The organism is Curtobacterium sp. NPDC089689 (assembly GCF_044749145.1).
GTDB lineage: Bacteria > Actinomycetota > Actinomycetes > Actinomycetales > Microbacteriaceae > Curtobacterium.
In genome coordinates, this window is sequence record NZ_JBIVHJ010000001.1 from 145,831 (window position 1) to 201,116 (window position 55,286).

At 71.5% G+C, this 55,286-nt stretch carries 56 protein-coding genes, 2 tRNA genes and 1 riboswitch (1 of these 59 running past the window's edge); of the genes, 26 read left to right on the top strand and 32 right to left on the bottom strand.

The genetic code is table 11. From position 1 onward, the window contains the following. Positions 1-578 precede the first annotated feature (578 nt). Both ACIPYW_RS00680 and ACIPYW_RS00685 read left to right on the top strand, forming a co-directional pair. On the top strand, positions 579-1,181 hold the full coding sequence (locus ACIPYW_RS00680; protein WP_400409889.1) for an ArsR/SmtB family transcription factor: 603 nt from the start codon (positions 579-581) through the stop codon (positions 1,179-1,181). Then, positions 1,178-1,414 carry a hypothetical protein gene (locus tag ACIPYW_RS00685; protein WP_400409891.1) on the top strand — a complete coding sequence of 79 codons (237 nt, stop codon included), beginning with the start codon at positions 1,178-1,180 and terminating at the stop codon, positions 1,412-1,414. Before ACIPYW_RS00680 ends, ACIPYW_RS00685 begins: the two co-directional genes overlap by 4 nt. A 30-nt stretch (positions 1,415-1,444) precedes the next feature. Here the strand turns inward: ACIPYW_RS00685 and ACIPYW_RS00690 are convergent, their stop codons facing one another. From ACIPYW_RS00690 to ACIPYW_RS00720, 7 genes are all read right to left on the bottom strand, one after another. Then, positions 1,445-1,735 (bottom strand): DUF1905 domain-containing protein, encoded by a 291-nt coding sequence (locus tag ACIPYW_RS00690; protein ID WP_400409893.1) that lies wholly within the window; start codon positions 1,733-1,735, stop codon positions 1,445-1,447. 210 nt (positions 1,736-1,945) lie between these two features. Then, positions 1,946-2,905, bottom strand: coding sequence for an endo-beta-N-acetylglucosaminidase H (locus ACIPYW_RS00695; RefSeq protein ID WP_400409896.1), 960 nt, complete (start codon positions 2,903-2,905; stop codon positions 1,946-1,948). Between the two features lie 127 nt (positions 2,906-3,032). Continuing rightward, positions 3,033-6,056 (bottom strand): alpha-mannosidase, encoded by a 3,024-nt coding sequence (locus tag ACIPYW_RS00700; protein ID WP_400409899.1) that lies wholly within the window; start codon positions 6,054-6,056, stop codon positions 3,033-3,035. Positions 6,057-6,141: 85 nt separating this feature from the next. Then, on the bottom strand, positions 6,142-7,506 hold the full coding sequence (locus ACIPYW_RS00705; RefSeq protein ID WP_400409902.1) for a glycosyl hydrolase: 1,365 nt from the start codon (positions 7,504-7,506) through the stop codon (positions 6,142-6,144). Beyond that, a complete protein-coding gene (locus ACIPYW_RS00710; protein ID WP_400409905.1) occupies positions 7,506-8,483 on the bottom strand; it encodes a carbohydrate ABC transporter permease in 978 nt (325 codons plus the stop codon). The genes ACIPYW_RS00705 and ACIPYW_RS00710 overlap by 1 nt, the downstream gene beginning before the upstream one ends. Then, on the bottom strand, positions 8,480-9,352 hold the full coding sequence (locus ACIPYW_RS00715) for a carbohydrate ABC transporter permease (RefSeq protein ID WP_290132387.1): 873 nt from the start codon (positions 9,350-9,352) through the stop codon (positions 8,480-8,482). The genes ACIPYW_RS00710 and ACIPYW_RS00715 overlap by 4 nt, the downstream gene beginning before the upstream one ends. Beyond that, positions 9,352-10,641 carry a sugar ABC transporter substrate-binding protein gene (locus tag ACIPYW_RS00720; protein ID WP_290132388.1) on the bottom strand — a complete coding sequence of 430 codons (1,290 nt, stop codon included), beginning with the start codon at positions 10,639-10,641 and terminating at the stop codon, positions 9,352-9,354. The genes ACIPYW_RS00715 and ACIPYW_RS00720 overlap by 1 nt, the downstream gene beginning before the upstream one ends. A gap of 101 nt (positions 10,642-10,742) precedes the next feature. On the opposite strand from ACIPYW_RS00720, the gene ACIPYW_RS00725 reads away from it, so the two are divergent. Together ACIPYW_RS00725 and ACIPYW_RS00730 are read left to right on the top strand one after the other, a co-directional pair. Further along, on the top strand, positions 10,743-11,780 hold the full coding sequence (locus tag ACIPYW_RS00725) for a LacI family DNA-binding transcriptional regulator (protein WP_400409908.1): 1,038 nt from the start codon (positions 10,743-10,745) through the stop codon (positions 11,778-11,780). A 137-nt stretch (positions 11,781-11,917) separates the two neighbouring features. Next, a complete protein-coding gene (locus tag ACIPYW_RS00730; protein WP_400409910.1) occupies positions 11,918-12,070 on the top strand; it encodes a hypothetical protein in 153 nt (50 codons plus the stop codon). Between the two features lie 106 nt (positions 12,071-12,176). Here the strand turns inward: ACIPYW_RS00730 and ACIPYW_RS00735 are convergent, their stop codons facing one another. From ACIPYW_RS00735 to ACIPYW_RS00745, 3 genes are read right to left on the bottom strand one after another with little or no spacing between them, the layout of a single operon-like run. Further along, on the bottom strand, positions 12,177-13,022 hold the full coding sequence (locus tag ACIPYW_RS00735) for an EamA family transporter (protein ID WP_400409912.1): 846 nt from the start codon (positions 13,020-13,022) through the stop codon (positions 12,177-12,179). An 11-nt stretch (positions 13,023-13,033) separates the two neighbouring features. After that, a complete protein-coding gene (locus ACIPYW_RS00740) occupies positions 13,034-13,696 on the bottom strand; it encodes a response regulator (protein ID WP_400409914.1) in 663 nt (220 codons plus the stop codon). An 18-nt stretch (positions 13,697-13,714) separates the two neighbouring features. Further along, positions 13,715-15,226 carry a sensor histidine kinase gene (locus ACIPYW_RS00745; protein WP_400409917.1) on the bottom strand — a complete coding sequence of 504 codons (1,512 nt, stop codon included), beginning with the start codon at positions 15,224-15,226 and terminating at the stop codon, positions 13,715-13,717. Between the two features lie 95 nt (positions 15,227-15,321). On the opposite strand from ACIPYW_RS00745, the gene ACIPYW_RS00750 reads away from it, so the two are divergent. Then, positions 15,322-15,897 carry a hypothetical protein gene (locus tag ACIPYW_RS00750; protein ID WP_400409918.1) on the top strand — a complete coding sequence of 192 codons (576 nt, stop codon included), beginning with the start codon at positions 15,322-15,324 and terminating at the stop codon, positions 15,895-15,897. 63 nt (positions 15,898-15,960) lie between these two features. Here ACIPYW_RS00750 and ACIPYW_RS00755 read toward each other — a convergent pair whose 3' ends face one another. Continuing rightward, entirely contained in the window at positions 15,961-17,364 is a 1,404-nt protein-coding gene (locus tag ACIPYW_RS00755; RefSeq protein ID WP_400409920.1) for a serine hydrolase, read from the bottom strand. A gap of 33 nt (positions 17,365-17,397) precedes the next feature. Between ACIPYW_RS00755 and ACIPYW_RS00760 the strand changes: the two genes are divergently transcribed. Together ACIPYW_RS00760 and ACIPYW_RS00765 are read left to right on the top strand one after the other, a co-directional pair. Continuing rightward, entirely contained in the window at positions 17,398-18,093 is a 696-nt protein-coding gene (locus ACIPYW_RS00760; protein WP_400409922.1) for an FMN-binding negative transcriptional regulator, read from the top strand. A gap of 8 nt (positions 18,094-18,101) precedes the next feature. Beyond that, complete coding sequence (locus ACIPYW_RS00765) at positions 18,102-19,577, top strand: amidohydrolase (protein ID WP_400409924.1); 1,476 nt, start codon at positions 18,102-18,104, stop codon at positions 19,575-19,577. A 6-nt stretch (positions 19,578-19,583) separates the two neighbouring features. Here ACIPYW_RS00765 and ACIPYW_RS00770 read toward each other — a convergent pair whose 3' ends face one another. Genes ACIPYW_RS00770 through ACIPYW_RS00780 form a run of 3 tightly spaced genes read right to left on the bottom strand, consistent with a single transcriptional unit; the run spans position 19,584 to position 21,651 of the window. Further along, positions 19,584-20,513 carry an Fpg/Nei family DNA glycosylase gene (locus ACIPYW_RS00770; RefSeq protein WP_400409925.1) on the bottom strand — a complete coding sequence of 310 codons (930 nt, stop codon included), beginning with the start codon at positions 20,511-20,513 and terminating at the stop codon, positions 19,584-19,586. A gap of 18 nt (positions 20,514-20,531) precedes the next feature. Continuing rightward, positions 20,532-21,020: a ribose-5-phosphate isomerase gene (locus ACIPYW_RS00775; RefSeq protein ID WP_290132398.1), complete on the bottom strand. Its 489-nt coding sequence runs from the start codon at positions 21,018-21,020 to the stop codon at positions 20,532-20,534. 22 nt (positions 21,021-21,042) lie between these two features. Then, positions 21,043-21,651 carry a helix-turn-helix domain-containing protein gene (locus ACIPYW_RS00780; RefSeq protein ID WP_400409927.1) on the bottom strand — a complete coding sequence of 203 codons (609 nt, stop codon included), beginning with the start codon at positions 21,649-21,651 and terminating at the stop codon, positions 21,043-21,045. On the opposite strand from ACIPYW_RS00780, the gene ACIPYW_RS00785 reads away from it, so the two are divergent. After that, positions 21,650-22,177, top strand: a complete 528-nt coding sequence (locus ACIPYW_RS00785; RefSeq protein WP_400409929.1) for a GNAT family N-acetyltransferase — start codon at positions 21,650-21,652, stop codon at positions 22,175-22,177. The genes ACIPYW_RS00780 and ACIPYW_RS00785 overlap by 2 nt on opposite strands. 167 nt (positions 22,178-22,344) lie before the next feature. On the opposite strand, the gene ACIPYW_RS00790 is transcribed toward ACIPYW_RS00785, so the two are convergent. Further along, entirely contained in the window at positions 22,345-22,986 is a 642-nt protein-coding gene (locus ACIPYW_RS00790; protein ID WP_400409931.1) for a DsbA family protein, read from the bottom strand. Between the two features lie 124 nt (positions 22,987-23,110). Here ACIPYW_RS00790 and pepN point away from each other — a divergent pair, with 124 nt between their 5' ends. The 3 genes from pepN to ACIPYW_RS00805 all read left to right on the top strand — a co-directional run bounded on the left by pepN (position 23,111) and on the right by ACIPYW_RS00805 (position 27,272). Then, positions 23,111-25,651 (top strand): aminopeptidase N, encoded by a 2,541-nt coding sequence (gene pepN / locus ACIPYW_RS00795; RefSeq protein ID WP_400409932.1) that lies wholly within the window; start codon positions 23,111-23,113, stop codon positions 25,649-25,651. A gap of 90 nt (positions 25,652-25,741) precedes the next feature. Continuing rightward, complete coding sequence (locus ACIPYW_RS00800) at positions 25,742-26,791, top strand: mechanosensitive ion channel family protein (RefSeq protein WP_400409935.1); 1,050 nt, start codon at positions 25,742-25,744, stop codon at positions 26,789-26,791. Between the two features lie 10 nt (positions 26,792-26,801). After that, complete coding sequence (locus ACIPYW_RS00805) at positions 26,802-27,272, top strand: globin (protein WP_400409937.1); 471 nt, start codon at positions 26,802-26,804, stop codon at positions 27,270-27,272. Between the two features lie 100 nt (positions 27,273-27,372). Here ACIPYW_RS00805 and ACIPYW_RS00810 read toward each other — a convergent pair whose 3' ends face one another. Beyond that, entirely contained in the window at positions 27,373-28,215 is an 843-nt protein-coding gene (locus ACIPYW_RS00810; RefSeq protein WP_400409938.1) for an NAD(P)H-binding protein, read from the bottom strand. A gap of 100 nt (positions 28,216-28,315) precedes the next feature. Continuing rightward, positions 28,316-29,017, bottom strand: a complete 702-nt coding sequence (locus tag ACIPYW_RS00815) for a hypothetical protein (protein ID WP_400409940.1) — start codon at positions 29,015-29,017, stop codon at positions 28,316-28,318. Positions 29,018-29,061: 44 nt separating this feature from the next. Between ACIPYW_RS00815 and ACIPYW_RS00820 the strand changes: the two genes are divergently transcribed. Further along, on the top strand, positions 29,062-29,916 hold the full coding sequence (locus ACIPYW_RS00820) for an acyl-CoA thioesterase (protein WP_400409943.1): 855 nt from the start codon (positions 29,062-29,064) through the stop codon (positions 29,914-29,916). A gap of 77 nt (positions 29,917-29,993) precedes the next feature. Here the strand turns inward: ACIPYW_RS00820 and ACIPYW_RS00825 are convergent, their stop codons facing one another. Both ACIPYW_RS00825 and ettA read right to left on the bottom strand, forming a co-directional pair. Next, complete coding sequence (locus ACIPYW_RS00825) at positions 29,994-30,449, bottom strand: acyl-CoA thioesterase (RefSeq protein ID WP_400409945.1); 456 nt, start codon at positions 30,447-30,449, stop codon at positions 29,994-29,996. A gap of 30 nt (positions 30,450-30,479) precedes the next feature. Beyond that, positions 30,480-32,165, bottom strand: a complete 1,686-nt coding sequence (gene ettA, locus ACIPYW_RS00830) for an energy-dependent translational throttle protein EttA (RefSeq protein ID WP_290132409.1) — start codon at positions 32,163-32,165, stop codon at positions 30,480-30,482. A gap of 194 nt (positions 32,166-32,359) precedes the next feature. Here ettA and ACIPYW_RS00835 point away from each other — a divergent pair, with 194 nt between their 5' ends. Next, positions 32,360-33,082, top strand: coding sequence for a hypothetical protein (locus ACIPYW_RS00835; RefSeq protein WP_400409947.1), 723 nt, complete (start codon positions 32,360-32,362; stop codon positions 33,080-33,082). A gap of 67 nt (positions 33,083-33,149) precedes the next feature. On the opposite strand, the gene ACIPYW_RS00840 is transcribed toward ACIPYW_RS00835, so the two are convergent. The 3 genes from ACIPYW_RS00840 to msrA all read right to left on the bottom strand — a co-directional run bounded on the left by ACIPYW_RS00840 (position 33,150) and on the right by msrA (position 34,737). Then, a complete protein-coding gene (locus ACIPYW_RS00840; RefSeq protein ID WP_400409949.1) occupies positions 33,150-33,770 on the bottom strand; it encodes a single-stranded DNA-binding protein in 621 nt (206 codons plus the stop codon). A 157-nt stretch (positions 33,771-33,927) separates the two neighbouring features. Continuing rightward, positions 33,928-34,173, bottom strand: coding sequence for a methyltransferase (locus tag ACIPYW_RS00845; protein WP_400409951.1), 246 nt, complete (start codon positions 34,171-34,173; stop codon positions 33,928-33,930). Positions 34,174-34,209: 36 nt separating this feature from the next. After that, on the bottom strand, positions 34,210-34,737 hold the full coding sequence (gene msrA, locus ACIPYW_RS00850; RefSeq protein ID WP_400409953.1) for a peptide-methionine (S)-S-oxide reductase MsrA: 528 nt from the start codon (positions 34,735-34,737) through the stop codon (positions 34,210-34,212). Between the two features lie 180 nt (positions 34,738-34,917). On the opposite strand from msrA, the gene ACIPYW_RS00855 reads away from it, so the two are divergent. Further along, positions 34,918-35,214, top strand: coding sequence for a hypothetical protein (locus ACIPYW_RS00855; RefSeq protein ID WP_400409954.1), 297 nt, complete (start codon positions 34,918-34,920; stop codon positions 35,212-35,214). An 88-nt stretch (positions 35,215-35,302) separates the two neighbouring features. Then, on the top strand, positions 35,303-36,493 hold the full coding sequence (locus tag ACIPYW_RS00860) for a hypothetical protein (RefSeq protein ID WP_400409956.1): 1,191 nt from the start codon (positions 35,303-35,305) through the stop codon (positions 36,491-36,493). A gap of 154 nt (positions 36,494-36,647) precedes the next feature. Here ACIPYW_RS00860 and ACIPYW_RS00865 read toward each other — a convergent pair. Both ACIPYW_RS00865 and ACIPYW_RS00870 read right to left on the bottom strand, forming a co-directional pair. After that, positions 36,648-36,720 (bottom strand) — tRNA-Arg (locus ACIPYW_RS00865). 14 nt (positions 36,721-36,734) lie between these two features. Continuing rightward, the gene (locus ACIPYW_RS00870) at positions 36,735-37,295 is read right to left on the bottom strand and encodes an AAA family ATPase (protein ID WP_400409958.1); all 561 of its coding nucleotides are present in this window, start codon (positions 37,293-37,295) and stop codon (positions 36,735-36,737) included. A gap of 154 nt (positions 37,296-37,449) precedes the next feature. On the opposite strand from ACIPYW_RS00870, the gene ACIPYW_RS00875 reads away from it, so the two are divergent. From ACIPYW_RS00875 to ACIPYW_RS00885, 3 genes are read left to right on the top strand one after another with little or no spacing between them, the layout of a single operon-like run. Beyond that, a complete protein-coding gene (locus ACIPYW_RS00875; protein WP_400409959.1) occupies positions 37,450-38,163 on the top strand; it encodes a cytidylyltransferase domain-containing protein in 714 nt (237 codons plus the stop codon). Then, positions 38,160-39,032, top strand: a complete 873-nt coding sequence (locus tag ACIPYW_RS00880; protein ID WP_400409961.1) for an N-acetylneuraminate synthase family protein — start codon at positions 38,160-38,162, stop codon at positions 39,030-39,032. Before ACIPYW_RS00875 ends, ACIPYW_RS00880 begins: the two co-directional genes overlap by 4 nt. Then, a complete protein-coding gene (locus ACIPYW_RS00885; RefSeq protein WP_400409963.1) occupies positions 39,029-40,429 on the top strand; it encodes a DUF6716 putative glycosyltransferase in 1,401 nt (466 codons plus the stop codon). Before ACIPYW_RS00880 ends, ACIPYW_RS00885 begins: the two co-directional genes overlap by 4 nt. Here the strand turns inward: ACIPYW_RS00885 and ACIPYW_RS00890 are convergent. Together ACIPYW_RS00890 and ACIPYW_RS00895 are read right to left on the bottom strand one after the other, a co-directional pair. Next, the gene (locus tag ACIPYW_RS00890; RefSeq protein ID WP_400409965.1) at positions 40,358-40,633 is read right to left on the bottom strand and encodes a thioredoxin domain-containing protein; all 276 of its coding nucleotides are present in this window, start codon (positions 40,631-40,633) and stop codon (positions 40,358-40,360) included. The genes ACIPYW_RS00885 and ACIPYW_RS00890 overlap by 72 nt on opposite strands. Before the next feature lie 28 nt (positions 40,634-40,661). After that, a complete protein-coding gene (locus tag ACIPYW_RS00895; RefSeq protein ID WP_290132420.1) occupies positions 40,662-40,952 on the bottom strand; it encodes an oligoribonuclease in 291 nt (96 codons plus the stop codon). Positions 40,953-41,013: 61 nt separating this feature from the next. Here ACIPYW_RS00895 and ACIPYW_RS00900 point away from each other — a divergent pair, with 61 nt between their 5' ends. From ACIPYW_RS00900 to ACIPYW_RS00920, 5 genes are all read left to right on the top strand, one after another. Then, positions 41,014-41,460 (top strand): MarR family winged helix-turn-helix transcriptional regulator, encoded by a 447-nt coding sequence (locus ACIPYW_RS00900; protein WP_290132421.1) that lies wholly within the window; start codon positions 41,014-41,016, stop codon positions 41,458-41,460. Then, positions 41,457-42,695, top strand: a complete 1,239-nt coding sequence (locus ACIPYW_RS00905; protein WP_400409967.1) for an MFS transporter — start codon at positions 41,457-41,459, stop codon at positions 42,693-42,695. Before ACIPYW_RS00900 ends, ACIPYW_RS00905 begins: the two co-directional genes overlap by 4 nt. Positions 42,696-42,773: 78 nt before the next feature. After that, positions 42,774-43,409 (top strand): oligoribonuclease, encoded by a 636-nt coding sequence (gene orn, locus ACIPYW_RS00910; protein ID WP_400409969.1) that lies wholly within the window; start codon positions 42,774-42,776, stop codon positions 43,407-43,409. Positions 43,410-43,484: 75 nt separating this feature from the next. Continuing rightward, positions 43,485-43,560: transfer RNA gene (locus ACIPYW_RS00915), tRNA-His, on the top strand. Positions 43,561-43,645: 85 nt separating this feature from the next. Next, on the top strand, positions 43,646-43,990 hold the full coding sequence (locus ACIPYW_RS00920; RefSeq protein ID WP_290132424.1) for a metallopeptidase family protein: 345 nt from the start codon (positions 43,646-43,648) through the stop codon (positions 43,988-43,990). Positions 43,991-44,053: 63 nt separating this feature from the next. Here the strand turns inward: ACIPYW_RS00920 and ACIPYW_RS00925 are convergent, their stop codons facing one another. The 5 genes from ACIPYW_RS00925 to ACIPYW_RS00945 all read right to left on the bottom strand — a co-directional run bounded on the left by ACIPYW_RS00925 (position 44,054) and on the right by ACIPYW_RS00945 (position 48,367). Continuing rightward, a complete protein-coding gene (locus tag ACIPYW_RS00925; protein ID WP_400409970.1) occupies positions 44,054-44,857 on the bottom strand; it encodes a hypothetical protein in 804 nt (267 codons plus the stop codon). Further along, entirely contained in the window at positions 44,850-45,671 is an 822-nt protein-coding gene (locus ACIPYW_RS00930; RefSeq protein ID WP_400409971.1) for an energy-coupling factor transporter transmembrane component T family protein, read from the bottom strand. Before ACIPYW_RS00930 ends, ACIPYW_RS00925 begins: the two co-directional genes overlap by 8 nt. Further along, entirely contained in the window at positions 45,668-47,206 is a 1,539-nt protein-coding gene (locus ACIPYW_RS00935) for an ABC transporter ATP-binding protein (RefSeq protein ID WP_400409972.1), read from the bottom strand. Before ACIPYW_RS00935 ends, ACIPYW_RS00930 begins: the two co-directional genes overlap by 4 nt. Next, the gene (locus tag ACIPYW_RS00940; RefSeq protein ID WP_400409974.1) at positions 47,203-47,850 is read right to left on the bottom strand and encodes an ECF transporter S component; all 648 of its coding nucleotides are present in this window, start codon (positions 47,848-47,850) and stop codon (positions 47,203-47,205) included. Before ACIPYW_RS00940 ends, ACIPYW_RS00935 begins: the two co-directional genes overlap by 4 nt. Continuing rightward, positions 47,845-47,954, bottom strand: a riboswitch (TPP riboswitch). Its footprint overlaps the gene before it by 6 nt. Positions 47,955-48,043: 89 nt before the next feature. Beyond that, a complete protein-coding gene (locus tag ACIPYW_RS00945) occupies positions 48,044-48,367 on the bottom strand; it encodes a hypothetical protein (protein ID WP_400409975.1) in 324 nt (107 codons plus the stop codon). 130 nt (positions 48,368-48,497) lie between these two features. Between ACIPYW_RS00945 and glgX the strand changes: the two genes are divergently transcribed. Genes glgX through treZ form a run of 3 tightly spaced genes read left to right on the top strand, consistent with a single transcriptional unit; the run spans position 48,498 to position 54,939 of the window. Then, a complete protein-coding gene (gene glgX, locus ACIPYW_RS00950) occupies positions 48,498-50,705 on the top strand; it encodes a glycogen debranching protein GlgX (RefSeq protein WP_400409977.1) in 2,208 nt (735 codons plus the stop codon). Next, positions 50,702-53,188: a malto-oligosyltrehalose synthase gene (treY, locus tag ACIPYW_RS00955; protein ID WP_400409978.1), complete on the top strand. Its 2,487-nt coding sequence runs from the start codon at positions 50,702-50,704 to the stop codon at positions 53,186-53,188. The genes glgX and treY overlap by 4 nt, the downstream gene beginning before the upstream one ends. Then, positions 53,185-54,939, top strand: coding sequence for a malto-oligosyltrehalose trehalohydrolase (gene treZ, locus ACIPYW_RS00960; RefSeq protein ID WP_400409980.1), 1,755 nt, complete (start codon positions 53,185-53,187; stop codon positions 54,937-54,939). The genes treY and treZ overlap by 4 nt, the downstream gene beginning before the upstream one ends. Positions 54,940-55,056: 117 nt before the next feature. On the opposite strand, the gene ACIPYW_RS00965 is transcribed toward treZ, so the two are convergent. Next, on the bottom strand, positions 55,057-55,286 hold the 3' portion of the coding sequence (locus tag ACIPYW_RS00965) for a polyprenol monophosphomannose synthase (RefSeq protein WP_400409982.1). Its footprint extends 565 nt past the window's final position; only the last 230 of its 795 coding nucleotides appear in the window; its start codon lies off the right edge, out of view; it ends in the stop codon at positions 55,057-55,059.

A 55,286-nucleotide genomic window follows, 5' to 3' on the forward strand; every position in this document is an offset into this window, starting at 1 on the left:
CCGGAGCACCCCGCCTCGAACCGGCACTGCGCCGATGCTCGATTCCCGTCATCCCCTCCACTACGGAGCACCCCGCCTCGAACCGGCACTGCGCCGATGCTCGATTCCCGTCATCCCCTCCACTACGGAGCACCCCGCCTCGAACCGGCACTGCGCCGGATGCTCGATTCCCGTCATCCCCTCCACTACGGAGCACCCCGTCTCGAACCGGCACTGCGCCGGATCCTCGATTCCCGTCATCCCCTCCACTACGGAGCACCCCGTCTCGAACCGGCACTGCGCCGATGCTCGATTCACGTCATCCCCTCTACTTCCGACGGAATCGTTCTGAGCCGGCACTGCGCCGATGCTCGATTCCCGTCATCCCCTCTACTTCCGACGGAACCGTTCTGAGCCGGCACTGCGCCGGATCCTCGATTCCCGTCGTCCCCTCCGATCCGAGAGCGCCGGCCCATCGTGCCGGCGCTCGTTCGTTCATCTCCGCGAGGTCGCACGAGAACGTTCGCAAAGAAGTGTTCGCAAAGAAGTGTTTGCAAAGAAGTGTTTGCAAATAATTCTTTGCGGTGTACGCTCGCCCCATGACCGACGAGCTCCGCATCCTCGACGTCGCCGCCCTCAAGGCCCTGGCGCACCCGCTCCGAGCGCGCCTGCTCGACCTCCTGTCGCAGTACGGCCCCTCGACGGCGACCACCCTCGGCGAGCGGCTCGGCGAGTCGAGCGGCTCGACGAGCTACCACCTCCGTCAGCTCGAGAAGCACGGTCTCGTGCACGAGCTCCCCGACCGTGGGACCGCCCGTGACCGCTGGTGGCAGCGGACCGAGGGCCGGTTCAGCATCGGCGGGCCGGGCACCGACCTCCCGTCGACCGCGCAGCAGACCGCGACGCAGCTCGCGGGGCTCTCGGTGATGGACTCCGAGAACGACCTCGTCCGCGACTGGATGACCCGCGACCAGTCGAGCGTGCCCGCCGAGTGGCGCGGGACGTCCGGCTCGGTCACCTACGTCGCGTTGACGCCCGAGGAGTACGAGGCGATGTGGCAGGAGTTCGACGCCGTCATCGACCGGTACCGGGCCGTCCGGGGTCGCGTCGCCGACCTCCCCGAGGGCGTCCGTCGCGTCTTCACCCAGATCCGCACCGTCCCGATCATCGACGACGACCAGCCGCAGGAGCCGACACCGTGACCACGTTCCAGCCCCGCACCGTACCGACCCCACCCGTCTCCCCCGTCGAGGTCCTCACCAACCGAATCGGCACCGCCCTCGTCCGCTGGAGCCTCCGCCACGCTGAGCTCCGGGCCGCGCGTGCCGTCGTCGGTCGCGAGCGAGCACTGCGACGAGCTGTCGGCACCGGATCGCCGACACTGACGAGCACGAACACCGACGTCGTGCTCGCCGAGGTCACCCGCTACCGGTGATCGGCCGCGACCGGCCGTCCCATGGTGCGGTCAGGCGTCGCCGAAGGTGAGCGTGACGTGCGGGCGGTCACCGAGCTCGACCCCCGCCCGTCGACGCTCGACCGCCCGGAGCGGCACGAGGTACCCGCCGTCCTTCGGGAAGAGCGAGGTCGTCCAGGTCACCGAGCCGATCGTCACGCGGGCAGGGATGACACCCCATCCGTAGGTCAGCATCGGGGCCAGCTCGTGGATCACGTCGGCGGCGTCCGGTGGCACGACGGCGTAGAAGAACGGCGCCGGGCCGCGCCACTCGATGACCTCGCCGTCGAACTCGATCTCCACGCGGCGATCGTACGACGGCGGGCGAGCCGATCTCCGGATCCGGAGATGGCCGTTCCGGTGCACGGATCCCGAGGATCGCGCACCGGATCGGCCACGACCGAAAGAGAGGTCACCGTCCGACGCGAGCGGCGGGACGGGCGCGCCCCGCGCCTCCAGGCCGGTGCCGGAGTCGCGGGGCGCACGAGGCGAGTCGCCGGAGCGACGCGCGCGTCACTGGTACGACGCGGCCTGCCCGTAGAGCACCTGTGTCAGCGAGGACACGTAGGGCGAGACGTCGCCGTCCGGCAGGTTGTACGTCATGAAGACGCCGTAGCCGTCTGCCTTCGTCCGTTGTGCCAGCGAGACGGCCGTGGACTGCGACGTGTTCTGGATGTCGACGGCGGCCGCGGACAGGCGGTCCTTGCCGAGCCCCGGGATCGACGGCGCCGAGTAGGTGCCGTAGTACGGGTTCCAGGCGTAGTCGAGCTGCGAGCCGATCGTCGAGCTCGACGAGGCGAGGGCGGAGGACGCCGGGCCGATGTCGTAGAACGAGATGAGCTTGCCGGGCATGTCGGCGCGGAGGGCGCTGATGAGCCACCCGATCGACTGCTGGTTCGGCTGCGGGGTGCCGTTCACCCCGTAGTCCGAGTACTCGTCGTCGAGGTCCACTCCGTCGAGCCCGTACTTCGCCACGGTCGCCGAGACCTGGGCCGCGAAGTCGGCAGCAGCGGCCTGGGTCGGGAAGTTCGCGATACCGGCGCCCTGGTGGTTGCCGAGGATCGACAGCGAGACCTTGATGCCCTTCGCCTGCAGCGGCCGGATCTGGGTCGCGGCGTCGTCGAGGGTGCGCTGGACGTTCTCGTTGTTGTACAGGACGGCCTTCGACCCGTCCCAGTTGATGTTCGCGGCGAAGATGATCGCGACGTCGAACGCGTTCGCGCCGTTCGCCAGGGTGTACCGGCCGACGTTCGACAGCTGGTCGTTGTTCACCTCGACGTAGGCGATGCTGGTCGGCCCGCTCTTCGTGGGCGTCGCGTGCGGCTGTGCTCCGTGCCCGACGCCGTGGTGGGCGCCGACGCCGTGTGACGAACCAGTGGGCGACGGCGCTGCCGACGCGGCGGACGGCACGAGCGGTGCCGCCACCATCGCGGCGATGGCCGCCACGATCCCGAACTTCACGGACTTCTTCATGACACTCCTCTTCGAGTGACGAACCGACCGGCGGGTGCCGACCGGGGGCCGGCGGGTGCCGACCGGGGGCCGGCAGCTGCCGACCCGGGACCGCCGCCGGGGCACCCGAAGCCCCGACGGCGGAGTCTCAGGCGCGCGGGTACCGGAACGTCCGGACCTCGTAGGCGTCGACCGGGAACGCCGCGACGCCGTCGGTGACCGAGGCCACACCGGGCAGGGTGGCGTCGGGCTCCTCCAGCAGCGTGACCTCTGCCGGAACTGACCAGGGGCCGTCCACCGCGATGCCGCCGGTGCCTCGGCGGCCGGACGGCTCGTACACGCGCACGATCAGGTCACCGGAACGGTCGTCGGCGAGCTTGACGCTCGACAGCACGACGTCGCCGGACACCTGCACGGCCGGCTCGAACCCGTGCGCACCCGTGACGGTCCGTGCGCCCGCGTTCATGACGACGCCGGCCTCCGTGGCTCCGAGCTGGTCGGTCCCGATGACGATGCCGTACCGGTGGGTCTGCTCGCCCTGGTCGGTCTCGGGGTCGGGGAACCGCGGTGCCCGGAGCAGCGAGAGCCGGACGGTGGTGGTGACGTGGCCGTCGACCGCGTCGCGCGTGGTGTCGAACCCGTGGATCGAGTCGTTCACGAGCGCCACTCCGAACCCCGGCTCCTCGACGAGCACGTAGCGGTGCATCGAGGTCTCGAACTTCGCGGCCTCCCACGAGGTGTTCGTGTGCGTCACCCGCTTCTGTGCGCCGAACTGCGTCTCGGCGACGGTGTGCTCGGCGCGGACGTCGAGGGGGAACGCGACCTTGAGGAACTTCTCGGTCTCGTGCCAGTCCGTCACCTGCGCGAACTCCAGCGTGCGGGACCCGGGCGCGAGTGTGATGTCCTGTGTCACGGTCGAATCGCCGAAAGCGCGCGACACCACGACCCGTGCGACGCCGCGGTCGTCGACCGATGCGTCGATCGTCTCGACCGCGACGAGGTCCTCGACCCGGTTGCGGTAGTACCGGTCGACGTCCCAGGCGTCCCACATGTTCGGGAAGTCCTGGTGCAGCTGCAGCAGGTTCGCGACCTGGCCGGGGGCGATCGCCTCGCGTCCGGTGGTGAGGTCGACGGCGCTCGTCACGAGGCCACGCGCGTCGACGACCACGCGGACGAGGTCGTTCGTCAGCACGTACCCGCCGTCCTGCTCGGTCAGCGACACCGGGGTCGCCGCCGGCACGTCGGTCGCCAGGAGGGCGCCCTGCGCGGGTGCGCCGGCCTGGAGGAACGGGGCGGGGTTCACGGCGACGGTCGCGTCACCGGCACCCGTCAGAGCCGACAGGGCGTCGGCGATGACCGCTTCGAGGCGTGCGGCCGTCTCCGCGTACTTCGCCACCGCTTCACGGTGCACCCAGGCGATCGAGGTCCCGGGCAGGATGTCGTGGAACTGTTGCAGGAGGACCTGCTGCCACAGCGCGTCGAGCTCGTCGTACGGGTACGCGAAGCCGGTGCGTGCGGCCGCGGTCGCCGCCCACAGCTCCGCCTCGATCAGCAGCTGCTCGCTCCGGCGGTTGCCCTGCTTCGTCTGGTGCTGGCTCGTGAGCGTCGCGCGGTGCAGCTCGAGGTAGAGCTCCCCCACCCACACCGGCGGGTTCGGCAGCTCGGACTTCGCCCGGTCGAAGAACGTGTCCGGGTGCTCCCAGCGGACCTTGGCGCTGCCCTCGAGGTCGGCGAGGCGTGCGGCCGTGCCGGTCATCTCGCGGGTCGTGCCACCGCCGCCGTCACCCCAACCGACGGGTGCGATCGACCCGGTGGCGAGGCGGTTCTCGCGGAACTGCCGTGAGGCCTTCGCCACCTCTTCCCCGGACAGCCGGGAGTTGTACGTGTCCATCGACGGGAAGTGCGAGAACACCCGCGACCCGTCGATGCCCTCCCAGAGGAACGTGTGGTGCGGGAACTTGTTGACCTGGTTCCACGAGATCTTCTGCGTGAAGAACCACTCGAAGCCCGCGCGGCGCATCAGCTGCGGCAGCGCCGGCGAGTACCCGAAGCTGTCCGGCAGCCAGACGCCCTTCGGCCGGATGCCGAACTCCTGCTCGAAGAACCGCTGTCCCTGCGAGAACTGCCGCACGATGCTCTCGCCCGTGGGCATCACCGTGTCGGACTCGACCCACATGCCGCCGAGCGGCAGGAACCGGCCGGCTTCGACCGCGGCCTGCACCCGGGCGTACACCTCGGGACGGTGCTCCTTGATCCAGGCGTACTGCTGCGCGCTCGACATGCCGTAGAGGAAGTCGTCGGTCTGATCGATGAGCTCGGTCATCGTGGAGGTGGTGCGGGCGACCTTCCGGATCGTCTCGCGCACCGGCCACAGCCAGGCGGAGTCGATGTGGGCGTGCCCGACCGCCGAGATCGTGTGCGCCGAGGCGTCGGCCGGTGCGGCGAGGACGTCGGCGAGCGCACCGCGGGCGTCGGCGGCGGTCTCCGCGACCTGCTGCAGATCAAGTCGGTCGAGGGCGTCGTCCAGCGCCTGCAGGATCCGCATCCGCCGGGGTCCCTCGGGCAGCTGCGCCTGGAGCTCGAGGAGCACCTCGAGGTCGAGCGCGAGCTCGTGCACGTCGGACTCGAAGACCGCGAGGTCCATCCGACGCGACGTGTAGAGGCGCTTCGGGGACGAGGTCTCGATGTCGCCCTCGTGCGTGACGAGGAAGGGGTGGTAGTCGAGCAGGACCGGGTTCGACGCGGCCTCGACGAAGAGCTCGACCGTCTCACCGCCCGCTGCTTCCTCGGCGATGAGCACCCACTGGTTCCGCGGGTTGATCGACTTCACCGGGGTGCCGTCGGCGAGGTACACGAGCCCCTCGCACTGGAAGCCCGGCATGTTCTTGTCGAACCCGAGGTCGACCACGGCCTCGACGCGCCGTCCGGCCCAGTCCGCCGGCACGGTCCCGGTCAGCCGGAACCACGTCGTGCCCCACGCGGCGCCCCACGTCGTGCCGACCTCGTACGGCTCGAAGTCGAGCGCGAGCCCGGCCGCCGGCGGGATCGGCTCACCCGGGAGTTCGTGCCAGGCGGTGTCGAGCGGCGTCGCCGTGGCGTGCACCGCGGGCAGGATCCGCTCGTCGAGGACCCGTCGGGCGCGTCCGGTGGTGAGGGGGATGTCGTCGTGCATGGGGTCCTTCCGGGAGGGAGGGCCGGCGTCGCTGCCGGCAGCAGGGCGGATGGTCAGGACTGGGAGTGGTCAGTGCAGCCGAGGGTCAGGGCATCGTCGCGGGGTGCGCGACCGTGAGTGCGGTGCCGTCGAGGTCCGTCGGTACCTCCACGATGCTCGTGATCCCCCGTGCGGAGCGGAGCGTCTCGTCGGCGAGTCGGGAACGCAGGACCACTTGCGGCCCGCGACCGTCCTCCGACGACTCGGCGAGCGCGAGCCACGCGGCGGCGAACCGGCCACCGGGCGCGCAGTCGGCTCGGGTGCCGTAGCGGGGCGACCCATCGGCCAGCACGTCGTCGAGGACGAGCGCGGTCGACGGCGGCTCCACCGCTGCGGCGATCCCACCGCGGGCGAGCGCGGCGAAGGCCTCCCCCGCCGGTTTGAGCGCGCCGTCGTTGGTGAACAGGCCGAGGTCGTACTCGAGCTCGGGGAAGTCCGCGAGCGACCGGGAGACGTCGTGCGAGCACCACCACGTGACGCCGAGGACGTCCTGCGCGCCGGCGACGTGGCGGATCGTCTGCTCCGTGAACGCCGCGGCGTCCGCGGCTGGGACGACGTTCGTCGGTGCGCCGACCTCCTGCAACCAGTTCGGCCGACGGGGCTCCCGGTTCCAGGCCGCCGCGAGCTGCAGCAGGTACTCCCCGTGCCGGACCGACCCGGCGCCGAGCGGGCCGTGCAGCGCCGCCGTCCCGTTGAACACCCACGAGTGCGTGACCGTGGCGTCGCCGTGGTCCGCCGCGTGCTCCGGGCCGAAGGGCTGTGCGTCGTCGTACCAAGCCGCGTCGTACTGCGCGACGGTGACCAGCGGACCTGGACGCGACCCGGCGAGGGCGGAGGCCGACGGGTCGGAGCCGAGCCGCGCCTCCAGGCCGGACGCACCGGACGCGAGTCCGGAACGCGCCGCTGCGACCATCGCCGCCGCCCAGGCGTGCCCCTGCTCCGCCGTGGTGTCGTGCGGCGCCGGGTGCGGGGCGTGCGCGAACTGGTTGACCTCGTTGCCGATCGAGATGCCGAGCAGGTTCGGCTTGTCCGCGACCGCGCCGGCGAGCGCCTCGACGTACGCCGCGGTCGAGGCGACGACGTCCGGGTCGGTGAACATGTTCCGTCGGTGCCAGCTGTCGAGCCAGGACGGCACGAAGTCGAAGCTCGACAGGTGCCCCTGCAGCGCGTCGACGTTCACGTCGAGCCCGAACGACCCCGCGATGTCGACGACGGTCGCGACGTCGCGCAGCGCCGAGGCCCGGATGAGCGTCCGGTTCGGCTGCACGATCGGCCAGAGCGGGAAGATCCGCACGTGGTCCGCGCCGAGCGACGCGATCGCCTCGAGGTCGCGCGCGGTGTCCGACGGGGAGAAGTCGAGCCAGGAGTGGAACCAGCCGACGGCCGGGGTGTAGTTGACACCGAAGCGCATCAGCCCTTCACCCCACCCTCTTCGACGCCCTTGAAGAAGAAGCGCTGCAGCACCGCGAAGATCACCGCGATCGGGATGAACGCGATCATCGTGCCGGCCGCGATCATGCGCTGGTCGGTGGCGAACGTGCCCTGGAGGTACTGCAGACCGACCGTGAGCGTCAGGTTCTGCGGCGACTGCAGCACGATGAGCGGCCAGAGGAAGTCGTCCCACGCTCCGATGAACGAGAAGATCGCGATCACGGCGATGGTGCCCTGCACGGCGGGGAGCGAGATGTACCGCAGGCGCTGCATCGCGTTTGCGCCGTCCATCACCGCGGCCTGGTCGATCTCCTCGGGGATCTGCCGGAACGCGTTGAACATGAGCAGCACGTTGAGCGCCGCGATCATCCCGGGCAGCGCGACACCGACGAGGTTGTCGGCGAGGCCGAGGTCCTTCACGGTGACGAACTGGCTGATGATCGTGGCCTCGCCCGGCAGCACGAGGGTGGCGAGGAACAGCCCGAGGACGGCCTTCCGGAAGCGCCACTGCAGGCGGGCGAGGGCGAACCCGGCGAGCGTCGCGAACACGATGTTGCCGAACACGTCGATCGCGGCGACGAGCAGCGAGTTGCCGATGTACCGCCAGACGGGGATCGCGGCCGCCACCTTGAGGTAGTTCTCGATCGTCGGCTCGGTCGGGATGAACGATGGGTTCGCCGTGTAGATGTCCTCGCCGGCGCCCTTGAGCGAGGTCGAGAGCTGCCAGAGGAACGGGCCGATCGTGATGAAGAGGACCACGACGAGGAGGACGTAGCGGACCACCTTCTCGCGGGTGGACATGACGCCCCACACCTGGCGGCGGCGGCGCCGTCCGTCGCGTCCGTCCGGCCTGGAGGCGCGGTCCGGTTCCGTCGCGCCGGTCACGTCCGGCGCGGGGGCCGCCACGCCGGCGGCGCCTCCGATGACCGGCTCGGTCGTGTTGGTCGTGTTCGTCACTTGTCGGCCTTGCTGTTCATGCGGGCGAGGGCGAGCATCGGGATGAGCGTCACGACGAAGAGCAGGAGGCTCAGGGCGGACGCGTAGCCGAGGTTGCCGGTGAACCCGCGGGCGTACTGCTGGATGAGCATGACGAGCGAGTTGTCCTGCCCGCCGGGCCCACCCGTGCCGTTGGTGAGGATGTAGAGCTCGCTGAACACCCGGAGCGCGCTGACGCACACCAGGATGCCGACGAGCGTCATCGTCCCGCGGACCCCGGGCATCGTGACCGACCAGAACCGCCGCACGGCACCGGCGCCGTCGAGCGCCGCGGCCTCGTGCAGGTCCTTGCCGACGTTCCCGAGGGCCGCGAGGAAGATGATCATGTAGTAGCCGAGGCCCTTCCAGACCGTCAGGCTGATCGCGCTGATGAGCAGCAGCCACCGGTCGGTGAGGAACGGGATGCCCGCGCCGCCGAGGGCCTTCACGATCTCGTTGATGACCCCGCGGTCGTCGAGGATCCAGGTCCAGATGAGGCCGACGACGACCGCGGAGGCGATCACGGGCGTGTAGTACGCCGTACGGAAGAACGCGATGCCGGGGAGCTTCTGCTGCACGAGCACCGCGATGAGCAGCGGCAGCACGGTCAGCAGTGGCAGGCAGACCGCCATGTAGATGACGCTGTTGAGGAGCGCCTCCCACACCTGCGGATCGCCGAGCAGGGTCCTGAAGTTCGCGAGACCCACCCACTGGCTCACGCCCCCGAGGGGGCTGGCGTTCGTGAACGACAGCCGGACGGTGTTGATCGACGGCCAGAGGCTGAACGCGAGCAGCCAGACGAGTGCCGGCAGGACGAGCAGCCAGGGCGTGAACCAGCGGTTGGCGCGCATCAGCCGTTGGCCAGGAGGGTGTTCATCTTGGTCTGCGCCGTCTGGAGGGCCTTCTCCGGCGAGACCTGGCCCTTCATGGCGAGGGCGATCTGCTGGTCGAGGAAGTCCGTCATCGCGGAGTTCGCCTCGACCGGGTTGAGCACCTTCGCCTGCTTGAGCGCCTCGTTCGCGAGGACGCGGGCCTTGCCGTTCACGGTGCCGTCGTCCTTCGAGAAGTACGGGTCGGACTGCGACGACGTTGTCGACGGGAAGATGTTCACCAGGTGGGCGAAGGCCTCCTGGTTCTTCGCGTTCGTCATGTACTGCGCGAACGCCTCGGCGGTGGCGAGGTGCTTCGACTTCGACGACACGGACAGGCCCTGCACGTAGAGCGGCGGGGTGTCGAGCGCGGGGCTCACCGTGACGTTGCCCTTGAGCGACGGGTTGTTCTTGACCATGTCGGACAGGGCCGTGGCGCCGCCGGTGGTCCAGGCGACCTTCTGCTGCGTGAAGAGCGTCGAGTTGCCGAGGTAGTCGCTGTTGAGGACGTTCGAGGGCATGTAGCCGTCCTGGTACGCGGTCTTGTAGCGGCCGATGAGGTCGGCGGCCTTCGACGAGTCGGCGAAGGTGAACTTCGTGCCGTCGCTGTTGAGGACCTTGACGCCGGCGAGGGTGAAGTCACCGAGGCCGGGCTTGCGGCTCATCAGGTAGTCGTCGGGGCACTTCTCGTGCATCGTCTTCGCCTGCGTGAAGAGGTCGTCGGTGGTCTTCGGCGGGTTGTCCGCGTCGAGGCCGCACTTGTCGAACATCGTCGTGTTCCAGTAGTCGACGTCGGTGTTGAGGTACCAGGGGTAGCCGTACGTGCCGTCGAGCCCCTTGTACTCGTACGAGTCGAGCGCACCGGAGACGTAGGTGCTCGCGAGCTTGCTGTCGTCCTTCGACACGTCCTGCAGGAACCCGCGCTTGGCGAGGGGCAGGGCGATGTCCGGCGGCAGGTTGATGACGTCCGGCAGCGTGTTCGACGACGCCTGGCTGAGCACCTTGTCCGCGTAGCCGTCGCCGGGCTGGTCCTGCAGCTTGACCTTCGCGTCGGGGTGCTCCTTCTCGAAGCCCTTGATGACCCCGTTGAGGTAGTCCGTGTAGGTCGGCGTCAGCGCCCAGGTCTGGAGCGTGATCGTGCCGTCGATCTTCCCGCTGCTCCCGGTGGCCGCGCCGCCGCCGCTCGAGCAACCGGTCAGGGCGAGTGCTGCCGCTGCAGCCGTGGCGAGCAGGGCGACGGCGCCGCCCCGCTTGCGTGTCGTGGTCCTCATGGGATGTGACTCCTTCGTCATCGTGCTCAAGCGGTTCAGTTGCTGTCGCCGAACCAGCGCGTGGCAGCGACGATGCACGACTAAAACGCTATAGTCAAGCCGTGGCCCCGAAACGCCGGACGACGATCGCCGACATCGCAGCGCGTGCCGGCGTGTCCATCAGCGCGGTCTCCTTCGCGCTCAACGACCGTCCCGGGGTCTCCCCCGAGACCCGGCTCCGGGTGCAGCAGATCGCCCGCGAGCTCGACTGGCAGCCGCACACCGCTGCGCGCGCGCTCGGTGGCGCGAAGGCGGGGTCGATCGGCTTCGTGCTGAACCGTCCCGCGCGCACACTCGGCACAGAGTCGTTCTTCGGCGACCTCATCTCCGGCATCCAGCTCGGGCTCGCCGGCAGCCACGTCGGCATGAACCTCCTCGTCGCCCGCGACGCGGACGAGGAACTGGCGACCTACCGCGACTGGTGGCGCGGGCACCGGGTCGACGGCGTCATCGTCATCGACCCGCGCCGCGACGACCCGCGGCTGGCCCTGCTCGCCGAGCTCGGGATGCCGACCGTCGTCGTGGGGTCGCACCCGTCTCCCGCGGGCTCGGCCCCGTCGGTCTGGATCGACGACTCCGACGCGACCGACACCGTCCTGCGCTACCTGCTCGCGCTCGGACACCGGCGGATCGCGCACGTCGCCGGGCGTCCGGAGTACGAGCACACCGCGATGCGGATCGAGCGGGTGCGGTCCTTCGCCGTCGCCGGCGACCTCGAGGACGCGGTGTCCGTGCCGACCGACTACTCGGCCGAGGCGGGCGCCCGGGCCACCCGGGAGCTCCTGTCCCGCCGGGACCGCCCGACCGCGATCGTCTACGACAACGACGTCCTCGCCGTCGCCGGGCTCGGGGTGGCGAGCGAGATGGGCGTGCACGTCCCCGGCGACGTGTCGATCGTGTCGTTCGACGACTCCGCGATGGTCCGGCTCGTGCGGCCGGCGATCACCTCGCTCACCCGCGACACGGTCGAGCTCGGGCAGCGTGCGGCCACCCTGCTCCGCACCCAGATCGACGCACCGGGACCCCTGCCGTCCCAGCCCGGACCGGCCCTGACGCTCAGCGTGCGCGAGTCCACGGGGACGGTCCGCGACGCACGGTGACGCCTACCGGAGTCCGCACAACGCACTGCATTGACATGTGCGGACATCCCGAGGATCGTTTACGACACACCGGTACTGCAAGTAACTCGATGATCGAGACTTTCGGTCACGCGAGCAACGTACTGGAAGGAGGCACCATGAAGAAGAGTGAGGTGCCGTCCTGGGTCGCGCACGTGCTCACCCCGCCCGAGGTCATCGCGGCCTACGTCGAACGACGGGTCAACGATCCATCGCTCCTGTCGGGTGAGTCGTCAGAACCCACGTACGCGGACTTCCTCCGCGACGAGTAGACGGGTCTTGTCCGGACTGGAGGCCCTGCTCGCGTTCCGTCCGTACGGAGCGTGGTGCGGGCCTCCGGTCCGAGTCCGGGCCCGGCGTCCGGCGTCTCCTCCATCGTCACGCGCGCCTGCGGCGCGCGGAGAGCGTGACGCCCACGCTCGCGGCGGTCACGCACGCGAGCGCCGCGACCTCCTGCGCCGACAGCCCCTCGGCGAGGACGACCAGTCCGGCCAGGGCCGCGATCGCCGGGCCGAGGCTCTGCAGCACCCCGAACACCCTCGTCGGCATCCGTCGGAGCGCGAGCATCTCGAGGGCGTACGGCAGCACGCTCGAGAGCACCGCGACGGCACCGAACACGAGCAGCAGCGACGGGTGCGCGGCCACCCCGCCCACGGCCTCGTGCGCGCCGAACGGCAGCGCGACGAGCATGGCGACGAGCATCGACATCGCGAGACCGTCGACGCCCGGGATCGCCTGGCCGACGTGCCGGTTCATCACGATGTAGCCCGCCCAGCAGACCGCCGCGAGGACCGCGAACACGATGCCGGACACCGAGGTCACGGCGGACGGCCCGACCCCGAGCAGCACGACCCCGGCGAGCGCCAGCACGGCCCAGAGCGCGTCCCGCCAGCGACGGGTGTGCACGAGCGACAGGGTGAGCGGCCCGAGGAACTCGATCGTCACCGCGACCCCGATGGGGATGCTCGCGAAGGCGACGTAGATGCAGACGTTCATCCCGCCGAGCGCCACCCCGAGCACGACGGCACCGGTCCACTGCGCGCGCGTCCAGTGGCGAACCCGCGGTCGCACGACGAGCGCGAGGACGACGGCGCCGATCACGAGCCGGAGCGTCGCTGCCCCGACGGATCCGACCTCGTCGAAGCGGGTCTTCGCGATCGCGGCGCCGAGCTGGACGGAGACGATCGCCGCGAGGGCGAGGAGCGGGGCGGGGACGCGCGTCACGGGTGTCGCGCTCAGCCGAGGTAGGCGAGCACGGCGAGGACGCGGCGGTGGTCCTCGCCCGTGTCCTCGAGGGCGAGCTTGCCGAAGATGCTCGACACGTGCTTCTCGACGGCTCCGGTGCCGATGACGAGCGCCCGGGCGATCGCGGCGTTGGTGCGGCCCTCGGCCATGAGTCCGAGGACCTCGCGCTCGCGCGGGGTGAGCGCTGCGAGGGGGTCACGGCGTCGGCTCATGAGCTGCGTCACGACTTCGGGGTCGAGGACGGTCCCACCGGCCGCGATGCGTCGGACGGCGTCGTCGATCTCCTCGAGCCGGGTCACGCGGTCCTTGAGGAGGTAGCCGATGCCGGTCGCGCCGGCGGCGAGGACGTCCTCGGCGTAGGTGGCCTCGACGTACTGGGACAGCAGGAGGACCCCGGTGCGGGGACTCACCCGCCGGGTCTCGACCGCTGCCCGGACTCCTTCGTCCGTGAACGTCGGCGGCATCCGGACGTCCATGACGACCACGTCGGGGGCGTCCGCCGGCAGAGTGGCGAGGAACGAGGCGGCGTCGGCGTGCTGTCCGACGACGTCGATGCCGGCTTCGTCGAGCACGCGTGCCAGGCCCTCGCGGAGGAGCACGGCATCGTCGACGACGACGGCCCGGATGCGTGCTGCACCCGGGCCGTCGCTCATGCCGACGATCCTACCGACCTACCGGTGCTGGACCGGCACCCCGTTCAGCGCACCGAGCGGGATGCGGGCGGTGGCCTCGGTCGGGCCACCTTCCGGGCTGGACACGGTGAGTTCGCCGTCGAGGGCGCGCATCCGGCCCATCAGCCCCTCGATGCCGTGGCCCTCCTCGGGACGGGCACCGCCGCGGCCGTCGTCGGTGACGCTGACGGTGAGGTACCAGACACCCGAGGCGTCGACCACGAGCCCGAGGTACACCGCACCCGTGGAGGCACCTGCGTGCTTCGTCGTGTTCGTGAGCAGCTCGCTCACGGTGAAGTACACGTTGCGTTGGATCTCGGTCGCGAGTTCCAGCCCGTCGGGGAGGCGGACCTCGAGCGCGACGGGGATCGGCGTGCGGGCGACCAGGGCCTCGAGGGCGGCGATGAGTCCTCGGTCGAGCAGGATCGGCGGCGCGAACCCGCGGGACAGCGCACGCAGTTCGTCGAGGGCGTCCTGCGCGTGGGTCGACGCCTCACCGATGAGCTGCCGTGCCTTCACCGGGTCCTTGTCGATGGCGCGCTCGGCGGCGGACAGGTCCATCCGGAGCCGCACGAGACGCTGCTGCGGGCCGTCGTGGAGGTCACGCTCGATCTGACGGAGCGCCTGCCCCTCGGCGGTCACAGCACCGGCACGGGACGCCTGGAGGCCGGCCACCCGCCGCTCGAGGACCTCGGCGCGGAACCCGCCGAGGAGACCGAAGTCGATCCACCAGTGCGCGAGCACGGAGCCGCGCGCCCACAGCGGGAACAGTGCGACCGAGGCGGCCATGGAGAGCAGGCCGAGGAACCCGAGGGTCACGAGCGACGCGCTGTCGACCCCGCCGAAGTACCCGACCGTGGCGCGGTTCAGCAGGGCGATCCCACCGATGACGATCGGCCAGGTGAAGCCGGCGATGAGGAGCGCGCCGACACCGACCGTGACGAGCGCGGCGATCGGGTAGACGACGGCCGCGTGCAGCAGGTAGAGCCAGTAGTGCGGGTTGGCGACCGCGGAGCCGGTGCGGGTCCACCAGTTCTGCTGCCAGCGCGGCGTCCAGTCGACGGGACGGATCGGGCGCTTGTCGGCCCAGCCGATGCGGAGCTTCTCGAACTGCCCGAGCCACCGCGCGATGAACAGCGCGATGAAGAACATGAGCAGGACGAACGGGTTGAACAGGTCGCGGAAGCCGCCGCCGAACACCGCCGCGGGGAACGCCGCGTAGAGGGTGCAGAGCAGCACCGCGGTGAGGGCCATGTAGCCGAAGTCGCGAGGCAGGCGACGCCAGGCATCACGGTAGAACGCTCCGGCGGTCATCCCGGAGCCGGTGCCCCCGACGCCTGCGCTCCCCGCACCCGGACCGCCGGTCACGGGCGGTTGCTGGGACGGCGGCGGAGTGCCCTGCCAGCCGGGTGGCGGGGTCGGCTGCTCGGGCATGGGTCGTGTGGCTCCTGTCGGCAGCGAGTCGTTGAGCGGGACGGTCTCGGCCTGGTCGAGGCGGGCGGTGTCGGTCATGACACCAAGCCTCGCGTCGGGGCCGTCCCCGTCCCATCCTGCCGTCTCCCGGACTCGGGGTGGGGTTATCCCCCGCCCGGGCGTACGCTGCGGTCATGCGCAGGAGCACGGGGGAACGCTGGATCGCACTCGCTGCCGTGGTGGCGGCCCTCGCTCCGGCGGCCCGGGGTGCCCTGGAGGCGACGATCGTGTTCGTCCCGCAGACCTGGCTCGTCACCGGCGCGGTCCTCGGCGGCCTCGGCGCCGTGGTCGTCCTCGCGGCGGCCTGGCGGACCCGCGCTCGGGCGACGGTGACCTTCGCGCTCGCCACGCTCCTGTACGCGGTCTCGTGGCCCGTGCCCGGCATCATGGGGTCCTTCGTGGCGCTCGTCGCGGTCGTGCTCCTGCTGGCGTTCGGCGTCCGGGTGGTCCGCGGTTCGTCGGGCTACCGACGGGCCCTCGGGTGGATCGTGGCCCTCGGCGGCGGGCTGCTGGTGGTGGCGCACTTCGCGCTGAGCTGGTTCGCGCCGCTCGCGGCGGTGTCGCAGGCCGCCCTGAACGCCATCGTCCTGGCGCCCGGTGTCGTGCAGGCCGTGGCCTACGCTGCCGCGGCCGTGCTCTTCCTGCCGCCGCTCCTGCGCCCGGTGCGCGACGGCGCACGCACGCTCTGGTCGACCGCCGAGGTCCGCTGACCGGTCCTCGACACCCGCCGGGCAGCGTCGCGTACGCCGCGCGGTCCGGCGAGCGCCGGGACGTCAGGCGAGGGCTGCGGCGGTCTCCGGGGACTCCTCGGGGAGCGTCCACGCCGATTCGGTCATGCCGCCGCCGCCCCGGATCGAGCGGACGGAGCCGTCGGGCGCTCGGTCGTAGGTCACGTCCTCGTCGACCGAGCCGAAGCGCGGGCCGGAGGTCATGCGCAGGGTGTCGGCGTCGACGACCTCGAGTCGGGTGACTCCCTCGAGCGGTGCGGGCGCCGTCGGGTCGATCGCGAGCAGGCGGTCCCCGACCCGGGCGACGTCGGTGATGCCCCATGGGTTCGCGAACCGACCGGTGTACGTGTGCGGGTCGACGCCCGTCGGGATGGGCGTCCCCGGTGCCGAGGGGTCCGCGGCCGCGTCGAGCAGGGCGATCACCGCGTTCGCGATGAGGGTCGCGGGACCGGCCGCCGCGCTCGTGAGGACCGAGACGACGAGCCCGGACTCCGGGTCGAACCAGGACTGCGTGATGTGGCCGGGGAACCCGCCCGAGTGCCCGCGGACGGCCCGTCCGCCCTGGGTGTCGGTGATGAAGCCGGCACCGTAGCCGCGGGTGGCCTCGGTGTCGTCCGGGCTCCACGCCACCCGCTGGGCGAGGCGCTTCGAGTGGTCCGTCAGCAGGTCGCCCTGACCGATGACGTGCGCGGAGAAGTACCGGACCAGGTCGGACGCGGTGCCGTGGAACCCCGTCGCAGCCGCCATCGCCCGGGTGTCGACGTGTTCGAGGCGGTGCCGGGTCCGGCTGCCGTGCAGGCCCGAGTACCCGACGACGAACTCGTCCGCGCGGGTCGGGTCCCAGTCGGGGCCGGTGCCGGTCAGCCCGAGCGGCTCGACGATCGAGTTCCGGGCGAACTCGCCGTACGACTGCCCGCTCGCCGCCTGGACGACGAGCCCGAGCAGCGCGTAGCCGAGGTTCGAGTAGCCGAACGACGACCCTGCCGGCGCCTTCTGCCCACGGTCGAGCACCAGGGCGAGCAGCTCGTCCTCGTCGGGGAACGGGCGGAGCTGCGACCAGTGGTCCCCGTCGTGCCCGTCCCGGATGACGCCGGCACCCATCTCCATGAGCTCCCGGATCGTCGCGTCGGCGATCGGCGATCCGCCCTCCACCAGTGCGGGGACGTACCGACCGACCGGGTCGTCGAGCCGGATCGCCCCGCGCTCGGCGAGCTGCAGGAGTGCGGTGGCGGTGAACGTCTTCGAGTGCGAGGCGATCCGGAAGATGCTCGTCGTGGTGAGGGGTCGCCGTGCCTCGACGTCGGCCCAGCCCCACGCCTCCGAGAACAGCTCCTCACCGCGGAACCCGATCGCGACCTGCACGCCGGGCACCCGGAACTGCCAGACCTTGTACGACACCCACTCGCGGATGTACGGCAGGACGGTCTCGTACGCGGCGCGGTTCGTCATGTGCTCCACCCTGGCATGTGCCACGCTCGACCCATGCGGCACACACCCCACTTCCTCATGACCGACGTCGCCGAGGTCCGTCGGCTCATCGCCGCGAGTCCGTGGGCCACGATCGTGTCGCACACCAGCGCCGGGCTCGTCGCCTCGCACTACCCGGTGCTGCTCGACACCACGGCGGGCAACGACGACGAGATCGTCCTCGTCTCCCACCTCGGCCGCCCCGACGAGGTCGCGCACGAGCTCGGGCATCACGAGGTCCTCGTCGTCTTCCAAGGACCGCACGGCTACGTCTCCCCCGCCTGGTACCCGCCCGAGCAGTTCGTGCCGACCTGGAACCACGTCACCGCCCACTGCTGGGGCACGCCGGAGATCCTCTCGGACGACGAGAACTTCCGCGTCCTCGGCGAGCTCGTCGACCGCTTCGAGCAGCGCATGCCGGAACCGGTGTCCCTCACCGTCGACGAACCGACGGCACGGCGGATCGCGACCGGCACCGTGGGCATCCGCATCCGCGTCACCCGGTTCGACGCCCGCGCCAAGCTGTCGCAGAACAAGGCACCCGAGGTCGTCGAGCGGATCATCGCGGGCCTCCGCGGCGACGGCCCCTACGCGTCGCCGGCGCTCGCCGACGAGATGGCCAGAGCACACGCCGTGCGCGTGGCCGACCGGGAGGCGCTGGGCCCACGCCGCCGGTCCCGGGCCGACGCGCCAGCGGCGGACCGGCCGTGACGGTGGGGATGACCGAGACACTGCTCCGCACCGTCCGCCGGGTGGGCACCTCGGGCGCCCCGTCCGACGTCCGTGTCGTCGACGGGCGGGTCACCGCGATCGCCCCGGCCGGGACGCTCGAGCCGTCCGGCCCCGACGCCGACGTCGTCGAGGCGTCCGGCGCGTGGCTCGGCCCTGGGCTCGTCGACCACCACGTGCACTTCGACCAGTGGGCGCTCGTGCGCCGGCGGATCGACGTCTCCGGCTGTGACTCCGCCGAGGCGACCGCCGCCCTCCTGGCGGACGCGGCCCGGACCGGCGTGACGGACCGTGTGCTCGTCGCCCACGGCTACCGCGACGGGATGTGGCCACGCCCCGCGCGACGTGCGCTGCTCGACCAGGCCGCACCGGGCCTCCCGGTCGTCGTCATCGCCGCGGACCTGCACGCCGTCTGGTGCAACGCCCTCGCGCTCACCCACTTCGCCGCGCTCGTCGGCCGGCCGCTCGCGGCGGGCGAGGACGGTGTCCTGCGCGAACAGGACGCGTTCGACGTGACCGGCGCGTTGTCGCGTGTGCCGGACGACGTGCTCGACGGCTACGTCGCGGACGCCGTCGAGGCCGCTGCGGCGCGCGGCGTGACGCGGGTGCGCGACCTCGAGATGGTGTTCGGGATCGACCGGTGGACGCGGCGCGTGCAGGCCGGCACCGACGGCCTGCGGGTCGCCTCCGGCGTGTACCCGGGCGAGCTCGACGCAGCGATCGAGCGGAGGCTGCGGACCGGCGACGTCGTCCCGGGCACCCGGGGCCTCGTCCGGATGGGTCCGTTCAAGGTGATCACCGACGGGTCGCTCGGCACGAGGACCGCGGCGATGGCCTCGGGCGAGGGTGTGCTCGCGTACGCGTTCGAGGACCTCGTCGCCCTGGTCCGCCGCGCCGTCGACGCCGGACTCGTCCCCGCGGTGCACGCGATCGGCGACCGGGCGAACACCCTCGCGCTCGACGTGTTCGAGGCCGTCGGGGCCCGTGGCACGATCGAGCACGCGCAGCTCCTCGAGGTGGACGACGTCGAGCGGTTCGCCCGACTCGGGGTGGCGGCCTCCGTGCAGCCCGAGCACGCCATGGACGACCGGGACATCGCCGACCGCTACTGGGCTGGTTCGACCGACCGCGCGTTCCCGTTCGCCTCCCTCGACCGTGCCGGTGCGACGCTGTTGCTCGGGTCGGACGCGCCCGTCGCGCCGCTCGACCCCTGGGCGTCGATGGCCGCCGCGGTGGGGCGCGACCGTGACGGGCGCGACCCGTGGCACCCCGCCGAGCGACTCGCGGCGGTGACGGCGTGGCGCGGGTCGACCGAGGGTCGCCGGGTCGGCGTGTCCGTCGGTGACGTGGCGGACCTGGTGCTGCTCGCCGCCGATCCGCTCGCGGCGTCCTCGTCGACCGAGCTGCGCGGGATGCCCGTGCTCGGGACGGCGATCGCGGGGCGGTTCACGCACCTCGACGTGTGACCCGGGCTACTTCTGGTCCTTCGGGCACCAGTACAGCTTGCGGCCGGCCATGTCCGCCATCCGGACCTCGGTTCCGCAGACCCTGCAGGGTTCGCCCTGGCGGTGGTACACCCAGTGGCGGTCCTTCCGCGACCGTACGGCCTTGGCGTGGTCGGCCTTCGAGAGCCCGTCCATCGTGAGCATGAGGCCGTCGCGGACGCCCGCGTGCAGCAGCACCGACCAGTCCTGCCACAGTGCCTTCGCCTGCTTGACCGTCAGCGTGTTCCCCGGCTTGTACGGGTCGATTCGCTGCCGGAACAGCAGCTCGGCACGGTAGATGTTGCCGATCCCGCTCACCACCGACTGGTCCATCAGCAGCTGCCCGATCGCGACCTTCCGCTTCCGCACGTTCTCCACGAAGGTCTTCTCGGCTTCTGGGCCGTCGTCGTTGATCGGGTCCGGGCCGAGCTTGTCGAGCGCCTGCTGCACGCCGGCCGGGTCCTCGACGACGCACGCCGTCGGGCCGCGGAGGTCGGCGACGGTGTCCTCCGTGAGGATGCGGACACGCACCTGTCCGACCGGGTCCGGCGGGAACGACTCGATCGGGTCCTCCGCCTTCTCCTGCTCGGCCATCCGGTAGCGGGCCAGCCGCGGCGCGCCGATGGACGAGAGCGACTCCTCGCCGTCGCCGTCCTCGGACAGCGCCTCGGCCGAGGAGATCACGCCCGCGAAGTCCCACGCGCCGTAGAGGCCGAGGTGCACGCGGAGGAACAGGTCGCCCTCGAACTCGAGGAACATCTGCTTGCCGACCGCCCGTGCCGCGACCATCCGCGTGCCGTCGAGCTGTTCGGCCCCGGCGGCGAAGCGCCCCTGCGGACTGGAGACCTCGCAGCGCTTGCCGACGAAGTGCCGGGTGAACTGGTTGGCGATGCGGTGGACGGAGTGACCCTCGGGCATGGAGCCTGTCTACCCGGCCTACTCGTCGATCTGCTTACCGGCGATGTGCCCCGTCGTCTCGTACTCCGCCAGCTGCGCGATGCGACGGGCGTGGCGCTCCTCGCCCGAGAAGGGCTCCGCGACGAAGAGGTCGACGAAGCGCATGGCCTCGTCCTCGGTGTGCTGGCGGGCGCCGATCGAGATGACGTTCGCGTCGTTGTGCTGGCGGGCGAGCAGCGCGGTCGACTCGTTCCAGACGAGCGCGGCGCGGACGCCCTCGACCTTGTTCGCGGCGATCTGCTCGCCGTTGCCGGAGCCGCCGAACACGACGCCGAGGGCCTCGACCCCGGCACGCTGGTCCTGCACCACGGCGTGCGCGGCGTTGATGCAGAACGAGGGGTAGTCGTCGAGCGCGTCGTACTCGGTCGGACCGTGGTCCACCACCTCGTGCCCGGCCTCCGTCAGGTGCTGGGCGAGGGTCTTGTTGAACTCGAGGCCGGCGTGGTCCGTTCCGAGGTGGATGCGCATGGCCTCGATCCTATTCCCGCGCCTACCGACCCCTGACCACGACCACGACGTACCGCGTGGGCTCGTCACCGGTGTTCCGGTAGACGACGTCGGCCGGCTCGCCGAGCTCGATCCGGTCCCCCGTCCCGAGGCGGGTCACCGCGTCGCCGACGACGAGTTCGAGGGTGCCGTCGAGCACCCAGATACAGTGCCGCAGGAAGGCGTACGCGGACGCCGGGTAGGCCACTTCGCGGCCGGCCGGGAGGCGCACCTCGGTCACGTCCGCGGGGAAGTCCGCACTGGAGACGGGTCGGCGACGGTACCCGGTGTCGGGATCGGTCCAGGAGTCGGCGGTCGCGCCGCGTTGGACGCCGCGAGCGTCGTCGGGATCGGTCGCGCGGGGCACCTCGTGGTCGAGCGACTCGTCGAGCAGCTGCGAGACCGTGAGCCCGAACGCGCCGGACAGCCGCCCGAGGATCGTGGCCGTGGGACTGGACACGCCGCGTTCGACGCGGTTGATCATGGCGCGGGAGACCCCGGACTCCTCCGCGAGCTCGGTCAGGCTCCACCCCCGCTCGGTGCGCAGCCGCTGGAGTCGCTCGCCGAGGGCCCGTTCCGCGAGATCCGACTCGTCGTCTACGATGTGAGACATGGCGACAGCATATGCGACGAGCGGAGTGGGCCCGGTCTCGGTGCGGGACTGCGAGCCGCGCGACCTCGACGTCGTCCACGCGCTGCACGTCGATGCCGTCCTGCACTCCACCGCGATCTGGCAGGACGAACCGCACCCACGGGCGTACTTCGACGGCTGGCTCGCCGAGCGTCGGGCGGCCGGACTCCCGGTGCTCGTGGCCGAGGTGGAAGGGGAGGTCGCCGGGTACGTGACCTACAGCGCGTTCCGGCCGCACCAGGGGTACCGCCACACGGTCGAGCACAGCGTCTACGTCGTCCCGGCGTTCCGGGGTCGGGGCATCGCCCGGACGCTCATGGACGCACTCGTGGCGCACGCTCGGGCAGCCGGGATGCACGTCGTGATGGCGGGCATCTGCTCGTCGAACACGGGGTCGATCGCGTTGCACGAACGGCTCGGGTTCGAGACGGTCGGCGTGCTGCCCGAGGTCGGGCGGAAGTTCGACCGCTGGCTCGACCTGACGCTCATGCGCCTGCCGCTCGCCTGAACCGTCTCCGCGGGCTCGTCCGCGCTCCCGCGCTCCCGCACAACCAAAGTCAGATCGAACCAGGCGATCACGCAGTTCCGCGCGTCTTCAGTTGTGCGGCGACCGTCCACGCGGCGTGCGTGGCGGGACGGGGGCGACCCGCGCCTCCAGGCCGCCCCGCCCGTCGATCAGTCGGTGGTGTCGAAGATCGGGCCGACGGTCCTCGAGCGCTTGAGCTCGAAGAAGCCCGGGTACTTCGCGACCGCGACGACGCCGTCCCAGAGGTCGAGCGCCTCCTGGCCCTTCGGAGCCGGGGAGATGACCGGTCCGAAGAACGCCGTGCCCTCGACGGCGATCACCGGCGTCCCCACGTCCTGACCGACGCGGTCGATGCCGTCCTGGTGGCTCGCGCGGACGGCCTGGTCGACCTCGTCCGTCCAGGCGTGGTCCAGCAGGTCCGCGTCGAGGTCGAGCTCCGCGAGCACGGCGGGGACGACCTGCTCGGGGTCGCTCTCCTGGCGGTGGTGGATGTGCTCCCCGAGGGCGTCGTAGAGCGGCTTCACGACCTGGTCCCCGTGCCGGAGCCGCGCGGCGGTGACGATGCGCGGGTAGACCTGCCCCTTCGTGAGGCGCTCGCGGTAGTCCTCCGGGACGTCCTGGTGCTCGTTCAGCACGAACAGGCTCATCACGTGCCAGGTGACGTCGATCGGGCGCTGCCGCTCGACCTCGCCCACCCACCGGCTCGTCATCCAGGCCCACGGGCAGTTCGGGTCGAACCAGAAGTCCACGGCGGTTCGTTCGGCGGTGTTGTCCACAGTCGTGTCGGTCACGGATGCGAGCGTACGCGCGCTCGCTAGGCTGGAGTCGACCGTCCCGCCGGTGCACGACGCCGCGCCGGGACCCCTCGCACGCGGACAACGACCGTCCGCGTCCACAGTGGAAGTTGGAGCGTCCGTGCCCGGAGAGAACCTCACCCGAATCGAAGCCCAGGAACGCGCGAACGTCGTCGACGTGCAGTCGTACGACGTCGAGCTCGACCTCACCCGCGGCGCCGAGACCTTCGGCAGCACCACGCGCGTGCGGTTCACCGCGACCGCCGGGGCCTCGACCTTCATCGACGCGATCACGAAGACCGTGCACTCCGTCACCCTGAACGGCACCGCGCTCGACGTCGCCGCGGTGAACGACGGCGTCCGCATCCAGCTCGACGGGCTGCAGGAGCAGAACGAGCTCGTCGTCGTCGCCGACGCGCTGTACACGAACACGGGCGAGGGCCTGCACCGCTTCGTGGACCCCGTCGACGACGAGGTGTACCTGTACTCCCAGTTCGAGGTCCCGGACTCGCGGCGCATGTTCGCCGTGTTCGAGCAGCCCGACCTCAAGGCCGAGTTCTCCTTCACCGTCACGGCACCCGCCCGCTGGCAGGTCGTGTCGAACTCCCCCACGCCCGAGCCGCACGTCGACGGCGACGTCGCGACGTGGTCGTTCGCCCCGACCGCGACGATCTCGAGCTACATCACCGCGCTGGTCGCCGGCCCGTACGAGGTCGTGCGGGACGAGCTGACCAGCCGTGACGGCCGGACGATCCCCCTCGGCGTCTTCGCGCGCAAGTCGCTCGCCGAGTACCTCGACCCCGAGTACGTGTTCGACATCACCAAGAAGGGCTTCGCCTACTACGAGGAGAAGTTCGACGTCCCGTACCCGTTCGAGAAGTACGACCAGCTCTTCGTGCCGGAGTTCAACGCCGGCGCCATGGAGAACGCGGGCGCGGTGACCTTCACCGAGACCTACGTGTTCCGCTCCAAGGTCACCGACGCCATCAAGGAGCGCCGGGTCGTCACGATCCTGCACGAGCTCGCGCACATGTGGTTCGGCGACCTCGTCACGATGAAGTGGTGGAACGACCTGTGGCTCAACGAGTCCTTCGCCGAGTGGGCCTCCACCATCGCGACGGCCGAGGCCACCGAGTGGACCGAGGCGTGGACGACGTTCCAGGCCATGGAGAAGTCGTGGGCGTACCGGCAGGACCAGCTGCCCTCGACGCACCCGATCGTCGCGACGATCAACGACCTCGAGGACGTGCAGGTCAACTTCGACGGCATCACCTACGCGAAGGGCGGCTCGGTCCTCAAGCAGCTCGTCGCGTGGGTCGGCATCGACGCCTTCTTCGCCGGGGTCTCGGCGTACTTCAAGAAGCACCACCACGCGAACACCGAGCTGCGTGACCTGCTCGTCGAGCTCGAGGCCACCAGCGGCCGCGACCTCTCGGACTGGTCGGCGCTGTGGCTCGAGACCGCGGGCGTGAACACGCTCCGCCCGGAGTTCGACGTCGACGCGGACGGCACCATCACGTCGTTCGCGGTCCTGCAGGAGGCTCCCTCCGAGTACCCGACGCTCCGCCCGCACCGCCTGGCGATCGGCGTCTACGCGGCGGCCGAGGGCGGCAAGCTCGAGCGCACCCACCGCGTCGAGATCGACGTCGACGGCGCCCGCACGGACGTCCCGGAGCTCGTGGGCGTCCACCGCGGTGACCTCGTGCTGCTCAACGACGACGACCTCGCCTACGCGAAGATCCGCCTCGACGAGCAGTCCCGCCAGACAGCGATCGCGCACCTCGCCGACATCGCGAACCCGCTCGCGCGCTCGATCGTCTGGGGTGCCATCTGGGACGCCACGCGCGACGCCGAGGCCCCCGCGAGCGACTACGTGCGCCTCGTCCTCGGCAACATCGCGAGCGAGACCGAGTCGACGACGATCCGCACGACGCTGTCGCAGCTGCTGCTCACCGCCCGCAACTACGTCGCACCGGCGAAGTCCGAGGCGACGATCCGGCAGGTCGGCGACACGCTGTGGACCCTCGCGACCGAGGCCGAGGCCGGCTCGGACGCACAGTTCCAGTTCGTGAAGTTCTTCGCGCAGATCCCGTCGACCCCCGAGCACGTCGCGACCCTCCGTGGGCTGCGTGACGGTTCGGTCGCGCTCGACGGGCTCGAGGTCGACACCGACCTCCGCTGGGAGCTGCTGGAGGGCCTCGTGCTCGCCGGTGCTGCCGACGGGTCGGACGTCGACACCGAGCTCGCGGCGGACAAGACCGCGTCCGGCGAGCAGGCCGCTGCCCGCGCCCGCGCGTCGATCCCGACGGCCGAGGGCAAGCTCGCGGCGTTCTCGTCGCTCGTCGACTCGGACGCGCTGCCGAACGCGATCGTCCGCCAGACCTCGGTCGGGTACCAGCACGTCAACAGCTCGGTCGTGCTCGAGGGCCTCGTGCCGAAGTACTTCGACGTCCTCACCCGCATCTGGGCCGAGCGCAGCTACCACATGGCCGACACGATCGTCACCGGGCTCTACCCGGCGCCGCTCGCCTCGGTCGAGCTGCGGGACGCCGCTCGGGCCTGGCTCGACGCGAACCCGGAGACGCCGGCACTGCGCCGCATCGTGACCGAGAACCTCGCGGGCACCGAGCGGGCGCTCCGGGTCCAGGCGGCGGACGCCTGAGCCACCGGCACTGACCGCTGACCGGGCTGGGCGGGGTCTCGGTGTTCCTCACGGGACGCCAAGGCCCCGCCCTCTAGCATCGGTCGGATCATGCTCCTCGCCGCAACCACCAACGCAGCCGTGAACTCAGCCCTCGACGACTTCTGGACCGCCTGGGGCAAGCCGATCACGATCGTCATCGTGGTCCTCGCCGCGATCATCGTGCGCCTGATCCTCCGACGGATGGTCAAGACCGTCGTCAACCGCGTCGTGCTCGGCGTCAAGAAGCGCCAGGGCACGAACGACACGCAGGCGCTCGTGAACTCCCCCGTCCAAGCCGCCCGGGTGGTCCAGCGCACACGGACGCTCGGCAGCGTGCTCGAGAACCTCGCAACGGTGATCGTCGCCGTGATCGCACTCGCCATCATCATCTCGACGGTGTTCCCCACGGCCGCCATCGGCCTGGTCGGTGGCGCCTCCGTCGTGGCCGCGGGTCTCGCGGTGGGCGCGCAGAGCATCGTCCGGGACATCCTCTCCGGCATCTTCATGATCCTCGAGGACCAGGCGGGCGTCGGCGACGTCGTCGACACCGGGCAGGCCACCGGCGTCGTCGAGAACGTCGGGCTGCGCGTGATGCAGATCCGCGACGTGAACGGCATCCTGTGGTTCGTGCCGAACGGCCAGATCCTCCGCGTCGGCAACCTCTCGCAGGGGTGGTCGCGCGTCCTCGTGGACATCACCGTCCCGTACGACACCGACATCGACGCCGTGCAGGACGCCCTCCTCAAGGCAGCGGTGACGATGTCGCAGGAGCCCCGCTGGCGTCAGCGCATCGTCGAGAAGCCGGAGATCTGGGGCCTGCAGTCGATCACCGACGCCGGCATGGTGTTCCGTCTGGTCGTCAAGACCCGCGCGTCCGAACTCGACGCCGTCGGCCGCGAGCTCCGCATCCGGCTGAAGCGCTCGGTCGACGAGCTCGGGGTGACCCTGCCCGCGATGGCGATGATCATGCCCGCCGGCTGGGAGAACGCGACCTCGATCAACGGCCTCCGCACCGTCCGGACCCAGCCGACCCCCGCCCCGACGAAGTCACGGAAGCCGAAGCGCAACCTGCTCGGTCAGGCCATCCGCACCGACGACGACACGACCGACCAGAAGTGAGCCGCACCGCATGACCGACGACGTCGCCCCGACCGGCACGCCCCGCCCCGGTGGCGCACCCGCGCAGCCGATCACCCTCCGCGTCGGCGAGCACGGCGTCTCAGCGACCGGCTCGCTGTACGACCGCATCGGCGGCGCGCCGACCTTCGACCGGCTCGTCCGGCGGTTCTACGAGGGCGTGCAGCAGGACGACGTCATCTGGCCGATGTACCCGGCCGACGACCTCGAGGGCGCGATCTGGCGACTGTCGGCCTTCCTGCAGCAGTACTGGGGCGGTCCGGGGACGTACAGCGAGGAGCGCGGTCATCCGCGCCTCCGCATGCGGCACAACCCCTTCCGCATCACGCCGGAGGCCCGCGAGCGCTGGCTCCACCACATGCACGAGGCGGTCGAGTCGCTGGGGCTCGCGCCCCTCGACGAGGCCGAGCTCTGGGGCTACCTCGACCGCGCCGCGCACGCGATGACGAACACGTTCGACTGACGTCCGTCGGACGGTCACCAGACACCGGACGGGAGGCGCGGGGCGGCGACGACCCGTGCCTCCCGTCCGGTGCGTGGCCGGGACGACGCCGGGGGCGACGTCAGCGCACGTACGACCCGTCGGTCATGTCCTCGACGAGCGAGGGGCGCGTCGGGTTCCACCCGAACGCGGCGCGCGCGTGCGCGCCGGACGCCTCCTGGTGGAGCAGCAGCGCGTCCGCGAAGGCGTCACCGAGGCGGCTGCGCGACTCGTCCACGCTCTCCGCGACCACCGGCGACCCGTGCGCTCCGGCGTCGGCGATCTCGCGCAGCGTCGGGTTGTCCCCGGTCGCGGCGACGACGTAGCCGTCCTGCTCGGCGCGGTGGAACGCCAGCACGTAGAGCTCGCCGAGGTCGTCGATGTGCACCGTCGTCCACCGCTGCGAGCCGTCGCCGACGAGTCGGACCTCGTGCTCGCCGTCGCCGACGAACATCGCCGGGATGCCGGCGCCGCGGCCGTAGACGATGCCCGGGGCGACGATGGTCGTGTGCGCCGAGCTCGATCGGACGGCGGCCTCGTTCGCGACGCGCCAGGCGGTCAGCGCGGGCGGGTCGATCGGCGACTGCTCGGAGATGTCCGTCGAGTTGCCGAAGGTGAAGATCCCGCCGGTGTGCACGAACGGCTTCGGGGTGCCCTCGAACGCGCGGAGGACCGTTGCGGTGAACCCGGGGTCGACGTCCTCGGCCGAGGCGGTGTGGACGACGCCGTCGGTCTCGTGCGCGAGTCGCTCGACGACGTCGGTGTCCGTGACGTCCCCGATGACCGCGTGGCCGCCGGCGTCACGGACCCGCTGGGCCTTCTCGTCGGAGCGGACGATGGCGGTGACCTCGTGCCCGTGGGCGACGAGGGCACGGAGGACGGAGGAGCCGATGTAGCCGGAGGCACCGGTGAGGAAGACGTGCATGCCTCCAGCCAACCACGCCGTTCCCGGTGCGCGCTGGCGGTCGCGCTGGTCGTCGTGCTCGTGGTCACGCTGGTCGCCGCCGGCGCGGATGCGTGGTCTGTCAGGAGCTGAGGGACCAGGCCCGGCGCTTCACGAGCACGTGCCCTCGGGACGTGGTGAGACGGCTCCACGGGCCGGTCTCGAACACCCGGACGGGGTCGTGGCCGAGGAACCCGAGGCTCTCCCCCGCGAACCCGGCGCCCGCCGGCAGGTGCTCGATCATCGGGATGGGCCGGCCCCAGACCTCGGAGCGGACCCGGCGGACGATCGCGTCCCCGGCGTTCGACGGGACGGCCTCGGCGACCTCGGCGATGCCGGCCTTCGCGGCGCGCTTGAGGAGTTCCGACGAGACGTCGGGCAGCGGGACCCATCCACCGCGCGGTGGGGAGATCGCGGCCCAGGTGACGGTGTGGACCTCGAGCGGCAGTTCGACCTCGATGGGGGTCGCTCGAGTCGGGTCGGCACCCTCGGCGTGCTCGGCGTCCTGCGCCTCGGCGAGCAGCCGGAGACGCTCCTGCAGCGAGGCGAGCGGCACCACCGCGTCGATCGTGGCGGGTTCGGCGAGCGAGAACGTGCGGAGCCCGAGGACGGTCGGCAGTTCGTCGAGCAGCCCCACCGGGTAGAGGATCGCCGTGTAGACCGCCAGGACGCCGGAGTCGGCGATGAGCCGGACCGAGCCGTCCTCGACCCGGGCGGCGCGTCCGAGGTAGGTGCGGAGGTCACCGAGCGAGGCGACGTCGGGGAGGGTGAAGGTGGTGCCCATGTCCTGTGGATCCTACCGGGGCACTCGCTTCGTAGGATGTGCCCGTGAGCGAACCGGACTTCCTGCGGACCCTGCGGCTCGACGACACCGGCGCGAGCACGGGTGAGACGATCCTGACCGGGGCCAGCCACTGGTCACCGAACGGCCGCGTCTTCGGTGGGCAGGTGCTCGCGCAGTGCATCGTCGCGGCACAGGCGACCATCGAGGACCGCGACATCCACTCGATGCACGGGTACTTCCTCCGACCCGGTGACACCGAGCTCCCGATCACGTTCGGCGTCGAGCGGATCCACGACGGCCGGTCGTTCGCGACCCGGCGGGTGCAGGCGTACCAGCGCGGCGTGCCGATCTTCTCGATGATCGCCTCGTTCCAGCGGCCCGACGACGGTGTCGAGCACCAGGACCCGTTCCCGGTCGACACCCCGGCTCCGGAGGACCTGCCGTCGGCGGCCTCGATCCTGAGCGCGATCGACCACCCCGTCGCCCGAGCCTGGGCCGAGCGCTCGATCGACCTCCGGCACGTCGAGGGTCCGGTGTTCGTCGACGTGCAGGGCGAGCGTCTCCCCCACCAGGCCGTGTGGTTCCGGGTGGACGGCGACCTGCCGGAGGATCCGGCACTGCACCGCGCCGTCCTCGGGTACGCGAGCGACCTCTCGATCCTCGAGCCCGTGATGCGTCGGCACGGGGTGGCCTGGGGCACGCCCGGAGTGAAGAGCGCGAGCCTCGACCACGCGATGTGGTGGCACCGGGACGGCCGCGCCGACGACTGGATCCTCTACACGCAGGAGTCCCCGAGCGCGCAGGGCGGTCGGGGACTCGCGTTCGGCCGGATGTTCTCGCGCGACGGTCGGCTGCTGGCGAGCGTCGCGCAGGAGGGGATGATGCGCGTCCCGCGCTGACACTGGACGACAGGCCGGTCCGGGCCGGACGGGGCCGGGCAGGGCCGGACCGGGCCGGTGTCGGTCGCCGGTGCGGGTCAGGGTCGGGAGAACCGCACCGGGTCCTGGATGTATGGCTCGCAGGCCGCACGCTCGGCCTCGGTCAGGCGCCGCGGCCGGTTCGTCTCGGCGTCGACCATCACGAGGGCCGTCGTCGCACGGGTGTAGAGCTCGGCGGGCTCGTGACCGACCGGGGTCCACACCTCGTACGACACGTCGATGCTCGCGCCACCGATCCGGCCGATCCACATCCGGATGTCGAGCGGCTGGCGGAGGTACGGGATCGACGCGAGGTACTCGAGCCGCTGCGCCGCGATCACGGTCATCGTGCCCGAGCCCGGTCGGCCGTCGATGATCGGCTCGGGGATCGAGCCGTCCGCACCGACCTCGTCCGGGTCGGCACCCCAGAACCCCACGATGCGCGCCTCCTCGAGGAGACGCAGCATCGCGGAGTTGTTGACGTGCCCGTACGCGTCGATGTCGCTCCACCGCATGCGGATCGGAGCGTGCAACACCGCCACGGGTCAGTCGCGGGTGAGCTTGCGGTACGTCGCGCGACCGGGCTTCGCGGCGTCGGCTCCGAGGCGCTCGATCTTGTTCTCCTCGTACGCCTCGAAGTTGCCCTCGAACCAGTACCAGTTCGGCGTGCCGTCCTCGTTCAGGCCCTCCCACGCGAGGATGTGCGTGGCGATGCGGTCGAGGAACCACCGGTCGTGGGTGATCACCACGGCGCAACCCGGGTACTCGAGCAGCGCGTTCTCGAGGCTGCCGAGCGTCTCGACGTCGAGGTCGTTCGTCGGCTCGTCGAGGAGCAGGAGGTTGCCGCCCTGCTTGAGCGTCAGCGCCAGGTTGAGACGGTTCCGCTCACCACCGGAGAGGACACCGGCCTTCTTCTGCTGGTCCGGGCCCTTGAAGCCGAACTGCGACACGTAGGCGCGTGACGGGATCTCGGTCTTGCCGACCTGGATGTAGTCCAGCCCGTCGGACACGACCTCCCACAGGTTCTTGTTCGGGTCGATGCCGCCGCGGCTCTGGTCGACGTAGGAGATGTCGACCGTCTCGCCGATCTTCAGCGTGCCGCCGTCGAGCGGCTCGAGGCCGACGATCGTCTTGAACAGCGTGGTCTTGCCGACACCGTTCGGGCCGATGACGCCCACGATGCCGTTGCGGGGCAACGTGAAGGAGAGGTCGTCGATGATGACGCGCTCGCCGAACTGCTTGTGCAGCTTCTCGGCGTCGATCACCTGCGAGCCGAGGCGCGGCCCGACCGGGATCACGATCTCCTCGAAGTCGAGCTTCCGTGTGCGCTCGGCCTCGGCGACCATCTCCTCGTAGCGGGCGAGACGAGCCTTCGACTTCGCCTGACGGCCCTTCTGGTTGCTCCGCACCCAGTCGAGCTCCGAGGAGAGCCGCTTCGCGAGCTTGGCGTCCTTCTTGCCCTGGACCTCCAGGCGGGCGCGCTTCTTCTCGAGGTACGTCGAGTAGTTGCCCTCGTACGGGTACAGGCGTCCGCGGTCGACCTCGGCGATCCACTGTGCGACGTGGTCGAGGAAGTACCGGTCGTGGGTGACCGCGAGGACGGCACCGTGGTACTGCTGCAGGTGCTGCTCGAGCCACAGCACGGACTCGGCGTCGAGGTGGTTGGTGGGCTCGTCGAGGAGCAGCAGGTCGGGCTTCTGCAGCAGGAGCTTGCAGAGGGCGACGCGACGCTTCTCACCGCCGGACAGGTGGGTGACCATCTCGTCCCCCGGGGGGCACTGGAGCGCGGCCATGGCCTGCTCGAGCTGCGAGTCGAGGTCCCACGCGTCGGCGGCGTCGATCTCCTCCTGCAGCGTGCCCATCTCCGCGAGGAGCGCGTCGAAGTCCGCGTCGGGCTCAGCCATGAGGGCGGAGATCTCGTTGAAGCGGACGACCTTGCCGTGGATCTCGCCGACGCCCTGCTGGACGTTCTCGAGGACGGTCTTGTCCTCGTCCAGCTCGGGCTCCTGCATGAGGATGCCGACGGTGAACCCGGGGGTCAGCTTCGCCTCGCCGTTGGACGGCTGGTCGAGACCCGCCATGATCTTCAGGATCGTCGACTTGCCCGCACCGTTCGGCCCGACGACGCCGATCTTCGCGCCGGGGAGGAACGACATCGTGACGTCGTCGAGGATCAGCTTGTCGCCGACCGACTTGCGGGCGCGGACCATCTGGTAGATGTACTCAGCCATATCGCGGTCAAGTGTAGTGACCCGAGCGGCGGAGCGCGCGGCGGGCGGGACCGGTACGCGGTGGTCGGGTCCGCCGGAACACGCACCGACCCGTTCGGGGGCTGACAGGCCGTGGTCGGCCGACGTACGGTACCTGCATCACTCGCCGACTGGACCCGAACCACCGGCTCGGCATCGACCAGGACCAGGACCTCATGGCGAACAATCGGATCCGTCGTCTCGTGCTGCCCCTCATCGGCGCACTCGCCCTCGGGACGGCGGTCGCCGTCCCCGCTGCCCCGGCATCGGCCGCGGTGGCCCCGAGCGGAGCGGCGTACGTGACCTACACGGCGAACATCAGCGCGAAGGGCTCGGGCACGGGCTACTCCTCGTACATCAACATCCACGATGCGCACAACAACGCCTTCTCGTTCGGCATCCAGTCCGACACCGGGGCGACCCAGAGCAAGGGCAAGCCGAAGTACATCTGGGAGCGGGTGCAGAACGGCAAGTTCACGTACGGCTACATGAGCGCCGCGTCGAACAACCTGACACCGGTCGGCCTGCGCTGGTTCAAGAACGACGTCGCCGCAGTGAGCGTGAACCACAAGACGCTCGCGTACATCTCGCTGAACCTCGACGGACGCCTCTTCTTCAACGCGGAGGCGAACGCCCGACTGAACGGCGACACCGTCCACTCGACCGTGCAGAACGTCAGCATCAAGATCAACGACGTCGCGGCCCGCTCGGGACTCAACGGGAAGTGGAACACCGGCTTCTCGTTCCACGGACTCAAGGCGCGGCAGACGAAGGCCGACTCACGCGGTCAGGGCGCGAGCTTCGCGATCGACGGCACGGTCTCGGGACTCCCACGCGGCGGCAACTGGGACACCGACCAGGTCTCCGGGATCGCCATGATCACCCAGAAGTGGGGCTGACCGCGGCCCTGCTGCGCCGTCCGTGACGACGGGCGTCGTACGCCGGAGCGTTCGACGCCCGTCGACGTCAGGCCGCGATCGGACCGGCGAGCGGGTCCGGACCGGACGGGTCGTCCGTGTCGGCGGGCTCGGGATCATCGACCCCGAGCCCGGTGGGAGCCACCGGGTCGCCGAGGATCGCCGCCGCGTGCCGGTCGGCGTCGGCGGCGTCGGGCAGCGACTCGTGGTCCGGAGCGCCGCCGTCGTCCGCTCCGAGCCCGTCGTCGACCTCACCCGTCTGCAGGTCCACCCGCGAGCTGTCCACGGGCGGAGCCGCGACCTCGTTCGCCTGGCGCGGGACACGGATCCAGTTGCTGATGCCCCAGGCCAGGTCGTGACCGATGCCCTCGGCGTCGACCTCGACCGAGGTGCCGCCGCGCCCGTCGCGCTCCCACGTGCGGATGCGCACCCGGCCGGTCACGACGATCCGGTCGCCCTTCTTCAGTGACTTGTGGACGTTCGCCGCCAGCGACCGGAAGGCCGTGACGGTGAACCAGTTGGTCGCGCCGTTCGTCCAGACGCCGGTGGCGCGGTCGAACCGGCGCGACGGTGAGGCCAGCCGGAGGCTCGTGATGGCGACGCCGGTGTCGGTGACCAGGTGCCGGGGTTCGGTGGCGACGATGCCGCAGATCGTGATCGTGTCGTTCATGGTCCGATCGTCGCGAGGCCCGGGCCGCGTCAGCGGCCCGGGCCTCGATCTGTGAGTCGTGGAGCGCTCAGCGCGACCTGTGCAGGAACGGTGATCCGTGCCTCCAGGCCGGATCAGCGTGTGGACCACGGCACCGCGGTGCCGGTGGTCCGCACCCTCAGTGCGCGCGGAACTCCGGACGGTCCGCGAGCGGACCCATCGCCGAGTGGACCGCGCTCTTGGCGAAGTCCAGCGACGGGAACACCGATCCGGTGCCGCGTCGCCCGAACAGCTCCACGTGGAAGCCGTCCGGCTCGCGGTGGATGCTGCCGACCGCGCCGGCCGGCCCCACCGCCACCCAGGTGCCTGCGTCACTCGTCGTCGAGTCACCCGTCGTGCTGTTCGTCATCGTGTTGTTCGTCATCGATCGACCACCTCCTCGTGGCCCCGACGCCCGTGGCTAGGACGCCAGGATGTACTGACTGTAGGCCTTGCGGACCTTGTTCACCTTCGGCAGCGCCACCGCGAGGCAGTAGCCCTGACCGGGGTTCTTCGCGAAGAAGTCCTGGTGGTACTCCTCCGCCCGGTGGAACGTCGTGAGCGGCTCGATGGTCGTCACGACACCGTCGTCCCAGATGTCCGAGGCGCGTTCGACCGCGCGCTCGAACAGCGCACGCTGTCCGTCATCCGCGGGGAACATCGCCGAGCGGTACTGCGTGCCGACGTCGGCCCCCTGGCGGTTCAGCTGGCGCGGGTCGTGCAGCGTGAAGAAGACGTCGAGCACCACGTCGGCCGGCAGCACCGACTCGTCGAAGGTGACCGCGACGGCCTCGGCGTGACCGGTCGTGCCCGTGCAGACGGCTTCGTAGGTCGGGTCGTCGGTCGTCCCTCCGACGTACCCGGACACGACGTCCTGCACGCCCTGGAGCGTGCGGTACACCGCATCGAGGCACCAGAAGCATCCACCAGCGAGCACGAAGGTCGTCATGCCGCCCACGCTACCGCGCACGACGTCCGGGCCCACTGGGAGTCGGGAGACACTCCTGCACAGCGAGCGGCCGGAGACGCAGGTCCACAGTTCCGGGCGCTCGCCCCGGCGTGTCGGTGGTCGCCCGTAGCGTCGTCCCCACGAACCACGGAGACATCGAACGCACCACAGGAGGACACCGTGCCGACCACGACCGTGCCGACCACGACCGAGCACACCGCGACCGAACCGGCCTTCCGGCTCCGCACGTCCTCCGTCGCCCGCAGCCGGGGCGACCTCCGGATCCTCGACGTGCGCGACGACCTCAGCCGCGTGACCCGGGCCAACGGCGAGATCGTCGGCTACGTGGACCGCGTGGACGTCGCCGGCGGGACCGCGTACCGCGCACGGCGCTACGTCGCCACCGAGCGGCGCTTCGTCGAGTTCCCCGACGTGTGGTCCGCCGACGACGCCGTGGACTGCCTGCGGTGGGGATGATGCGCTCCACGCGGCGCCCGTCCGGCGGAAGTGCGGATCGCCGGGTGACCTCCCCGACGTCACGCCGCACGGTCGGTACGGTTCGCGCATGAACTGGTGGAACGACCTGATGGACTGGACCGCGTCGGACGCGGGATGGCGGGTGCTGTCGGGCGCCATCATCCCCTTCGTCGCCATCGTGGTGGCCGGTGTCGTCGCCGCGCTCATCGGCCGCGGCGCGACCAAGCGGGTCGTCGCCCTGCAGGAGCGCGAGGCGAAGAACGCCGCCGTCGCGGCCATCATCTCCGCGGCACGGAAGGCCGCGACGTGGGGGTCGCTCGGGCACGACGAGCGCGCCTACGCCGACCACCTGGCCGAGGACGCGGACGTCCGGCTGCGGCTCCTGCCCGTGAGCGGTTCGCCGATGGCCGCGAACTGGGCGCAGCACGAGATCGCCGACATCAAGAAGAACTCGTCGACCTTCTCGTTCCAGGCGGAGCAGTCCCTCGCGGAGTTCCGCGACCGCCTCCTCGAGTGGCAGGCCCGGCCGAACCGGGCGCGCAAGCTCTTCAAGAGTGACCTCGAGCGGTGGAAGTTCGAGTCCCCGGACCCGGACGCTGAACTCGTGAAGCGGCAGCAGGACTGGAACGCCGACCAGGCTTCGGCTCGACAGTCCGACGCCCAGACGCCGTCCACGACGTCGCTGCGGCCCGCGCCCCGGTCGGGAGCCAGCGCCGCCCCGGCCCCGTCGGCTGCCGGCGCGCCGGGTGCCACGGCGGCGACCACGCCGCTCGGCGACGGCCTGACCCGTCCCTACGGTGACGGACTGGCCCGCCCCGACGGCGACAGCCCGTCGGCACAGGCACCGATCCGGCCGACGCTCGGCTCCCCGGCCTCCCGCCCGGCCTCCGCACCGGCCGCTTCCGCACCGGCCGCTTCCGCACCGGCGACGTCAGCACCGGCGCCCGGCGCATCGGCGGGTCCCGCGCGGGCGGTGTCCGCGCACCCGGTCGCCCAGCGCCGCACCGACGACGACGAGACCGACGTCGTGGACGACGCCGCACGACCCGGCACGCAGGACCGCGAGGTGCCGCCGCCCGTGGCTCGACCGACCGCTGCCGACGCACATGTCAACCGTCCCGCTGCCACGGTCTCGGTGCCGAGCACGAAGTCGGTCCCCACGCGGGTCGACGGCGCTGCCGCCGAGCCGGCCGACGCACACGAGACCGACGAAGCGCCCTACACGCAACCGATCAGCGCGAACGAGATCCGCCGCCGCGCGTCCGACGACGACGAGTGACCCGCGCGGGCACCAGACCCGCACCCGCACCCGCACCGGCACCGGCACCGGCGCCGGACCCGCACGGACACCAGACGCGCACCGCCACCGGACCCGCACCGCCACCAGACGCGAGAAGGCCGCCACCCTGAGGGGTGGCGGCCTTCGCCGTCGGTGCCCCCGGCAGGAATCGAACCCGCGACACGGAGGGTAGAAACCACCTGCTCTATCCACTGAGCTACGGAGGCGGACGGCGACGATTCTAGACCGCGGGCCGTGCCAGGCGCTCGACGAACACGTCGACCTCCCGCTGCGAGCGGAGGTGCACGATGCGCAGGTGCGGCGCGGACCGTCCGAGCGGCGGCACCCGCTCCCGGAGGGTGTTGCGGGTCGAGATCCCCCAACGCAGGATGTGCTCGCGGTCGGTGAAGAACGTCCACAGCGACGGTTCGACGTTCCCGTTCCAGAGCTCGAGACGGCGCAGGCGTCGCCGGAGGGTCCGTCGCAGCAGCCGCCAGAGCGCCACCCGGGTCGGCAGGTCCACCCACACGAGCGTGTCAGCGCGCTCCACGAGCAGTTCGCGCACCGGGGCGTACATCCACTCCGTCACCCAGGCCGGCTCGCTCGTGAAGCGATCGACGTCGTCGACGAAGGTCGCCCGTGGTTCCCAGTCCGGCCCGTGGAACAGCGCGTCGATCTCGGTGTGCGGCACGCCGAGCACGTCCGCGATCCGACGGCCGGTGGTCGTCTTCCCGACACCGGACACCCCGGCGACGAGGATCCGGCGCGGCCGGGGGTCGAGGGCGTCGTCGGCAGTGAACACCGCACGACCCTAGCCCCGACGGCGGGCGGCGACCAGCCACGGCGTCGGCAGCCATCGACCGCGACCCCGGGGCAGCCGTGGCTTCCTGTGCGCTTCCACTGGTGGCCCCCTCGTGTTCGCCTCCGCGACACCGACCCTCCGTAGCGTCCGGCGCATGAGCTCCATCGGCCGCGTCCTCGCCGTCGTGCCCGCGCGCGCCGGCTCGAAGGGCGTCCCCGGCAAGAACCTCCGTCAGGTGGGCGGGCGGAGCCTCGTGGCGCGGTCGGTCGACGCCGCGGTGGCGACGCCCTCGATCGACACGGTCGTGGTCTCCACCGACGGACCCGACATCGCCGACGAGGCCCGAGCCGCGGGCGCCCGGGTGCTGCACCGACCGGCGGACCTCGCCGGGGACACGGCTTCGAGCGAGTCGGCGCTGCTGCACGTGCTGGACGTCCTCGAGCAGATCCACGACGAGGTACCCGAGGTCCTCGTGTTCCTGCAGGCGACCTCGCCGTTCACCGACCCCGCCGACCTCGACGCGGCGGTGCACCGCGTACGCAGCGGCGCCGCGGACGTCGTGTTCGCCGCGGCGCCGTCGCACGCCTTCCTCTGGCGCGTGGACGCCGACGGGCGGGCCCGCGCCGTGAACCACGACGCTGCGGTGCGCCCGCGTCGGCAGGACCGCGCCCCGGAGTTCCGCGAGACGGGGTCCTTCTACGTCCTCCGCGTCGACGGGTTCCGGGAGCACGGGCACCGGTTCTTCGGCCGGACCGAACTCGCCGTCGTGGACGCCGCCACCGCCGTGGACGTCGACGACGAGACCGACCTCACCGTGGCCCAGGCACTCGCCACCGCGCTCGTCCCCGTACCGAACGGAGCACCATGACCGTCACCATCGGCTCGTCCACGATCGGCGCCGGCCACCCGGCGTACCTGATCGGGGAGATCGGCCTGAACCACAACGGCGACGTCGACATCGCGAAGCGCCTCGTCGACGTCGCGGCCGACGCCGGACTCCAGGCCGTGAAGTTCCAGAAGCGCACGCCGGAGATCTCCACGCCGGAGCACATGAAGAACACCCCGCGCAGCACGCCGTGGGGCGACATGACGTACCTCGAGTACCGCTACCGGGTCGAGTTCGACCGCGAGCAGTACATCGAGATCGGCGACCACGCCACGCTCCGCGGGCTCGACTGGTTCGCCTCCCCCTGGGACGTGCCCTCCGTGCACTTCCTCGAGGACCTCGGCGTCGTGGCGTACAAGATCGCCTCGGCGTCCGTGACCGACCTCGAGCTGCTCGAAGCCGTCGCCGCGACGGGCAAGCCCGTGATCCTGTCGACCGGCATGTCCACGCTGGAGCAGATCGACCGCGCGGTCGCGACGCTCGGGACCGCGCGGCTCGTCCTCATGCACGCGACGTCGACGTACCCACTCCCGGCGGAGGAGGCGAACCTCCGCATGATCGACACCCTCGCGAACCGGTACGCGGGCGTCCCCGTCGGGTACTCCGGCCACGAGCCCGGACTGCAGATCTCGATCGCCGCGGTCGCCCTGGGCGCCACCGCGGTGGAGCGGCACATCACGCTCGACCGCACCATGTGGGGCTCCGACCACGCGGCCTCGCTCGAGCCGCACGGGCTCGCGACGCTCGCCCGTGACGTGCGGATCATCGAGACCGCGCTCGGCGACGGCATCAAGCGGGTGTTCCCGGGCGAGGAGGCACCGCTCGCCAAGCTCCGTCGGGTGGTCGTGTGAGGGACGTCGCGGACTCCCCGAGGGTCGGCCTGGAGGCACGACCCACCTCCGCCGTGCCGACCCGCCGCCGCCGCGTGGTCGGTCTGGTCGACACCGACTCCTTCGCGAAGTGGGGCGCCCACCTGCTGGCCGCCGCCCCGGCACACTGGGACCTCGAACTGCTGACCGTGCGGACCCCCCGGACCGCGAGCAGGGCACAGCTCCGCTCGGCCTTCCGGGGCCTCGACGCGCGTCTGGCGCACCTCGCCTCGCTGCCGCCGGAGCCGACCGACGTCGACGTGGTCGTGCGCCGTCTCCGCGAGGATCCGCCGGACGCCGTGCTCGTCGGGCTCATCGGCCCGGTCGCGGAGCTCGTGGTCGACCAGGTGCACCGGCACGTCCGCGACCGACCGGTCCTCGTGACCGGACTCCCGGGCATCTCCTACCCGGCGAAGTGGAAGGGCGTGTTCCTCCGGGCGCGCGCCGACCTGTTCGTCCTGCACAGCCACCGCGAGGTCCGTGCCTACGAGGACCTCGCCCGCACCGGCGGCCTCGAACCCGCGTTCGCACTCGCCACGCTGCCGTTCGCCCGGCCGGCGCACACCCGCGGCACCCGGTCGGGCGGAGCGACACCGGTGCGGGACTCGGTCGTGTTCGCGGCGCAACCGAGCGTGCCGAGCGACCGGGCCGAGCGGCAGCGGATCGTGCACTGGCTCGCTGCGACGGCGATCGCCCACCCCGAGTGGCGGGTCGTCGTCAAGATCCGGGCGACGACGGGCGAACAGCAGACCCACCGCGAGGAGCACCCCTACGCGGAGCTCGTCCCCGCGGACGCCCCGGCGAACCTCGTGGTCGAGTCGGGACCGATGGCCGAGCACCTCGCCCGTGCGGTGGCCCTCGTCACGGTGAGCTCGACGGCCGTCCTCGAGGCCGTGGCCGCCGGCGTCCCAGCACTGACGCTGACCGACTTCGGTGTCGGCCCGCAGCTCATCAACGAGGTCTTCGAGGGCAGCGGCTTGCCGGGGGACGCCTCCGACCTCATCGCGGGGCGCTTCCGCACGGTCCGCCCCGAGTGGCTCCGCGACAACCACTTCCACCCGTCGTCGGACGACGACTGGGCGGTGCGCGCCGATGACCTCATGCTGCAGCGGGACGCCGGCAGACTGGTCGACCGGCCGGCCGCGCGGCGCAGCCGGGGCGGGGCACTGCGCCGGGCCTGGGAGCGCAAGAACGCGCTCGGCCGCGACGACCGATCGGTCCTCGGCAGCGTCGCACTCGTCGTGGGGACGCCCGTCCGCCGGACGAAGCTGGTCGCGCGGAAGGTGATCCGTGCCTCCAGGCCGGGTTCACCCGTCGGCGGGCGGGAGGGCCTTCGCGACCGCGACCAGCAGCTGGTCGCGCGTCGGTACGCCCGGTGAGCGGAACACCTCGGCCCCGTCGTCGCCACGCACGATGATCGTGGGCGTCGACCGGATGCCGAGGCGCTCCGCGTGGTCGAGATGCGCCGCGACGTCCCGTTCGGACACGGTCAGGTGCGGCACGAGCGCCGCCGCCTCGGCGGCGACGCGCCGGGCCGCGGCACAGGGCGCGCAGAAGGCCGAGGTCCAGAGGTCGAGTCGCACGGCGGGGACAACGCGGCGCGGTGTCGGTCTACTCCCGGTCGAACTCGCCGGAACGGTCGCCACGGTCCTGGAGGTCGTCGACCGGGTCGGAGTCGGACGGGTCGTAGGTGTACTCGCCGGAAGTCTGGTCGAGCACCTGGCGCGACTTGGTGAGGCGGTAGGCGAAGGCCGTCTGGAGGCCCTCGACGTCGGCGTAGACGGTGATCTCGTCGTCCAGCGCACCACCCGTGGCGGTGCGGGTGTCGGTCGTGCCGTCGAAGGGGCCGCCGTGGAAGATCGCGGTGTACTCGTCACCCTCGGAGATCGTGATGTCACTCATGCATCCCTTGTACCAGGGCACACCTGTTGACTGATCCATAGCAGGGCTATATAGTTTTGCTATGGAAACATCCCGCGAGCAGACGGTCGAGACGCTCCTCGTCTCCGTGAACCGCCTGATCCGCACCGCCGTCCGGTCCACCGGCAACACGACCTCCCCCGCGGTCTGGCGCACGCTCGGCATCCTCGAGACCGACCAGCCGCTCCGCCTCGGCGAGCTCGCCGAGGCATCCCGGGTCGCACAGCCCACGATGACGCGCCTCGTGGCCGGCATGCTCGACGACGGCCTGGTCTCACGCACCGTGGACCCCGATGACTCGCGGGGCCAGCTCATCACGATCACGGACGCCGGGCGCGACCGCCTCGTCGCCTGGCGCGCCACCCTCACACGGACGGTCGGGCCGCTCTTCGCCGACCTCACCGACGACGAGTGGGACGCACTGCACGAAGCAGCCGCCATCATCGCCGCCCGCAGCGCCACCACCACACGAACGGAGATCACCGCGTGAACGCCCACGCACCCGCCGCCTCCGGCAGCATCCTCAAGCAGTCCTCCGCGGTCTGGGCCATCGCCTTCGCCTGTGTCGTCGCCTTCATGGGCATCGGGCTCGTCGACCCGATCCTCCCCGCGATCGCGTCGTCCCTGCAGGCCACGGCCGCACAGACCGAGCTGCTCTTCACCAGCTACCTCGCCGTCACGGGCGTCGCGATGTTCTTCACCAGCTGGGTGTCGAGCCGGATCGGTCCGAAGAACACCCTGCTCATCGGCCTCGCGCTGATCGTGGTGTTCTCGGTGCTCGCCGCCACGTCGAACAGCGTGTGGAGCATCATCGACTTCCGCGCCGGCTGGGGCCTCGGCAACGCGCTCTTCATCTCGACCGCCCTCGCGACCATCGTCGGGGCGGCGTCCGGCGGCACCGCGTCCGCGATCATCCTGTACGAGGCGGCGCTCGGCCTCGGCATCGCGATCGGACCGCTCGTCGGCGGTCTGCTCGGCAACGTGAGCTGGCGTGGGCCGTTCTTCGGCGTGACCACGCTCATGGCGATCGCGTTCATCGCCATCGTGACGCTGCTGAAGACGTCCGGCATCGAGAAGCCGACGCCGACGAAGCTCTCCGCACCGTTCCGCGCACTCGGCCGCCCGGCGCTCGCGGCCCTCGCCGTCACCGCGCTGTTCTACAACATCGGCTTCTTCGTGCTGCTCGCCTACACGCCCTTCCCGCTCGGCTTCGGCGCGATCGGCATCGGGTTCACGTTCTTCGGCTGGGGCGTCGGGCTGGCGATCACCTCGGTCTGGGTCGCGCCGATGCTCACCGCACGACTCCGCCGCACGACGGTGCTCAAGATCGCGCTGCCGCTGCTCGCGCTCGACCTGTTCGCCGCGGCCGTGGTCGTGTCGTCGCAGGTCGGCCTGATCATCTGCGTCATCATCGGCGGCCTCGTGCTCGGCGTGCTCAACACCGTCCTCACCGAGTGCGTCATGGAGGCGACGGACCTCCCCCGCTCGGTGGCCTCCAGCGCGTACTCCGCGGTGCGGTTCATCGGTGGCGCGATCGCGCCGCCCGTGGCGACCCTGCTGGCGGACGCCATCGCGCCGAGCGCCGCGTACGTGTTCGCCGGGGTGTCGGTCGCGATCGCGTTCGTGGTCGTCGCCGCCACCACGCGGGTGCTGCGCCGGGTCGACGACGGCCCGGAGCCGGTCCGCGTCGAGGCCGAGGCCGTCACCGCGGGCGAGATGGCCTGACACACCACCCACTCCACCCGGACGGCCCCGCCACCACCCGTGGCGGGGCCGTCCGGGCACGGGAATAGGATCGACGACATGGCAACTGCGAACGACCGCCTCGTCTGGATCGACTGCGAGATGACGGGTCTCGACCTCGCGGTCGACGAACTCGTCGAGGTGGCCGTCGTCATCACCGACTTCGACCTCGTGCCGGTGCACCCCGGCTTCGACATCGTGATCAAGCCGGACCAGTCCGCGCTCGACAACATGAACGAGTTCGTCACGAACATGCACACGACCTCGGGGCTCATCGACGAGATCCCGGACGGCGTGAGCCTTGCCGACGCCGAGTACCAGGTGCTCGAGTACATCCTCGCCCACGTGCCGGGCGAGGGCACCGCTCCCCTGGCGGGCAACACCATCGGCACCGACCGGGCGTTCCTCGCCAAGTACATGCCTCGGGTCGACAACCACCTGCACTACCGGAGCGTCGACGTGTCGAGCATCAAGGAGCTGTGCCGACGGTGGTTCCCACGCGTGTACTTCAACGCGCCGGAGAAGCACGGCGGCCACCGAGCTCTCGCCGACATCCTCGAGTCGATCCGCGAGCTCGAGTACTACCGCCGCGCCGGCTTCGTCGCCGACCCCGGCCCCTCGACCGACGACGTCCGTGCCGTCCAGGCCGAGGTCGTCGCGAAGTGGGAGCCGCGGCTCGCCCAGCCCGCCGAGTGACGACACACGTGGTCGGAGTCCGGCCGCGCATGTACTACTATTGAGTGGTCGCGCCGGTCACCCGGCTCGGACATGGTGGATATAGCTCAGTTGGTAGAGCGCCTGGTTGTGGTCTAGGAGGTCGCGGGTTCGAGACCCGTTATTCACCCCACGATGAAGAGCCCCGGTCGGTCGGCCGGGGCTCTTCGCATGCCGCACGGCAGGTCACGAACGCGATGTGACACGATCGACTCGTGATGGAGATGTCCCCCGACGACTTCGAGCAGCTCGTCTCCGATGAGCTCGACCGGCTGCCGGACGACATGCTCGACGGCCTCGACAACGTCGCCTTCGTCGTCGAGGACGCCCCCGAGGACGGCTCCGACCTGTTCGGCGTGTACGACGGCGTCGCCGCGACCGAGCGCGGTCAGTACGGGTTCGGCGAGCTCCCGGACCGGATCGTGGTGTTCCGCACGGCGCACCTCGCGGAGTGCGACACCGAGGACGAACTGCGCGACGAGGTGCACACGACCCTCGTGCACGAGATCGGGCACTACTACGGCATCGACGACGAGCGCCTGCACGAGCTCGGCTGGGCCTGACTCGATTCGCGACACCACGCACGCAGGGACGACGGTCTCGCGTCGGCGGCGAGCATCCGCGGATCAGGTCCGGATGACCACGTCGGCCAGGGACGCCGGGTCCTCGGCCGCGATGAACGCCTGCTCCTGGGCAGCCCACCGGTCCCACTCGCGGGCGAAGACCTCGCCGTCGCGGCCGATCGCCCGGCGCCACCGTTCGTCGTCGTCCGCCTCCAGCCACACCCGCAGGGTCGCCAGCGGCGCCGAGGCTCGTGACAGGGCGCCGCACCCCTCGACGACGACCGGCAGGCCAGGATCGACCGCCGTCCAACCGGCGGGTGCCGAGGCGTCCCAGTCCCATCGACGGTGTCCCGACGCCGGACCGAGCACGTCGGTGACGACGGCGTCCGCGGCGGCACGGAGGCCGTCCCACCCCGGGTAGACGTCGTCGAGGTGCACGAGCTGGGCGTCGAGTTCCTCGGCGAGCGCCTCCCCGAGCGTGGTCTTGCCCGTCCCCGACCGCCCGTCGAGCAGCACGACGACGCGAGCAGAGGCCGGCGCCGCAGCCTGCGTCCGTGCCCGAGCCCGCGTCCGCGCTGCGAGGGACGCGGCCAGCGCACCGACCGAGACGAGCCCACCGGCGCCACCGATCCCACCAGCACGTCCGCCCCGCGCGACCCCATCTCCCCGCGCGACCCCGTCGCCCCGCGCAGCCCCGTCGCCCCGCGCAGCCCCGTCGCCCCGCGCAGCCCCGTCGCCCCGCGCAGCCCCGTCGCCCCGCGCAGCCCCGTCACCGGGGGCGACCGCAGCCGCCGTGGCGGCCCGATCACCGACGCGGGTCGACGCTGCCCGAGCGACCCGCGCCTCCAGGCCGTCGCCGTCAGGCACGCCACGTCCCCGCCGCGATCGCGACCGCGGTGGCGACCACGCCGATCCCGACGAGCACCGCGACCATCGCCCACTCCGGACCCGCGAAGCGGGCCTGGCGCGCCCACGTGCGGCGTCCGGGCGCCCCGAACCCGCGGGACTCCATGGCGACCGCGAGGGTGGTCCCCCGCCGGAGCGCGAGGACGAGCAGCGCGAACGCCATCGACGCCGCTCGGCGGATGCGTCCGGTGTCGGCGAGGCCCCGTGCCCGGCGGGCCATGGCGAGCTGCCGCCAGTCGTCGCCGAGCAGCGTGATCATCCGCACGGCCGCGAGTGCTCCGAGCACGAACCGCGCGGGCAGCCGGAGCACCTGCGCGAGGCCGTCCGCGAGGTCGGTGGGGTCGGCTCGGATGAACAGCACGACGCCGGGCAGTCCGATCGCGAGCACCCGGAGCGCGGTCGCGAGCGCGAGCGTCAGGGAGCCGTCGGTGACGTGCGCGAAGCCGAGGTCGAACCACTCCCGTCCGGAGGGTCGGCCGTACAGCGCGATGCTGAGCGCCGTGAGCGGGACCGCGAGGAGCACGGGCGACGTCCGGAGCAGCAGCGTGCGCGGTGGGATGCGGAGGAGCGGCAGCAACGCGAGCTCCAGTGCGAGGGCGACGGCCGCGGACACGACGTCGAGGCTCAGGACGAGGAACACGCCGAGGCCGAGGACCCCCAGGAGCGAAGCGACGGGCTGGACGCCGCGGATCCCGCGGGCAGCGGGAGGCGGCAGGGGCCGGCCGGGAGGCACGGGTCGCGTCCGGTGTGCGGGCGCGGTCGACGGGGCGGTCACCGCGGGACCCCCGGTGGCGTCGCTGCCGTCGCGTCGTCGGACCGCGCGGCCGAGATCCTGGTCACGCCGTCGGCGGCGAGCACCACCTCGTCGGCGTCGAGCGCCCGGACGAGGTCGCGGTCGTGGGTCACGGCGACGATCGCGGTACCCGCGTCGGCGAGCGCACCGAGGTGCTGCACGACGGACTCCCACGTGGCGCGGTCCTGACCGGACGTCGGCTCGTCGAGGACGACGACCGGCGGACGGCTCGCGACGACCGCGGCGATCGCGAGCCGCCGTTGCTCGCCGCCGGACAGGGTGAACGGGTTCGCGTCCGCGAGGTGGGCGAGGCCGAACGCGTCGAGCAGCTCGGCGACCCGTTCGTCGACGCCGTCCTGGTCGAGGGCTCGTGGGCCGGCGGCGAGTTCCTCGCGGACGGTCCGTGCGACGAACTGGTGCTCGGGGTCCTGGAACACCGTGCCGATCCGCGCCGCGAGGGCCCGGCTCGACCACGCGTGCGGGGCGGTGCCGGCGCCGGCGTCCCCGGCGAGCTCGGGTGCGGCCGTCAGCGTGCCGTCCGTGGGACGGAGGAGTCCGGCGAGCGTCAGGCCGAGCGTCGACTTGCCGATGCCGTTCGGCCCCGTGACGGCGACGACGTTCCCGGACCGCACCGCGAGGTCGATGCCCCTCCCGACGGGCTGTCGCCGGCCGCGCGCCGTCCCGAGGCGTGCGGCGCGGAGGAGTTCCGTCGCGGTTCCGGGACGGTCGTGCCGGGCGCTCCCCCGGCCGGGCTCCGCACCGGGCACCCACACGCCGGCAGCGGTCAGCGCGGCTCCGTGCGTCGCGAGCACCGTGTCGGGAGCCCCGTCCGCGACCACCCCACCGCCCGGTTCGAGCAGCACGAGCCGGTCGACGAGGTCGAGCCAGGTGCCGATCCGGTGCTCGACGACCAGGAGGGTCGCCCCGGTGGCGTCGAGCAGGGAACGGACGGCGGCGTGGACCTGCTCGACGCCGGACGGGTCGAGGTTGGCGCAGGGTTCGTCGAGCACGAGGGCGCCGGGCTGCATGGCGAGCACCCCGGCGAGCGCGAGTCGCTGCCGCTGCCCGCCGGAGAGCTGCGCGGTGGAGCGGTCGAGCGGCAGGTCGAGGCCGACGACCTCGAGGGCGGCCCGGACCCGCTCCCATGTCTCCGCGCGCGGGACGCCGGCGTTCTCGCACCCGAACGCCACGTCGTCTCCGATGCGCGACATGACCGTGTGCGCCTCGGGGTCCTGCATGACGAGGCCGACCCGACCGCGGGCCTCGCGGGGGTCGACGTCGTCGACGAGCAGCGTGCCCTCCACCTCGGCCGCAGTGTCGTCGGTCGCGTCGGGCTCGTCCGGGAGCACCGCGGCGACGGCTCGGAGGAGCGTGGACTTCCCGGCGCCGGACGGTCCGACGACCGCGACGCGCTCGCCGGGCTCGACGACGAGGTCGACGCCGCGGACCGCCCACTCGGCACGCTCGGGGTACCGCCAGCCCCAGCCCGCGAACGCGACCCGGGCGCCGCTGGTCACCGGTCGGCGCGCCGGTTGTGCTCGCGTCCGGCGGCGAAGGACGACAGCACACCGGTGCGGGCGAGTGCCCGGACCAGGAACCACGAGCCGACCCCGGCGATCACCGCGCCGGAGATCACCGCACAGACGATGTAGACGACCTTGAACCCGAGCGCGTAGCCGGGGTACCAGAGGATCGAGTCGTTGATGCCGAGGGCGAGGCCGGCGGCGGCTCCGGCGAGCGCGACGACCGGCAGGCGGTACACGCGGTACAGGAACAGTGCCAGGACCAGTTCGGCGCCGAGGCCCTGCACGAGACCGGCCTCGAGCGTGCCCCAGCCCCACTGGGTGCCGAAGAGGGCCTCGACGGACGCGGCGACGATCTCGCCGTAGAGCGCGGCGCCGGGCTTCCGGACGACGATGGCGACGACGGGCCCGGCGAGCAGCCAGACACCGCCGAACAGCGCCTGGGTGCCCGGGAGCACGAGCTTCATCGCCGCACTGAGCGGCTCGTAGGGGAACTCCCAGACCTTGAAGACGACGCCGAGCGCGACGGCGAGGACGCTCGCCACGACGATGTCGACGACGCGCCAGCGCAGCGAGCGCCTGGGGGTCGGGACCGTCTGGCCGGTGGACGGAACGGTGGACTGGATGCGCGAAGGCATGGTGGTGACTCCTCCCTGCGCCGGCATGATCCGGATCAGGTTCGACGGTCGGAGCGCCGTTCGCTCCCTCTCAGCCCGGTGACCGGACTCCCGTGTGTGTGCCAGCAGTGTACTGCGCGCTGCGCTCGGGTTGCGCGTGAGACGGCCTGGAGGCACGTGGCGGGCCCGCCACGTGCCTCCAGGCCGTCGTCCGCTACTTCTTGAGGACCCGCACCAGCTTGCGGAGGACCGTGCCGGTCACCCAGATCACCGGGATGCTCACGGCGAGCAGCGAGATGAGGTTCGGCTCGAACTCGAGGTCCTTGCCGGGACGGCGCACGTAGGCGCCGACCGGGATCGAGGTGCCGCCACCGCCACCGCCGCCGCCGTTCTCGTCGTCCCCGCCGCCGCCGAAGCCGAACCAGGCGATGGAGACCGGGATGAGCGTCTGGTCGCCCACCTCGACGGGCTCCCCGTAGTTGGTGCTGACCCCGACGGGGCGCACCTTGTCTGCGATCTGACTCACGATGTTGGCCATGCGCGCGAGGCTACTCGGCGCTCCCTCCACAGGCGGGCGAGCACGGGGTGTTCATCCACCGCTGGGGCTTGTCTGCGGACGTGGAGGGGTGGCGCCGATATGTTGGCGCCACCCACACCTGGAGGACCGCTTGCACACCTGGCCCGGCAACCCGTACCCGCTCGGCGCGACCTACGACGGCAGCGGCACGAACTTCGCCCTGTTCAGCGAGACCGCGGACCGCGTGGAGCTCTGCCTCTTCGACGAGGACGGCACCGAGGAGTGCGTCGACCTCGTCGAGGTGGACGCCTACGTGTGGCACGCCTACCTGCCGAACATCGGGCCGGGGCAGGAGTACGGCTTCCGCGTGCACGGCCCGTACGACCCGGCGAGCGGCCTGCGCGCGAACCCGAACAAGCTGCTGCTCGACCCGTACGCGAAGGCGACGAGCGGCGACATCGACTGGGACCAGGCACTGTTCTCGTACACGTTCGGCGACCCGGACTCCACGGACGACCAGGACTCGGCGCCGCACATGATGAAGGGCGTCGTGATCAACCCGTTCTTCGACTGGCAGGGCGACCGCGCACCGCGGATCCCCTACGGCGAGACGGTGATCTACGAGGCACACGTCAAGGGGCTCACCGAGACCCACCCGGACGTGCCCGAGGAGCAGCGCGGCACGTACGCGGGCGTCGCGCACCCGGCCGTGATCGCGCACCTGCAGCGCCTCGGGGTGACCACGCTCGAACTCATGCCCGTGCACCAGTTCGTGAACGACTCGACCCTGCAGGAGAAGGGGCTGTCGAACTACTGGGGCTACAACACCATCGGGTTCTTCGCCCCGCACTCGCACTACTCGTCCTCGGGCGACCGCGGGCAGCAGGTGCAGGAGTTCAAGGCGATGGTGCGCGGCCTGCACCGAGCGGGCATCGAGGTCGTCCTCGACGTGGTCTACAACCACACGGCAGAGGGCAACCACCTCGGGCCGACGCTGTCCTTCCGCGGGATCGACAACGCCGCCTACTACCGCCTCGTCGAGGACGACAAGCGGTACTACATGGACACCACGGGCACGGGCAACTCGCTCAACGTCGGGCACCCGCACTCGCTGCAGCTCATCATGGACTCCCTGCGGTACTGGGTGACGGAGATGCACGTCGACGGGTTCCGCTTCGACCTCGCGGCCGCCCTTGCGCGGGAGTTCTACGAGGTCGACCGGCTCGCGGCGTTCTTCGAACTGGTCCAGCAGGACCCGATCGTCTCGCAGGTGAAGCTCATCGCCGAGCCGTGGGACGTGGGGCCCGGCGGCTACCAGGTCGGCAACTTCCCGCCGCAGTGGTCGGAGTGGAACGGCAAGTACCGCGACACCGTCCGTGACTTCTGGCGCGGGGAGCCCTCGACGCTCGGCGAGTTCGCGTCGCGGATCTCCGGCTCGGCGGACCTCTACGAGCACGACGGCCGGACGCCCAAGGCGAGCATCAACTTCATCACCGCCCACGACGGCTTCACGCTGTACGACCTCGTCGCCTACAACGAGAAGCACAACGAGGCCAACGGCGAGGACAACAACGACGGCGAGAGCCACAACCGGTCGTGGAACTCCGGGGTCGAGGGCCCGACCGACGACCCGGAGATCACCGCGCTGCGGCTCCAGCGGCGGCGGAACTTCCTCGCGACGCTGCTGCTCAGCCAGGGCGTGCCGATGATCGCACACGGCGACGAACTCGGGCGCACGCAGTCCGGCAACAACAACGTGTACGCACAGGACTCCGCGATCAGCTGGATCGACTGGGAGCACGCCGACGACGACCTCGTCCAGTTCACGGCCGACGTCGTGAAGCTGCGGCACGACCACCCGACGTTCCGACGGACGCGCTACTTCAACGGGCGCCCGGTCCGCCGGGGCGAGGGCGAACCGCTCCCCGACGTGGTCTGGCTCACCCCCTCCGGCGAGGCGATGGACCCGGAGGACTGGGACTCGGGCTTCGGCAAGAGCGTCGGCATGTACCTCAACGGCGACGGCATCCGCGGCCGCGACGCCCGTGGTGAACGGGTGAGCGACGTCGCGTTCATCACGTACTTCAACGCGCACGACGGCGTCGTCACGTTCACCCTGCCGCCGGAGGAGTACGCGCCGGGCTGGACGGTCCGCATCGACACGGCCGACCCCGGTGCCCGCGAAGAGGTCCTCGACGCCGGCACCGCGCTCGACGTGCCCCCACGGTCGATGATCGTCCTCCGCGAAGAGCCCGACCACGAGGTCCGGACCACCCCGGTCGACGCGACCTCCACCGAGCCGAGCACCCCGAAGAACCCGGCCGGAGCCCCCGCGCCGTCCGACGAAGGAACCCGATGAGCGCCAGGCGCGTCCCCACCTCGACCTACCGACTCCAGATCACGCCCGACTTCGACCTGTCGCGTGCGCGGGAGGTCGTCGACTACGTGCACGACCTCGGCGCGGACTGGCTGTACCTGTCGCCCGTGCTCCAGGCGGAGCCCGGTTCGCAGCACGGCTACGACGTGGTGGACCACACCCGCGTCGACGTCGAGCGTGGCGGTGACGAGGCCTTCCGTGCGCTGGCGGAGGCCGCGCACGCGGCGGGGCTCGGCGTGCTCGTCGACGTCGTCCCGAACCACGTCGGGGTCGCCACCCCGTCGGCGAACCCGTGGTGGTGGTCGCTGCTCGAGCAGGGGCAGGGCTCACCGGTCGCGTGGGCATTCGACGTCGACTGGGAGGCCGCCGACGGTCGCATCCGGGTGCCGGTGCTCGACGACCGGCTGCTCGACGCCGTCGAACTCCGTGACGACCGGCTGTACGTCGGCGAGACCGCGTACCCGACCGCGCCGGGCACGGTGCACGCGGGCGAATCCGTCGCGGACGTGCACGCCCGGCAGCACTACGAGTTCGTGCACTGGAAGCGCGCCGACCACGAGCTGAACTACCGCCGGTTCTTCGCGGTGAACACGTTGGCGGCGATCCGGGTCGAGGAACCCGAGGTGTTCGCCGCGTCGCACGGCGTGATCGGTGGGTGGTTCCGGGACGGCCTCGTGGACGGTCTACGCATCGACCACCCGGACGGCCTGTACGACCCGGCCGGGTACCTCGACGACCTCGCCGGCCTGACCGGCGGCGCCTACACGCTCGTCGAGAAGATCCTCGAACCGGGCGAGGAGCTCCCGGCGTCGTGGCCGGTCGACGGCACGACGGGCTACGACGCCCTCGGGGTGGTCGACCGCGTGTTCGTGGACCCCGCCGGGCAAGAGGCCCTGACCGCCGCGTCGGGAGCCGAACCGGCCGACTGGCAGCAGCTCACGCACGACACCCGACGCGGCATCGCCGACGGCATCCTCGGGAGTGAGGTCCGACGCCTCGCGCGGCTGCTCGCCCCGACGACCGAGGGCCTCCCCGAGGACCGCGTCGTCGACGCACTGGCCGAGGTCATCGCGTCCTTCGACGTCTACCGGACCTACCTGCCCGAGGGCGGACACCACCTCATCGACGCGCTCGAGGGCGCTGCCGAGGCACGTCCGGACCTCGACGACGTGATCGACCGGATCGCGCCGACCCTCATCGACCCCGACTCCGCCGCTGCGGTGCGCCTGCAACAGACCTCCGGCATGGTGATGGCGAAGGGCGTCGAGGACACCGCGTTCTACCGCACCTCCCGCCTGACGAGCCTGAGCGAGGTCGGCGGCGACCCGAGCGTGTTCGCGGTGTCGGTGGCGGACTTCCACCGGGCGCAGCGTGATCGTCTCGGCAGCTGGCCGCACACGATGACGACGTTGACGACGCACGACACGAAACGGAGCGAGGACACCCGCGCCCGCATCGCCGTGCTCGCCGAGATCGCGGACGAGTGGTCGTCGACCCTCGACCGGCTGCAGTCCCTCGCCCCGCTCGAGGACACGGTGCTCGCCGACCTGCTCTGGCAAGCGATCGTCGGAGCGCGGCCCGCCAGCCGCGAGCGTCTGCACGCCTACGCCGAGAAGGCGTCGCGCGAGGCCGGCGACAGCACCACCTGGACGGAGCCGGACGAGGACTTCGAGCGTCGGATGCACGCGCTCGTCGACGCGGCGTTCGACGATCCGGCCGTGGTCGCGGTGCTCGACGCACTGGACGAGCGGATCGACCAGGCCGGCTGGTCGAACGGCCTCGGCGCCAAGCTCGTGCAGCTCACCGCACCGGGGGTCCCGGACGTCTACCAGGGCACGGAGACCTGGGACCGCTCCCTCGTCGACCCCGACAACCGTCGCCCGGTCGACTACGCCGAGCGCCGCCACACGCTCGCGACCCTCGACGGGCCGGAGGAGTCCGGGCCCGAGCATCTGCCAGCGATCGGGCTCGACGGTGCCGCGAAGGTGCTCGTCACGAGCCGCGCACTCCGGCTCCGCCGCGACCACCCGGAGCTGTTCACCCGGTACCTCGGTCTCGAGGCCAGTGGCGTCGCTGCCGACCACGTGCTCGCGTTCGACCGCGGCGGTGCCGTCACCATCGCGACGCGCCTGCCGATCGGCCTCGAGCGCGTCGGTGGCTGGGGTGACACCCTGGTGCACGCGGCCCCCGTGGAGCGCGTGGACCTGCTGACCGGGAGGCGGGTGCCGGCTTCCCGGGGCATCCCCCTGGCCGAGGTGCTCGCCGACCTCCCCGTGGCCCTCCTCGTGCCCGCGGCCGTCGCCGACGGCACGGAGCGCGAATCGGCCGGCGCCGACACCACGGCCGACACCGCGTCCGGCTCCCGGGCCACGACCGGCTCCACCACCACGTCCGGCGGCACGAGCCGCGACGAACCCGAGTCCGAGGCGCAGGCCGAGGTCGACATCCTGGAAGGCCACGCATGACCGTCCCCGCCCGCTACGCCGTCTGGGCGCCGGAACCCGACCGGGTCCGGCTCGTCGTCGACGACGTCGAGTACGCACTGACCCGCGGCACCGACGACTGGTGGACCACCGACGCGGTGCTCCCCCACGTGGGTGCGCGCTACGGCTTCCGCATCGACGACGACGACGCGGTCCGGCCCGACCCCCGAAGCCGGTTCCAGCCCGAGGGTGTGCACGGCCCGTCCGAGGTGGTCGACCCCGAGCGCTTCGCCTGGACCGACGACGCCTGGACCGGTCGCCCGGCCCGCGGTGGTGTCGTGTACGAGATGCACGTCGGCACCTTCACGCCGGAGGGCACGCTCGACGCCGCGGCCGCACGCCTCGAGCACCTCGTCGAACTCGGGGTGTCGTTCGTCGAGGTCCTCCCCGTCAACGGCTTCAACGGCGAGTGGAACTGGGGCTACGACGGCGTCGCCTGGTACGCGGTGCAGCACTCCTACGGCGGGCCGGACGCGTACGACCGCTTCGTCGACCGGGCGCACGCGCTCGGCCTCGGCGTCATCCAGGACGTCGTCTACAACCACCTCGGGCCGAGCGGCAACTACCTGCCGCTGTTCGGGCCGTACCTGCTCCAGGGGCTCGGCAACACGTGGGGCGACTCCGTCAACGTGGAGCACCCCGAGGTGCGGCGGTACGTGCTCGACAACGTGCGGATGTGGTTCCGTGACCACCACGTCGACGGGCTCCGGCTCGACGCCGTGCACGCCATCCGCGACACCACGCGGCCGCACGTCCTGGCCGACATGGCATCCGAGACGGAGGCCTACTCGGCGTTCGTCGGTCGGCCCCTGTCGCTCATCGCGGAGTCGGACCTCAACGACCCGGTCATGTTCCGTCCGCGGGAGTCCGCCGGGTACGGGCTCGCCGGGCAGTGGTCCGACGACTTCCACCACGCCGTGCACGTCGCCCTCACCGGGGAGACGAACGGCTACTACGGGGACTTCGCGCCGCTCGGGGCGCTCGCGAAGGTGCTCGAGCACGGGTTCTTCCACGACGGCACGTGGTCGTCGTTCCGGAAGAAGCGGCACGGTCGTCCGATCGACCGCGGGACGTCGCCGACCACGGCGCTCGTGGTCGCGAACCAGAACCACGACCAGATCGGCAACCGCGCCGCGGGCGACCGGCTCGCGGCGACCCTCGACGACGAGCAGCTCGTCATCGCGGCGGCCCTGACCCTGCTCGGACCGTTCACGCCGATGCTGTTCATGGGCGAGGAGTTCGCGGCCTCGACACCCTGGCAGTTCTTCACCTCGCACCCGGAGCCGGAGCTCGGCAAGGTCACCGCTGAGGGACGCATCAAGGAGTTCGCGGAGCACGGCTGGGACGAGTCGGTCGTGCCGGACCCGCAGGACCCCGAGACCTTCCGTCGGTCGAAGCTCGACTGGTCGTCGCTCTCCGGGGAACGCGAGTCGACGATCCTCACCGCGTACCGGGTGCTCGTCGCGCTGCGTCGCACGGAGCAGGCGTTCGTGGACCACCGCTACGAGGCGAACGCCGTGCGGTTCAGCGAGGACCGACGCTGGCTCGTGCTGTCGCGCGGGCTCCTCGGTCCGGACGCCGCTCCCGTGCACGTCGTCGTGAACTTCCTCGACGACGTCGCCGAGGTGCCGGTACCGACGGCCTCCGGTGAGGAGCTCTACCGCTTCGGCGAGGCCACGGTCGAGCGCGGGTGCGTGCGCTTCACCGGTCGGGGCGTGGTCGTCGTGCGCTGACGAACCGACCACCGACGAGCGCCCCGTCGACCGATCCGGAGATCGGCCGCCGGGGCGCTCGTCGTTCGGTCCCGCCTCGTCGTCGATCCCGCCTCGTCGTCGGCTCCCCGGGGGACGTCAGGCGGTGCGGCCCGACACCGCGTGGGCGTTGGTGCGGACGGAGGGCAGGGGTCGGTGGTCGCGGACGAGGGCGAGGACTTCGCGGAGGCGTCGGTCGATGCCCCACTTCGTGACCAGGGTGAGTGATTCGCGGACGATGTTGCCGCTCATCTTCGACACCCCGTGCTCACGCTCGGTGAACGTGATCGGCGTCTCGACCACGTGCAGCCCCGCCTCGAGGGCACGCC

What these genes read in the sequence shown, in the direction of transcription:
- ACIPYW_RS00680 (WP_400409889.1), top strand. Translation starts at nt 579, where the DNA reads ATGACCGACGAGCTCCGCATCCTCGACGTCGCCGCCCTCAAGGCCCTG.
- ACIPYW_RS00695 (WP_400409896.1), bottom strand. Translation starts at nt 2,905, where the DNA reads ATGAAGAAGTCCGTGAAGTTCGGGATCGTGGCGGCCATCGCCGCGATG.
- ACIPYW_RS00700 (WP_400409899.1), bottom strand. Translation starts at nt 6,056, where the DNA reads ATGCACGACGACATCCCCCTCACCACCGGACGCGCCCGACGGGTCCTC.
- ACIPYW_RS00705 (WP_400409902.1), bottom strand. Translation starts at nt 7,506, where the DNA reads ATGCGCTTCGGTGTCAACTACACCCCGGCCGTCGGCTGGTTCCACTCC.
- ACIPYW_RS00715 (WP_290132387.1), bottom strand. Translation starts at nt 9,352, where the DNA reads ATGCGCGCCAACCGCTGGTTCACGCCCTGGCTGCTCGTCCTGCCGGCA.
- ACIPYW_RS00720 (WP_290132388.1), bottom strand. Translation starts at nt 10,641, where the DNA reads ATGAGGACCACGACACGCAAGCGGGGCGGCGCCGTCGCCCTGCTCGCC.
- ACIPYW_RS00730 (WP_400409910.1), top strand. Translation starts at nt 11,918, where the DNA reads ATGAAGAAGAGTGAGGTGCCGTCCTGGGTCGCGCACGTGCTCACCCCG.
- ACIPYW_RS00740 (WP_400409914.1), bottom strand. Translation starts at nt 13,696, where the DNA reads ATGAGCGACGGCCCGGGTGCAGCACGCATCCGGGCCGTCGTCGTCGAC.
- ACIPYW_RS00745 (WP_400409917.1), bottom strand. Translation starts at nt 15,226, where the DNA reads ATGACCGACACCGCCCGCCTCGACCAGGCCGAGACCGTCCCGCTCAAC.
- ACIPYW_RS00750 (WP_400409918.1), top strand. Translation starts at nt 15,322, where the DNA reads ATGCGCAGGAGCACGGGGGAACGCTGGATCGCACTCGCTGCCGTGGTG.
- ACIPYW_RS00755 (WP_400409920.1), bottom strand. Translation starts at nt 17,364, where the DNA reads ATGACGAACCGCGCCGCGTACGAGACCGTCCTGCCGTACATCCGCGAG.
- ACIPYW_RS00760 (WP_400409922.1), top strand. Translation starts at nt 17,398, where the DNA reads ATGCGGCACACACCCCACTTCCTCATGACCGACGTCGCCGAGGTCCGT.
- ACIPYW_RS00765 (WP_400409924.1), top strand. Translation starts at nt 18,102, where the DNA reads ATGACCGAGACACTGCTCCGCACCGTCCGCCGGGTGGGCACCTCGGGC.
- ACIPYW_RS00770 (WP_400409925.1), bottom strand. Translation starts at nt 20,513, where the DNA reads ATGCCCGAGGGTCACTCCGTCCACCGCATCGCCAACCAGTTCACCCGG.
- ACIPYW_RS00775 (WP_290132398.1), bottom strand. Translation starts at nt 21,020, where the DNA reads ATGCGCATCCACCTCGGAACGGACCACGCCGGCCTCGAGTTCAACAAG.
- ACIPYW_RS00785 (WP_400409929.1), top strand. Translation starts at nt 21,650, where the DNA reads ATGGCGACAGCATATGCGACGAGCGGAGTGGGCCCGGTCTCGGTGCGG.
- ACIPYW_RS00780 (WP_400409927.1), bottom strand. Translation starts at nt 21,651, where the DNA reads ATGTCTCACATCGTAGACGACGAGTCGGATCTCGCGGAACGGGCCCTC.
- ACIPYW_RS00800 (WP_400409935.1), top strand. Translation starts at nt 25,742, where the DNA reads ATGCTCCTCGCCGCAACCACCAACGCAGCCGTGAACTCAGCCCTCGAC.
- ACIPYW_RS00805 (WP_400409937.1), top strand. Translation starts at nt 26,802, where the DNA reads ATGACCGACGACGTCGCCCCGACCGGCACGCCCCGCCCCGGTGGCGCA.
- ACIPYW_RS00810 (WP_400409938.1), bottom strand. Translation starts at nt 28,215, where the DNA reads ATGCACGTCTTCCTCACCGGTGCCTCCGGCTACATCGGCTCCTCCGTC.
- ACIPYW_RS00815 (WP_400409940.1), bottom strand. Translation starts at nt 29,017, where the DNA reads ATGGGCACCACCTTCACCCTCCCCGACGTCGCCTCGCTCGGTGACCTC.
- ACIPYW_RS00825 (WP_400409945.1), bottom strand. Translation starts at nt 30,449, where the DNA reads ATGCGGTGGAGCGACATCGACGCGTACGGGCACGTCAACAACTCCGCG.
- ettA (WP_290132409.1), bottom strand. Translation starts at nt 32,165, where the DNA reads ATGGCTGAGTACATCTACCAGATGGTCCGCGCCCGCAAGTCGGTCGGC.
- ACIPYW_RS00835 (WP_400409947.1), top strand. Translation starts at nt 32,360, where the DNA reads ATGGCGAACAATCGGATCCGTCGTCTCGTGCTGCCCCTCATCGGCGCA.
- ACIPYW_RS00840 (WP_400409949.1), bottom strand. Translation starts at nt 33,770, where the DNA reads ATGAACGACACGATCACGATCTGCGGCATCGTCGCCACCGAACCCCGG.
- ACIPYW_RS00845 (WP_400409951.1), bottom strand. Translation starts at nt 34,173, where the DNA reads ATGACGAACAACACGATGACGAACAGCACGACGGGTGACTCGACGACG.
- msrA (WP_400409953.1), bottom strand. Translation starts at nt 34,737, where the DNA reads ATGACGACCTTCGTGCTCGCTGGTGGATGCTTCTGGTGCCTCGATGCG.
- ACIPYW_RS00860 (WP_400409956.1), top strand. Translation starts at nt 35,303, where the DNA reads ATGAACTGGTGGAACGACCTGATGGACTGGACCGCGTCGGACGCGGGA.
- ACIPYW_RS00875 (WP_400409959.1), top strand. Translation starts at nt 37,450, where the DNA reads ATGAGCTCCATCGGCCGCGTCCTCGCCGTCGTGCCCGCGCGCGCCGGC.
- ACIPYW_RS00880 (WP_400409961.1), top strand. Translation starts at nt 38,160, where the DNA reads ATGACCGTCACCATCGGCTCGTCCACGATCGGCGCCGGCCACCCGGCG.
- ACIPYW_RS00895 (WP_290132420.1), bottom strand. Translation starts at nt 40,952, where the DNA reads ATGAGTGACATCACGATCTCCGAGGGTGACGAGTACACCGCGATCTTC.
- ACIPYW_RS00900 (WP_290132421.1), top strand. Translation starts at nt 41,014, where the DNA reads ATGGAAACATCCCGCGAGCAGACGGTCGAGACGCTCCTCGTCTCCGTG.
- orn (WP_400409969.1), top strand. Translation starts at nt 42,774, where the DNA reads ATGGCAACTGCGAACGACCGCCTCGTCTGGATCGACTGCGAGATGACG.
- ACIPYW_RS00920 (WP_290132424.1), top strand. Translation starts at nt 43,646, where the DNA reads ATGGAGATGTCCCCCGACGACTTCGAGCAGCTCGTCTCCGATGAGCTC.
- ACIPYW_RS00940 (WP_400409974.1), bottom strand. Translation starts at nt 47,850, where the DNA reads ATGCCTTCGCGCATCCAGTCCACCGTTCCGTCCACCGGCCAGACGGTC.
- ACIPYW_RS00945 (WP_400409975.1), bottom strand. Translation starts at nt 48,367, where the DNA reads ATGGCCAACATCGTGAGTCAGATCGCAGACAAGGTGCGCCCCGTCGGG.
- treY (WP_400409978.1), top strand. Translation starts at nt 50,702, where the DNA reads ATGAGCGCCAGGCGCGTCCCCACCTCGACCTACCGACTCCAGATCACG.
- treZ (WP_400409980.1), top strand. Translation starts at nt 53,185, where the DNA reads ATGACCGTCCCCGCCCGCTACGCCGTCTGGGCGCCGGAACCCGACCGG.